Below are 54,891 nucleotides of genomic sequence, written 5' to 3'. Positions count from 1 at the left end.
CCATTCTCTGGCTCTCCACCAGCGGCAGTGCCTCCTCCCGTCCGCGTGAATAGCTTGCCGTTTATGTCTTCGGCGGCACTGTCCTCAACCCAGACCTTCATGTAATAGGGTTCGGTGAACGCAAGCTCCCACGATTCGGATTTCGGGTCGTTTTTTACGGATAGCGGATAGGCAGACTGGCAACCGCTCAGGAACAACACGCATACCGCCACAATGCATAGCTTCATTGGTTTACCGTTTACCAACTCCCATAAGGGATGCCGAATTTCTCGATATACCGCTTGGACTTTTCGCTGACGGGATACGCGTAGCGCCCTTGGTTCTTACCTTGACTAGGGCCTAGTGGCTCAACCTCTGCTTGTGCTCTGGCGACTTTGACAGGATGGTGGCATGAGTTTCGAACCCAGACTTGCACGACACCACCGGGCGCTAGGCCCAAGTAGAGAGACGCGTTATAGCGCCCCTCTTGTTCAGGTGTTTTGGCGCAGCGCTGATTGACGGACTCGAGCATGAGTTGTCTGGCTTCCTCTGGGATATCTACCCAGACCTTGTACGTTTGCGGTTCAACAATGGATTGCCAACGGACATAAATCCTTTTGGGAAGATCAGCACCAACAACACTTTTTCCGGTGCTGCCCACTCCGTGCCAGCCTCGCGCCGATTCTGTTCCGTCTTCAGGTTGACCCCCTGACGCCGATCCACCTCCGGTGCGCAGGAACGTTCTCCCTTTAATGTCGTCGACCGAGGTGTCCTCAACCCAGACTTTCATGTAGTTGGGCTCGGTAAAGCCTAATTCCCACCAAGGAGATTTGGGGTCGTTTTTGGCTGATAGCGGATCAATTGGCTGGCAGCCGCTAATCAATAGGGCACAAAGCATCGTTGGAAATCTTTTCATCAGGCGACGATTACCAACTCCCATACGGAATACCGTATTTGTCGATATAGCGCTTGGCCTTTTCACTCACAGGGTAGGCATAACGACCACCGTTTTTCCCCCGCTCCGGACCCAGCGGGTCGATTTCGCCTTGCGCTCTAGCAACCTTGATTGGTCGGTGGCATGAATCCCTCACCCACACCTGAACAACACCACCCGGAGCGAGCCCCAAATAAACTGAAGCCATGTAACGCGCTGTTCTTCCAGGCCTTTCCGGGCATCGTTGATTTGTGGAGGTCACCATTATTTGTCTGGCCTCCTCAGGAATATCCACCCACGCTTGCCAAGTTTTCTGCTCGACGATTGATTGCCATCGGACATAAATGCGAATGGGTAGATCGGCACCCACTACTCTTTTTCCGCTGCCTCCCACTCCTGTCCAGCCGCGGGCAGACTCAGTACCGTCTTCAGGTTCTCCGCCAGCAGCAGTCCCCCCGCCGGTTCTGAAGAAGACTCTGCCGGTAATATCTTGCACCGAACTGTCTTCCACCCAAACCTTCATGTAATCGGGTTCAGTGAAAGCCAGTTCCCACCATTCGGATTTAGGATCATTTTTGGCTGAGAGCGGATCAACAGACTGGCAACCGGTCATGAACAAAGTAAGAAGTAAGGTGACGATTAGTTTCATTACCAGAGAGTCCAGTCAGGTACATGGGGATGTTGCACACGAATCATGTCTTCGGTGGGTGCGTTGATGTAGACGGCTCGGATACCACTGCCATCCCTTCTTCCAAGTGGATGATTCCAGTTAGCGGACATATGAATGTATTTCAACTTCAGCAATTTCTCCTCATCCTGAGTCGTGCTGTAGTCACCCGCCACAAATCGATCACACAGTGCCTGCAGTTCTGAGGGCACCGCCAGAGCGGCCGTTCCGGGAATCTCGTTGAATCGAACGCCCTTTTCCTTTGCGAGGCTATACATCACTCGCAGGTACACCCTCGACAAAAGGCCGCTCACAGGACGTTTGAGTTGTACGGCGGCATAAACACGCTTCCTGCGAGGGCTGAGCCGATCTTGTTGATCTACAGGTAGGAGAAGCGCCTCAGGAGTAACAATCTCCAGCATGTCTTCAGACCAGCCTTTGGAGACCCACTGATTTTTCAAAGACACAGCATCCCGGTAGATGGACGTGGTAGATACATCGGTAAACTGCGAGACCTCAAGCGTTTGCATCGGACTGACGAGTACACACTCCTCAACCTCATCGCGGTAGCCACCACCAATATCGGAATGCACACCTGGAAGAGTGATTTCCAGGTGATCGGCTTTGACGCGACTCAATGCAAAGTTGGCCCGATACTCATCACGCGCGGACAACTGAACGACATCAGTAAAAAAACGACGGTCCAGGTAGAGCTTGATGCCCGTGGCGACTGAACTCTTTACATTCCCCAGATTGGACCAGCCAGCAATCGAAGGCACGGTGTCGAACAGACCAATGAATCCCATATTGATACTGCTTTTGTACTGGTCAATAAAGGTTCGACTGAAGTCACTCGCATTGCTGCGGAATATATTCCCTAAGGGGCCCTGTTTTCCGCGAACGACTTCATTTGCAAAGTGCCGTGCGGCCGCAGCGCCTCGGCTGAAGCCGAACGTATCGAAAGTCAGAGACGTGATTTCACTGTTTGGATTGTTATCCAGAACATCTTCAATACGCGATTTGATCTCTTCAAAAGAGTGCTGGACACGTCCCGCAACACCCGTATCACCTCGACCTGTGCCAGCGCCGAATTTACTGTCCTCTTCACCTGACCGGGTACCGATCCCCTCGACGTAAATCATGCGGAATGCTTGCTTGTGCGAACCATCGCCCTCCGCCTTCTGAGGTGCGAAATAGAGCTCACTCAGTTTTTGCACATTGCTGATGTCGTTGGCGTAGCTGCTATCCGGATCACTCATGTACGGCTTGCAACTGGCATCGATATCTTGCGGCGCAATGGGATGATGAGCACCGCAGAACAACCCCGCTGCAGAGTTGTTTGCGTTGTTGCCAGTACCATCAAAGAACACACCAATCCTCAACGCAATGCCGATTTTCTCAGGCTCGCGCGTAGGTTCTTTCCCGTGCTTCTCATACTCAGCCCAACGCTGGGCATGAATATCGACGGGTTTGGCTTCTTCGTAGCGGTAGTTTTTCGGGGGGTTGGGAACGTAGCCACTCAATCCTTGATTCCTTGTTCTGATCCTTGAAGAACGGGCCGAAGGGTGCCAGCCGAGGCTTGGGGGCGCAAGGCGTGGCCCTGTGCCAGCGCGGTTGAGACCGTGTGGTGCGACGAGGGTTCGGGCTCGTCGCACCGGGTGGTCAGTGGGCGATTTCGACGTTGTCGAGGGCCTGGTTTACGGCGAGTTCGCCGAGCATGACGACCTGGGCGATGCCCAGTGCGGTTTTGCGGTGGGAGGTGTCGAGCATGGCGGCGAAGTTGTTGAGCATTTCGCTGGCGGAGCCGAGGGTTTCGCTGGCGTTGGCGAGCAGGGATTCGGTGTCGCACTTCGGGTTGGCGAGGTACATGGGTTCGGGTTTGTGCGGGCTGGCCATGATTTGGGTGGCCGGGGACAGGTAATGGTCGAGGGCGCGTTCGGCGGCTTCGTGAAGTTTTTTGGAATCGAGGGATTCGTAGGGCGATGCGAGGTCGGTTTCTGGCGGGCTGGGTGTTGGTTTGATCATGGTGAAACTCCTAGTTATTGAAGAGGAGCCTTCACCTTCGCTACCAAACGAAGGGTGGCGGCCACACGCGGGTTGGTAGACCGGTAACTAGGACCCGGCACACCCGAAGGTGTCCTGCGCATGGCCACCATTGAGCAGCGACCTGATGAGGTCTGCGAACGGTGCGCGATGCGACTAGTTATGGCGGGCTACCAAACCCGATCACTGTTTTTCAGTGACCGACAGACGATAGAACCCGCGCCCTAGACGCACAAGCCAGCGGATTCTGGCGTACTCGTAGGTGATGGCGCAAGGCGTTGTAGGGCATGGGTGGTTACGAGAGGCTTCGTTTAAACGGGGGTGATTTTTCTGTTTATTTCGGTCAGTGGTTGATGGGGTGATAGGGCAGACGTCTTCGCGGGCAAGCCCGCTCCCACAGGGATTTTTGGCTGGATTGAGATTGGTGGGGGCTGGACTGGCGTCATCGCGAGCAGGCTCACTCCTACAGAGGGAGGTGGTTCGGATCAGCGGGCATCTCGCTGGATTCGGAATACCAGGCTGGGGGCTTTGCCGGGGACATCGTCCAGTTCGCCGAAGCGGCACATGCCTATCTTTTCCAGCACGCGGATTGAGGCGGTGTGGTCAGGCCTGACCAGACCGAATACCTCGGGCAACCCGATATGGTCGAAGGCGTGGGTTAGCGCGGTTTGTGCGGCCTCTGTCGCATAGCCGTGGCCCCACGCTTCGACGGCGAAGCGATAGCCGAGGTTGATGACCTTTTTGCCCAGGTAGTCGTGGGCGGCGATGCCGGCGAATCCGAGGATGTGCTCAGGGGCTTGTGCGCTGCTGATTGCCCACCATCCGTAGGCGTGGGTTTCCCAGTGTTGCAGCCAGCGCTCCAGCAGTGCTTCGGCTTGGGCGATGTCGGTCATGGGGCCGGCGGGGTTGAACAGATTGGTTTGTGGGTCGCCGAAAATGCTGAAAACGGTGGGCAGGTCTGCTGGCTTTGGGCGTCGGTAGATCAAGCGTGCGGTGGTGCCTGGCATGGTCAAAACCTTGGTGATTCAGCGGGTCATGGGGCGGCTGGGCTGGCGTCTTCGCTAGCAGGCTAGCTCCCACAGTTTCCGCGCAAGACTTGCGAGCACGTCCGACCGGAAAAACGCCATCGCGGGCGAGCCCGGCTCCCACGGGGACTGGGGGACGACTATTGTCGGTGGCGTGTCATGTTGATCAGCGCCACGCGTCTGCCACCCGGCGCCGCGCGCTCTTCGATGGAGAACGGCACGAAGCCGAGTTTCGGGTAGAGCAGCAACCCCGCCGTGTTTTCGTTGAAACAGGACAGCTGCACTTCCCTTGCCCCGTACTTTTCAAAGCCGACCGCAGTCATTGTTTCGACAATGTAGCGAGCGACGCCCTGGCCCCGGGCGTAAGGCGCGACGATGACGTTGCCGATGCAGCAGATGCCGTCGTGCTCGGCACGGTAGAAGTTGGCGAAGCCGACGAACTCGCCGTTGGCCAGAAAAGCCGTGGAGTCGAAGCGCTGACTGATCGCGGTGTGCATTTGTTCTTCCGTCAGCGGGTACTGCGCTTTCGGGAACATGAAGTACAACTCTTGAACGCCCTGCGGAAAGCCGCACAGGGTTTTGACGTCGTCGGCCGTCACGGGCCGGTGGGTGAAGTTCATCGCTGCCCTGCCCTCACTGTTTGCCTGCGGCCAAATGGTGCGCGACCAGCGCGTTGGCATGGCCGTGGCCCATGCCGTGTTCATCCTTGAGCCACGCCACCAGTTCCATGTGTTTCTTGTCGGTGACGCCGGCGAGCAGGTTCAGCCAGTGATCGATGGGCTGGCCGTATTTCTTTTCGATGGAGGGGAAGTACGACGCCGGGCCTTTAACCTTGTTGTCTTCGCTCATGCTGCAAGCTCCATTGGGTCGCGACGGAGGGTCGGCGACGCTCCTTGTCGGCATGCCCATAGAGTGGACGCGAGACGCTGTTCCGGCAAGTGGCGCGGCCAGCCCGTTGAGTTCACGCCGACCTGTCGGTGGGGGGATTCACTCGGGGGAAGGCTCAGTTCTTTCTGCTCTCGTCAAATCGCTGCCGCGGACTCTTGCCGTCCGTCCTGACGATCGGGATCGCCTGATAGCTCTTCTGGCCCGGTGGCATGATCGGGTCACCGGGAAAGCGATAATCGCTGAAGCCTTGCATCACTCTTTGATCAAGCGCGGTGTCGCCCGAACTTTGCCGTATCGAAACCACCGGGGCCGATGCGCCCGGGGTGTACTCCAGCTGTACCTGCACTGGCTTGCTGGCAGACGTCGGATTGACGTTGTTCTCCAGAGACTTCTCTATGGCGGTGATGCGTTTCTTGAGGCCGCTTTGCACGCTGCTGACAAAGAGATTGTTGTAGCGCTGTTGCTGCTCGATCGTCAGAGGCAAGCCTTTGGCGCGTAGACGTTCGATGCCTTGCCACGAGTCATCGCCGAGATACTGCGTGGCGTTGAAGTAATGCGTCAGCGCGCCTTGCAGGTCCTGCGGGCCACCGCGCCCGTCCTCCATGTATTTGGCCAGTTTGGCTTCACTGCGCTGCTGCTCGGGCTTGCTCACGGCAAGCTGGTAAAACTGCCGCGCATCGGTGTCATTGACCGGCCCGCCGATGCCTTCTTCGGCCATGCGCCCAAGTTGGCCATAGGCGCTGGCGTCTTTATCGGCCACGGCTTGATAGAGGGCCTTGGCTTTGGAAATGTCCTGGGGCACACCGCGCCCCTTCTCGTACAGGTCGCCCAGCATGATCGTACACGGCAGGTTACCGCTCTGACTGAGGTCGCGGATGTAGCTGACTTCCAGCGAGGTGATGGCTTTATCGTCCCAGTAGGCGAAGCAACGCAGAGCGGGGAAATCTGCGACCTGGGTATAAGCGCTGTTGGTTTTGCAGCCTGCGATGAGGGCGGTGAGCGCCAGTAGAGCAACAACCTTGTTCATGAACGGCATCCGTTGAAATCGTGCAGATTTCATCGGCAGGCCGGCGCAAAACCTGAAGTCCAAGCACTCGAACACGCCACAAAAAACTGTGGGAGCGGGCTTGCTCGCGAAGGCGTCGTGTCAGCCGAAATCATCAGTGGCTGATACTCCGCCTTCGCGAGCAAGCCCGCTCCCACAGGGATTATGTATGAAGGGGATCAAGGTTACTCCGTGCGCCCCGGCAACATCCGCACCAGCGTGTTATCCCGCACCCAGTAGTGGTGAAACAGCCCTGCCGCCGCGTGCAAGCCGATCAGCCAGTAGCCCGCGCTGCCCAGCGTTTCATGCCAGTATTTGAGCTGTTTGGCGAAGTCCGGGTCGATCGCCACCGGTGCTGGGACGTGGAAGCCGAAGTACGGGAACGGTTTGTCGGCAGCGGCGAGCATCAGCCAGGCGAGGATCGGGGTGGCGATCATCAGCACGTACAGCGCCAGGTGCATCAGGTGCGAGATGCCGGTCTGCCAGGCAGGCGGTTTGGGGGTTATCGGCGGGCGTGGGCTCAAGCGGCCGAGCAGGCGCACCCAGACCAGCACGAAGATGCTCGTGCCGAACAGGCCGTGGAATCCCATCAGCAGGCCGCGCGCTTCGCTGCCCTTGGGCATGAAGCCCTTGATTTCGACGCAGGCGTAGACGCCGACAAACAACGCCAGCATCAGCCAGTGCAGGGTGATTGAGAGTTTTCCATAACGGGTTACGGCGGTGTCGCGGGTCATAAGAAGCGCCTCGTGATTTCGTGAGCGACCGCCGATTCGTTCGACAGTCTCGATCCGGTTGCAGGGCGAACCGACGGTGCCACCCTGCCCTTGCAGTCTTAAGACAATCTGAAGATTGCCCGTTTGATTAACCTTTTTTCACCTTCAGACTTCGTTAAGAAATGCCTCCGATACTCCGCTCAAACCATTGAGGGAGGCGCGCCGCCCATGCCCGATTACCACTGGAACATTCCCCTCCCTCTGCGTTTCGGTCAGGCCGACATGCCGCCGATGACCTTGACCGGCGCTTTGCCCGACGACGCGCTGCGAGAGACTTTCGAAGCCTTCATCCAGCAGCGTTTTCGCAAGGCCCACGGCGCCGACATCCGGCACTTTATGCCCGAGCTGTTCGGCATGCACAACGTCGACGGCGAACTGTGCGCGGTAGCCGGCGTGCGTCGTGCGCATCGCGAGCCACTGTTTCTCGAGCGTTACCTGGACGAGCCGATCGAACCGTTGATCAGCGCTGCGGCTGATCGCCCGGTGGATCGCGTCGCCATTGTCGAAGTCGGCAATCTTGCCGCCAGCGACACCGGCAGCGCACGCATGAGCATCATCGCCATCACCTATCTGCTGGCCATGGGCGGCCTGGAATGGGTGACGTTCACCGGCAACATCGGGCTGGTCAACAGCTTCCATCGGCTCGGTCTGAAGCCAGTGACATTATGCGCCGCCGACCCGGATCGCCTGGGTGACGAGCGTCAACACTGGGGCAGTTATTACGAAAGCAAGCCTTGGGTGCACGTCGGCAACATCCGCGCCGGCTTCATCCATTTGCGCAATATCGGCCTGTTCACTCGATTGGGACTGCCGACCTCGATTGAAGGAGCCTGCCATGTCGCTTGAATTGCAACGCTTCCAGGAAACCCTGCGCGACCATGCCCGGCGCAATGACAACAGCACTGCACTGTGGGGCGATACGCTGAAACTCGATTACGCCACGGTGTATGCCGAGGTGCTGTATCGCCAGGAGCGCCTGCGCGATGAACAGGCGCAGGTGATCGCCCTGGCGCTGGATAACGGCGTCGATGCGATGTTGTGGGATCTGGCCGTGTTGTTCGAGGGCCTGACCTGCGTGACGCTGCCGCCGTTTTTCAGCCCCGCGCAACGGGCCCATTGTCTGGAGCAGAGCCAGGCCGAACGGGTGATTGCCGAACCGGAGCTGGACGCCGAGCTGCTCGCCGCCGGTTATGAAAAGCGCGGTGAGTTCTGGTGCCGCACGTTCAGCGGCCCGAGTCGCCTGCCGGCCGGCACCGCCAAACTGACCTTCACCTCCGGCACCACCGGCACACCGAAAGGCGTGTGCCTGAGTGCCGACAGTCTGCTGCGTGTGGCGCGGGAGCTGGATCAAGCGAGCAAATCCACCGATCCGCAGCATCATCTAGCGTTGTTGCCGCTGGCGATTCTGCTGGAAAACCTCGGCTGTTACGCCGCGCTGTATGCCGGTGCGACGCTGAGTCTGCCGAGCCAGAAAACCCTGGGTATCCAAGGCGCCAGCGGCGTCGATGTACCGCACCTGTTGGGCTATCTGGCCAGGCGTGCGCCGGAGAGTCTGATTCTGGTGCCGCAGCTGTTGCTGATGCTGGTCAGCGCTGCCGAACAGAAAGCCTTCGATCCACAAAAACTGCGTTTCGCCGCCGTCGGTGGTGCACGGGTCTCGGAGGATTTGCTGCACCGCGCGCATCGTGTCGGCCTGCCGGTTTACGAAGGTTATGGCTTGTCCGAATGCGCCTCGGTGGTGTGCCTCAATCGCCCCGGCGCGCGGCGTCCGGGCAGCGTCGGTCAGCCGCTGCCACACGTTGAAGTTCGCTTGGCTGAAGACGGAGAGGTGCTGATCAAGGGCTCGGCACTGCTCGGTTATCTGGGGGATGCGCCGTACGCCGATGAGTGGTGGCCGAGCGGCGATCTAGGCGAGTTCGACCCCGAAGGTTTCCTCTACCTCAAGGGCCGCAAGAAACACCAGTTCGTCACCAGTTTCGGACGCAACGTCAACCCGGAATGGGTCGAGTCCGAACTGACCCAGCGCCGCCATATCGCCCAGGCCTTCGTCTACGGCGAGGCCCTGCCGCACAACCATGCCTTGCTCTGGCCGCACCGTACCGATTGCAGCGACGCGGAGCTGGCCGCAGCGGTCGCTGAGGCTAACGAAGCCTTGCCCGATTACGCCCAGGTGCATCGCTGGACGCGCCTGCCGCACCCCTTCACTGCCGCCAATGGTTTGCTCACCGCCAATGGCCGCCCGCGCCGCGAAGCGATCGTCGCGCAGTACCACGCCCAATTGACTGAATCCGCTGTTTCCGAGGAGTCCGCATCATGAGTTTTTTCGACACCCTGCAAGAAGCCACGCATCAGGAACGCCACGAGCTGTTCAACCTGCCGATTATCCTCGACGCCTTGCAAGGCAAGGTCAGCCTGGAAAGCTATCGGGCATTTCTGGCGCAGGCGTATTACCACGTGCGCCACACCGTGCCGTTGATGATGGCCTGCGGCGCGCGCCTGCCGACGCGGCTGGAATGGCTGCGCAAAGCCGTGTGCGAGTACATCGAGGACGAATACGGCCACGAACAGTGGGTGCTCAGCGATATCGCCGCGTGTGGCGGTGATCGCGATGCGGTGCGCGACGGTCAGCCTTCGTTGCCGATCGAACTGATGGTCAGCTTCCTTTACGACCTGATCGCCCGGGGTAATCCGGTGGGCCTGTTCGGCATGGTCAATGTGCTTGAAGGCACCAGCATCGCCCTGGCTACCCACGCAGCGGGCAGCATTCGCGAGCGTCTGGCACTGTCGGACACCGCGTTCAGCTACCTGAATTCGCACGGCTCGCTGGACATCGAGCACATGCAGACCTACCGCCGCCTGATGAATCAGTTGGAAGATCCAGACGATCAAGCCGCGGTGATCCACGCCTCGAAAGTCGTCTATCGCTTGTACACCGATATGTTCCGTGGCCTGCCGCGTGACGCGGAGGCTCAACATGCAGCTGCATGATGCGCGGGTGGTGTTGACCGGTGCCAGTGGCGGCATCGGCATGGCCATCGCCGAGGCGTTGTGTGCCGCCGGCGCCCAGGTGCTGGCGGTGGCTCGACATGAGCAGGCGCTGGCGCCGTTGCTTGAGCGCTACCCGAACTCGCTGTGTTGGGTCGCCGCCGACCTGACCTTCCTCAGCGACCGACGCAAAGTGCTGGCCGCCGCCGAAGCCATCGGCGGCATCAACCTGCTGATCAACGCTGCCGGGGTCAACCACTTCGCCATGCTTGAACAGCTCGACGACAGCGACATCAACGCGATGCTCGCGGTGAACATCAGCGCACCGATCTGCCTGACCAAACTGCTGCTGCCCCTGCTCAAAGAGGCTGACAGCGCGATGGTGGTCAACGTCGGTTCCACCTATGGCTCGATCGGCTACGCCGGTTACGCCAGTTATTGCGCGACCAAGTTTGCCCTGCGCGGATTTTCCGAAGCGCTGCGCCGCGAGCTGGCCGACACTCGGGTCAACGTGCTGTATGTTGCGCCCCGGGCCACCCGCACTTCGATGAACAGCGCGGCGGCGCAAGCGTTGAACGATGCGCTCAAGTCCAACGTCGATGACCCGCAGACCGTTGCCTCGGCGGTGATCCACGCGATTGCCGGCGACCGCCGTGACCTGTATCTGGGCTGGCCTGAGCGCTTTTTCGTACGCCTCAATAACCTGCTGCCGCAGTTGGTGGATCGAGGCCTGCGCAAGCAGTTGCCGCTGATTCGCCGCCTCAGTGAAAAACCTGACAACGAGGCACCAAAACCATGAAAAGAATTTCCGTATGCCTGTTGCTCGCCGCCCTCAGTCAAAGCGTCTGGGCGCTGGAGCCTGCCGATCAGCAACGCCTCAACGGCATCCAGCAGAGCTGGGCGCACATCCAATATGAAGTGGCGGAAAAGCAACGCGCCGCTGCGTTCGAGCAATTGTCGTCAGAAGCCACTGCTTTTACCACCCAGCGTCCGGCAGTGGCCGAAGCGTGGATCTGGAAAGGCATCGTCACCAGCAGTTGGGCCGGCGCTCAGGGCGGACTCGGTGCCTTGGGCAAGGCCAAGGACGCCAAGGCCGATCTGGAAAAAGCCCTGACACTCGACCCCAAAGCCCTGCAAGGTTCGGCCTACACCAGCCTCGCCGCGCTATATGATCGCGTCCCGGGCTGGCCGATCGGTTTCGGCGACAGCGACAAGGCCGAGCAACTGCTCAAGCAAGCGCTGCAACTGAATCCGGAGGGCATCGACAGTCTGTACTTCTGGGGCGATCACCTCTACCGTCAGAAGCGCTACGCTGAAGCCAGGGCCGCGCTGCAAAAAGCCCTGCAAGCCGCCCCGCGTCCCGGCCGGGAAACCGCCGATGCCGGCCGGCGCAAAGAGATCGCCGCCCTGCTGGTGGACGTGAACCAGAAACTCGACTGACAGGAGTCCGCGTGCGTTTATTACTGATTGAGGATGACGTAGCCCTCGGTGAAGGCATTCATCAGGCATTGGGGCGCGAGGGCTACACCGTCGATTGGTTGAAGGACGGCAGCAGCGCGTTGCATGCGCTGCTCAGTGAAACCTTTGACGTTGCCGTACTCGATCTGGGCCTGCCGCGCATGGACGGCCTCGAAGTGCTGCGCCGTCTGCGCGACAGCGGTTCGAACCTGCCGGTGCTGATTCTTACCGCGCGCGATGCCACCGAAGACCGCATCGCCGGGCTGGACGCCGGCGCCGACGATTATCTGGTCAAACCCTTCGACCTCGCCGAACTCAAGGCACGCCTGCGTGCCTTGTTGCGGCGCAGTGCCGGGCGCGCCCAGGCGCTGATCGAACACGCCGGGATCAGCCTCAACCCCGGCACCCAGCAGGTCAGCTATCAGGGTCAGCCCGTCGCGCTGACGCCCAAGGAATATCAGTTGCTGCACGAACTGCTTTCGCCACCGGGGCGGGTGATGACACGCGACCAACTGCTCCAGTTACTGTATGGCTGGAACGAAGAAGCCGAGAGCAACACCCTGGAAGTGCACATCCACCACCTGCGCAAAAAATTCTCCACCGACCTGATCCGCACCATTCGCGGTGTGGGGTATCTGGTGGAGGAGCGTCGATGACCTCGATTCGTCGCCGCACACTGACGCTGATCATCGGTCTGTTGCTTGCAGGTCTTGCGGTGCTCAGCGTGTTCAATCTGCACGACAGCAACCACGAAATCGCCGAAGTCTACGACGCGCAACTGGCGCAAAACGCGCGCCTGTTGCAGGGTGTGATGCGCATGCCGCTGGCGAGCAAGGATCACTCGCAGCTGTATCAGGCGTTCAATCAGGCACTCAGCGAAGCCAAACCGCATGTCGACGGCCACCCTTACGAAAGCAAGATTGCCTTCCAGGTGTGGAACCCGAACAACGAAGTGCTGGTGCACACCGCCAGTGCCCCGTCGTTCACCGCACCGCCGACGCAACCGGGCTTCAGTGATGTGGTGGATTTGAATGGTCGCCACTGGCGCGCCTTCATGCTCGACGATCCGCAGAACGATCTGCGCATCTGGGTCGGCGAGCGCGATGATGTGCGCACCGATCTGGTCGACCGCATCGTGCGCCATACGCTGTGGCCGAATGTGCTCGGCAGCCTGATACTCGCGGCAATGGTCTGGCTGGCGATCGGCTGGGGGCTCAGGCCGCTGGCGAACATGGCGCAAACCCTGCGCGCCCGAAACAGTGGCTCTCTGGAACCGCTGCAACTGACCCCGCTGCCCAGCGAACTGGAACCGATGCAGGCGGCGCTCAACCGCATGCTGGCGCAGATTCAGGAAGTGCTTGGCCGCGAACGACGGTTTATCGCCGACGCTGCCCACGAGATGCGCACGCCACTGGCGGTGCTGCGGGTACACGCACAAAACCTGCTGGAGGCCGGTACCGAACAGGAGCGCCGCGAGTCGTTGCAGTTCCTGATTTCCGGCGTCGACCGCACGAGCCGACTGGTCAACCAGTTGCTGACCATGGCCCGCCTCGAACCGAAATCCAACCCGCCGCCGCTACAACGCATCGACCTCAGCGAAACCGTGCGTAACAGCCTCGTGCAACTGACGCCGTGGCTGTTGAGCAAACACCTGGAACTGGCCTTCGAGGACGGCGACCAACCGTTCCACGTCATGGCCAGCACCGCTGCCATCGACATCGCCCTGGGCAACCTGATCACCAACGCCGCCAACTTCTCGCCGGAGAACGGCGTGATCACGGTCAAGCTGAGCCAGGCCGAGGGCTGGTGCCTGCTGAGCGTCGAAGACCAAGGGCCGGGGATTGACGAGGCAGATCGGGCGCGCCTGTTCGAACGTTTTTACAGCCGTGGCAACACGCAAGGTGCAGGGCTGGGGCTGACCATCGTCAACACCATCGCATTGCGCCTGGGCGGACGGATCATCTTGGTCAACCGGCCTGAGGGTGGCTTGCGCGCCACCTTGTCGATGCCTCTTAGCTCAGTTGTGCAGCAACGCAGCGGCGGATGACACCACCAGCAACACCGCCAGAATCCGGTTCAGCCATTGCAACTGCACCGGATTGCTCAGCCAGCGCGCCGCCCCCCGCCCCAACAGCGCCCAGACGCCGAGGCACGGCAACGACACCAGAAAGAACGCCAGACACAGCGCATTCAACCCCTGCCCCTGCGCGGTAAACACGCTGATCACGGCAATCGCCATCATCCACGACTTGGGGTTGACCCACTGCAACAGCGCAGCGCCGAGCAGGCCCAGTTCGGGTTTTTCCTCGCCGGCGGCGGGATCGATGGCGGTAGCCGGCGCGGTGAAGATCTGCCACGCCAGCCACAGCATCCAGCCCATCCCCAGCGCACTGATCACCGGGCGCACGCCGGGCAGCATCAGCGTACTGGCGCCAGCGCCGGCCACCCACACCAATGACGCAGCGCCCGCCCCCGCGCCCAGAATGATCGGCAGACACGGTCGCCAGCCGCGTCGGGCGCTGGTGCTGAGAACAATCAGGTTGGTCGGCCCCGGGGTGATCGAGGCAACGAAGGCAAAGAGGATGAACGCAAGCATGGCGCGGCCCTGTAGAAAGTCAGGGCCAACTGTGATGGTTGAGCAAGGTGACGGTCTTGAACGTTTGTTCAGCGTCGAAAGGTACCAATGGCGCGTTGCTGATAGGCGCCCGGTGTGATGCCGTAGGCACGCACGAACCAGCGGCCGAGATGGCTTTGATCGGCGAATCCGAGGCGGCCGGCAACTTCCACTGGCTGCATGCCGGCGGCAAGCATCTGCCGGCCACGGCTCAGACGCAGCTGGATCAGCCACGCGTGTGGCGCGAGTCCATAGGCTGCCTTGAACGCGCGGGTCAGGCGAAAGCGGTCGGTGCCGCAGACGTCGGCCAGGGTTTGCAGGCTGATGTCCTGTTCGTGGTAGGCCACCAGGTAATCGCGTGCCTGCCGGGCGATCAACGGTGCGCGGTTGGCAGCGGTCGGTTGCGGTCGCCGGTACAGATGAATCGCCAGTCGTTCGAGCAAGGCATCCAGCGCCACGTCGCGCACCATGCGTACGTCCTGCTGATGCAGCGCATTGAACGCAAACAAGGTGGCCCGGGCCAGTTCGGGATCATCGTTGAGCACACTGCCGATCCCCGGCAAGCCGCTGCCATAACTGCCCAGATGCAAACCGTCCAGCGCCTGCTCCAGCCATGCCGGTTGCAGATAGAGCATGCGATAGGTGAAGCCGTCCGGGCTGGGCGCATCGCCGTCATGGATGTCGCCGGGTTCCAGCATGAAAACCTTGCCCGGCGTGCTGTCATGCCGCGCCCGACGGCTGTTGAAGCGCTGCACGCCTTGCTCGGTGAAGCCGATCAGGTAGGTTTCGTGCCAGTGCGGATCGTAGGCGTGCGCGTGCCCGGCGAAATGCGCGTGCAGGGTTTCGATGCCGGTTTCCCGGTCGCGGGCAAGGTCGATCCAGTTGCTCATGGCGTGCGTACAGTGGTGGGCTGGGGCCAGTAATCCACAATTGGCGGGTTGAGGCTAGAAGGTTTGTGCATTTCAGATCGAGCGCTGATTGACCCGCGCCATCAGTTGTTCGGCACTCTCCTTGCGTTCGGAGTAGCGATCCACCAGAAATTCCTGGCGGTCGCGCAGCAGCGCGGTGAACTTCACCAGCTCTTCCATCACATCGACCACGCGATCATAGAACGGCGAAGGTTTCATGCGCCCCACCTCGTCGAATTCCGCGAAAGCCTTGGGCACGGAAGACTGATTGGGGATGGTGAACATGCGCATCCAGCGACCCAGTACGCGCAGTTGATTGACCACGTTGAACGACTGCGAACCGCCGCAGACCTGCATCACCGCGAGGGTTTTGCCCTGAGTCGGACGCACCGCACCGAGCTCAAGGGGAATCCAGTCGATCTGTGTCTTGAACACCGCCGACATCGCGCCGTGGCGTTCCGGCGAACACCAGACCTGACCTTCCGACCACAGCACCAGCTCGCGCAGTTCCTGCACCTTGGGATGGTCGACCGGGGCGTCGTCCGGTAACGGCAGACCGGACGGATTGAAGATGCGCGTTTCGGCGCCGAAGTGCTCCAGCAAGCGTGCGGCCTCCTCCACCAGCAGACGGCTGAAGGAGCGTTCGCGGGTCGAGCCGTAGAGCAGCAGGATGCGCGGTTGATGGTCGTGCGAAGGTGGCGTGTTCCGGCCTTCGAACAGGGTGTGATCAAGATTGGGCAGATGCTCTGACATATGTCCTCCGGCTCAGAGGGAGCCGATGCGATCAAGTTCGCGCTGAAGCTCAACGCGGCTGAGTGTTTTAAAAGGAAGACCGAGGAAGGTTGCGCAGCGGCGCTCGATGATCGCCAGCGTGGCACGGAACGCGGCATCCACTGCGGCCTCGTCACCGCTCACATCAGAGGGATCTTCCAGCCCCCAATGACATTTGATCGCCGGCCCGAAGTACACCGGGCAGGTTTCGCCCGCAGCCTTGTCGCAGACGGTGATGACGATGTCCGGCGGGTTGCCTTCGAAGGCGTCGTTGCCCTTGCTGTACAAACCGTCGATAGAAATACCGGCCTGTTGCAAAGTCGCCAGGCTGCGTGGCAACACCTGGCCCTTGGGGAAACTGCCGGCACTCACAGCCTCGAAACCCTCGCGTGCCAGATGATTGAACACGGCCTCGGAAAGGATGCTGCGGCAACTGTTGGCCGTGCACATGAACAGGACACGCATGGATAGCTCCGGGAATATTTGAAGTTCAGCAGCACGCGGTTTCGCGGGCAGGACGACCATCCATGTTGTGCAGACGACAGGCATTGTCCTTGAGCCAATCGGCGTTGGCCGTCGCGGTGACCTTGAGGATCTGGTGAACCCAATCCGGCAGATCCGGGTTGAGCCGGTAATAGACCCACTGACCCTGACGGCGATCAAGCAACAACCCATTGCTGCGCAGTTGCGCGAGGTGGCGGCTGATTTTCGGCTGGCTGTCGTCGAGGGCGCACATCAGCTCGCAGACACACAGCTCACCCTGCTCGGCAATCAGCAAGGTGGCGCGGGCACGGGTTTCATCGGCCAGGCTTTTGAACAGTTCGGTGGGGGTGAGCATGGGGGTGGACTCGAACATATGGAAAACCGAATATACGGATATCCATATATTATTCAACCCCGGATTCAAGCCACACCGCAGAACCCCTGTGGGAGCGGGCTTGCTCGAAGGCGTAGTGTCAGTCGATACCTATGTCACAGACATACCGCTTTCGCGAGCAAGCCCGCTCCCACAGGGGGATTTGTGTGGGCTTGACTATCAGCGCAACAGCCCCTGCTCCGCTTCGCAAAGGCCGACGACATAATCCCAGACCACCCGTAGCCTCACCGATTTGTGCAGCTCGCGCCGGGTACTGATCCAGTAACTTCGCTCGATGCTGCCATCCGGCAACAACCGCAGCCCCCTGTGGGAGCGGGCTTGCTCGCGAAGGCGTAGTGTCAGTCGATACCTATGTCACAGACATACCGCTTTCGCGAGCAAGCCCGCTCCCACAGGGGGATTTGTGTGGGCTGGACTATCCGCGCAACAGCCCCTGCTCCGCTTCGCCCAACCCCACCACATAATCCCAGACCACCCGCAGCCGCACCGACTTGTGCAGCTCGCGCCGGGTACTGATCCAGTAACTGCGCTCGATGCTGCCATCCGGCAACAACCGCAGCCCCCTGTGGGAGCGGGCTTGCTCGCGAAGGCGTAGTGTCAGTCGATATCGATGTCACAGACATACCGCTTTCGCGAGCAAGCCCGCTCCCACAGGGGGATTTTTGTGGGGTGGGACTATCCGCGCAGCAGGCCCTGCTCCGCTTCGCAAAGGCCGACGACATAATCCCAGACCACCCGCAGCCTCACCGATTTGTACAGCTCGCGCCGGGTACTGATCCAGTAACTGCGCTCGATGCTGTCATCCGGCAACAACGCCACCAGATCCGGATCCGACGCCGCCATGTAGCAAGGCAACACCGCAATGCCCAACCCCGAGCGCGCCGCTTCCTGCTGGGCGATCACGCTGGTGCTATGGAACACGACGCGCGGGCTGCGGCAGAAGCTGTTGAGGAACATCAACTCCTGACTGAACAGCAGATCATCGACATAACCGATCCACGCATGCCGACCGAGATCTTCGCGGCTGCGCAACGGCGGCGCGTTGTCGAGGTAGCGTTGGCTGGCGTAAAGCGCCAACCGATAGTCGGTGAGCTTGCGCGTGACCAGCATGTCTGCCGCCGGGCGCTCCAGATGAATGCTGATTTCCGCCTCGCGGTTGAGGATGCTGACGAAGCGCGGCACGGCGACCAGTTCCACCTCCAGCCCCGGATAGCGTTCGAACAGGCCGATCATGCGGCTGGCGAGAAACTTGATGCCCAGCCCCTCAGTGACGCCGACGCGGATCTTGCCCAGCGGCGCGGTGGACTGGGTGATTTCTTCCTGAGCCAGCAGCGCAACGTTTTCCATGGCTTCGGCGTGTTTGAGCAGCGCCTCCCCCGCCGGGGTCATTTCGTAGCCTTGGGCGTGCTGAACGAACAGCGCGGTGCCGAGGCTTTTTTCGATGGCCTCGATGTGTCGGGCCACGGTGGCGTGAGTAGTGTTCAAGCGCCGGGCAGCGGTGAGCAGGCGGCCGCTGCGTTGCAACTCCAGAAAGAACCGCAGGTCGTTCCAGTCGAACATGGGGTGTCCTTGTCAGCTATGGTCAATCCAGGCTGTTTGAAAACGCACAGCGGCTGCGCAAAAACTAACATTCTTTTAACGAAAGCTAACAACTAGAGTGTCCGACAATAAAAACAAAAAGCGAGGTCAGGGAATGCAGACTTCCCTTGAAGAATACGACTACATCGTGGTCGGCGCCGGCCCTGCCGGGTGCTTGCTGGCCAATCGACTGTCGGCGGATAAACAGCAGCGGGTGTTGCTGCTCGAAGCCGGCGGACGCGACAACTACGCATGGATTCACATCCCCGTGGGTTACCTGTTCTGCATCGGCAACCCGCGCACTGACTGGTGCTTCAAGACCGAAGCGCAACCCGGCCTGCAAGGTCGCAGCCTGAGCTACCCACGCGGCAAAGTGCTCGGTGGCTGCTCCTCGATCAACGGCATGATCTACATGCGCGGCCAGGCCGGTGACTACGACGGCTGGGCGGCCGAAGGCAATTCGGGCTGGGCCTGGAACGACGTGCTGCCGCTGTTCAAACAAAGCGAAAATCACTTTGGCGGCGCCGCTGAATTTCACGGTGCCAAGGGTGAATGGCGGGTCGAGCAACAGCGGCTGTCATGGCCGATTCTCGACGCGTTTCGCAGCGCAGCCGAGCAGAGCGGCATCGCCAGCATCGACGACTTCAATCAGGGCGACAACGAGGGTTGCGGCTACTTTCAGGTCAACCAGAAGGCCGGGGTGCGCTGGAACGCGGCCAAGGCTTTTCTCAAACCGATTCGCGAGCGGACCAATCTGACCGTGCTGACCGGGGTTGAGGTTGATCGCGTGCTATTGGAAAACGGGCGGGCATCGAAGGTCAGCGCACGTCACGAAGGGCACACGAAAAGCTTCAAGGCACGCAAGGAGATCATCCTCTGCGCTGGCTCCGTCGGGTCACCGAGCATTCTGCAGCGCTCCGGAATCGGCCCGCGTCCGCTGCTCGAGCGCCTCGGCATTGGCGTGACTCATGAGCTGCCGGGGGTCGGCGGCAATCTGCAGGATCACCTGCAACTGCGCCTGATCTACAAACTGCAAAACGCCCGCACCCTGAATCAGATCGCCGGCAGCGTGTGGGGCAAGATGGGCATGGGCCTGCGTTATCTGTATGACCGCAGCGGGCCGCTGTCGATGGCGCCGAGTCAGTTGGGCGCGTTTGCCCGCTCAGGGCCAGAGCAGACTTCCGCCAACCTTGAATACCACGTGCAGCCGCTGTCGCTGGAGCGTTTTGGCGAGCCGCTGCACAGCTTCCCTGCATTCACCGCGTCGGTGTGTGATTTGCGTCCGCAGAGCCGGGGTCGCATTGAAATCCGCTCGGCGGATCCGCAGGAAGCACCGCTGATTCAACCCAATTACCTGAGCCATCCCGAAGATTTGCGCGTGGCCGCGGATGCGATCCGCCTGACCCGCCGCATCGTCAGTGCCCCGGCCCTGCAAGCGTTCAAACCGGTGGAATATCTGCCCGGCGACAGCCTGCAAAGCGAGGAGCAACTGCACGAAGCGGCGGCGCGTATCGGTACGACGATTTTCCATCCGGTCGGCACCTGTCGTATGGGCAATGACGCTGACGCGGTGGTCGATGCGCAACTGCGCGTGCATGGCGTGCCCGGCCTGCGCATCGCCGACGCCTCAATCATGCCGCGCATCACCTCGGGCAACACCTGTTCGCCTACGCTGATGATTGCCGAGAAGGCGGCGCAGTTGATCCTTTCAGGACCTGTTCACAGCCCCAGTGTGGGAGCGGGCTTGCTCGCGAAAGCGGAGTGTCATTCACCCATGATTTGACTGACACGGCCCCTTCGGGAGCAAGCCCCCTCCCACAGGAATCAACAGCAGATTCAAGGCATCGCGCTGCATCCGGACACGCAACACCAGTGGAACAACAAAAACAATCACTGTGAGGGATTTCGATATGTCAGAACACGCTCAGCCGCTGGACGCCGCGAGCGGCGCCAGCACCAGCAATGCCACGCAGAAAGTCATCTTCGCCTCGTCCCTGGGGACGGTCTTCGAGTGGTATGACTTCTTCCTCTACGGCGCCCTCGCGGCGGTGATCAGCAAGCAGTTTTTCGCCGGAGTCAACGACACCACGGCGTTCATCTTCGCGCTGATGGCCTTCGCCGCCGGGTTTATCGTGCGGCCGTTCGGGGCGCTGGTGTTCGGTCGGTTGGGGGACATGATCGGGCGCAAATACACCTTCCTCGCCACCATCATCCTGATGGGGATCGCCACGTTCTGCGTGGGCCTGCTACCGACCTACGCCAGCATCGGCATTGCCGCACCGATCATTCTGGTGGTGCTGCGCATGCTTCAGGGTCTGGCCCTGGGCGGTGAATACGGCGGTGCGGCGACCTATGTGGCGGAACACGCGCCAATCGGTAAACGCGGCTTCCACACCAGCTGGATTCAGTCCACTGCTACCCTCGGCCTGCTGCTGTCGCTGCTGGTGGTGCTCGGGTGCCGTTACTTTACTGGCGATCAGTTTGAAGTCTGGGGTTGGCGTATTCCGTTCCTGCTGTCGATCGTGCTGCTGGGCATTTCTACCTGGATCCGCCTGAGCCTGCACGAGTCGCCGGCGTATCTGAAAATGAAGGAGGAAGGCAAGGCATCGAAAGCACCGATCCGCGAGTCCTTCGGTAAATGGGAAAACCTCAAGGTTGTGCTGATCGCCTTGTTCAGCATCAACGCCGGGCAAGCGGTGACCTTCTACGCCGCGCAGTTCTACGTGCTGTTCTTCCTCACCCAGTTTCTGAAAATGGACCCGGCGGTGGCCAACACTCTGCTGATCATCAGCGTGGTGATCGGTGCGCCGTTCTTCATCATTTTCGGCTGGCTGTCGGACAAGGTCGGGCGCAAACCGGTGCTGATGCTCGGCCTGCTGCTGGCGACCGCGCTGTACTTCCCGATTTTCAAATCCCTGGCGCACTACGCCAACCCGGCAATCGATCAAGCCAGCCGTCAGGCACCAATCACCGTGCTGGCCGATCCGGCCACCTGCACCTTCCAGTTCGACCCGGTGGGCAAGGCCAAATTCGACAGCCCGTGCGACAAGGTCAAGACCTTCCTGGTCAAGCAAGGCCTGCCCTACTCCAGCGCCGCCGCCCCGGCCGGCAGCGGCGTGCAGGTCAGCGTCGGTGATGTGAAGATCGACGGCTACGACGAATCCGCCCTGCGCGGCGCCGTCACCCTCGCCGGCTACCCGCAACAGGCCGACCTGCAGCAAATCAACAAACCGATGATCGTGGCGCTGATCGTCGCGCTGATCATCATCTCGGCCATGTGCTACGGACCGCTGGCGGCGCTGATGGTGGAACTGTTCCCGACCCGCATCCGCTACACCTCGATGTCGCTGCCGTATCACATCGGCAATGGCTGGTTTGGTGGATTCCTGCCCACCGTGTCATTCGCGCTGGTGGTGTACACCGGGGATATTTTCTATGGGCTGTGGTACCCGGTGCTGATTACCGGGGTCAGCCTGGTGGTGGGGATGATCTGTTTGCGTGAGACCAAGAATATCGATCTGGACAAGAACTGAATCTGAACCTGCACACATGATCCTTTGGTGAAAAAAACCTGTGGCGAGGGGATTTATCCCCGATGGGGTGCGTAGCGCCCCCCGTGAAAAATGGGACTACTACGTAGTCCATCGGGGATAAATCCCCTCGCCACAATTAAATCTCTTCATCCAGGAACTAAGTGTCAGCCTTGATCACTTCAAACTTCACCTGATCCGGATAAAACGCCACATAGTTCTTGATCGGCTCCACCGAGATTTTCGGTTTCTCGTAAGTCCACACCGCGTTCGCCCCCTCATGCCCCGGCACCTGCAGGCTGAAGTAATTGGCATCGCCCTTGTACGGGCAATAACTGGTGTGGTCAGTGCGGGCGAAGTACCTCTCGTCGATGTCCTCGCGGGGCACGTAGTACACCGGCGGATAGTTGGCCTCATGGAGAACCAGCACATGCGAGGACGCCGCGACCTGGATGCCGTGGAATTTCACCAACAGGCAACCGGAGAGTTCTTCGAGGGTGATGACGGGGTTGAGGCCGGTGGTGCTCATGGGGGTTTCTCCAGGGACAAATGAACTGTGGCGAGGGAGCTTGTCGAATCGTCGCACCGTCCCGCTGGGCTGCGTAGCAGCCCTAAATCCAGGAATCGCGTGTGTCAGGTATAACGCGATTTCCGAGTTTGCGACGGCTTCGCCGCCGAGCGGGACGGTGCGACGATTCGACAAGCCCCCTCGCCACAGGACGATAGTTGCCCTGAATCAGTGTCAGTCAGGATCAGCTCAAGCCACGATATCAGTCGCCAGCGCCTGCCCCACCACACCAACGGCAAAGTCGATCTGCCCCTGCCCGGTCAGATCAACCAGCAGCGTGGTCTGACCGCCCTGCGCGTAGTAAGTCAGGATCGCATCGCCCGCATGACCGGTGAAAGCATTGACGAAGTTCAACGTGGCCGCGCCCGTGGCGAAACCGGCGATGCCCGAGATGTCGATCTTGTCCACGCCGCTTTTGAAATCCATGATCCAGTCCGGCTGGTTGTTGGTCGAATCGCTGGCTGCACCGAACACGAAGGTGTCTGCACCCTCGCCGCCCCACAACGTATCACCGCCGCCGCCACCGTAGAGAATGTCGTTGCCGGCACCGCCATTCAGAATGTTGACCGCCGAATTGCCGATCAGCAGGTCATTGCCTGAACCACCCCGCGCGTTTTCGATGGTCACACCATAGGCAATGGAAACGTTACCAACCAGCCCGCCAACGTCGGAGAACGAACCTTCATTGAGGTTGATCTTCTGGTTCTGGGTGAAGCCGGAGAAGTTCAGGGTGTCAATGCCGCCACCGTCCCACACCGAGAACACCAGCTTCGAAGCCGCCGATGTAGCGCTGTAGAAATCGCGGCCGGCGTTGGAGTCGAAACCGTAGGTGGTGTCATCGGCGCGGGTTGCATAGTTGGCGCCGTAGAGTTTCTGCACCGCCACGATATCGTCCAGCAACGGCGCGGAGGCGTAGGCTCCGCTGCCATCCTTGCTGAAGTTCTGGTCGGTATTGGCTTCGCTCCAGTAGCTCATCAGGCTGTAGCCACGGGTGTCTTCGGCGTACTTGGCGTCGTTGTAGGTCGGGTTGCCGTTGCCGGCGTTGTAGGCGCCCGGGTGCGACAGGCCGAGGGTATGGCCTATTTCGTGGGTCAGGGTCTGACGCCCGTAGTTGTTGGTGTCCGGGGTCTTGTTGACCTGATACTGGTTGTTGATCAGGTACCACGACTGGCCATCGTAGCTGCCGCCGCTCGGCAGGTAGGCGAACGCCGCGCCGCCGGTGCTGACATCGTAGTTGCCGAAGGTCATGTGACCGTCGCCGCCCGTGCCTTCAGCGAAGGTCACCTTGGCCACATCGGCCCACGATTGCATCGCCAGTATGGCCTGGGCCTTTTGCTGCGCGCTGAACTGGCTGAAATTGCCGAGGTTCGGGTTGTAGTTTGCCGGTTTTTCGGTGAGGAAGGTGTAGGTCAGGGAGATTTTGCCGTCGCCGTTCTTGTCGTGCCACGACAGGTTTTTGCGCAGGATTTCGTCGGCTGCCTGGTCGGCGGTAAACGACGGTTTGCCGTTCACCAGGCCGACGCCACGGTCGTACAGGTGGCTGAAGGCATTCACTTCGTCATAGGCGCTGCTGGTTTTCGCTTTGGCTTGAGCCATGGTGGGACTTCCTTGTTTCAGGGTGGTCAGTGCGTTCGGACCGTGGCGATCTTCTGGCGAGATCGTCCTGTCACTCGCGTTTCTTGAAGGCCCGACGAACCTGCCATGCCCGGCAAGCGCGGTGCCATTCGATTTCTCGATAGTCGCCCGCGCCGTCCCGGTAATACCGGTCATTCCCGGCAATGTTTTTATCTGTATATCCATACAGATAAAAGTTGCCCCGGGCGCGAACTCCGGCCATTCTGTGCACCTCCAGTGAACTGATTGACGACGGTGGTTATGCGGCTGTACCTCTGTGAAAAACCTTCCCAGGCCAAAGACATTGCGGCCGTGCTCGGTGCAAAGCGCCGGGGCGACGGCTGCTGGCTGGGAACGGACGTCACGGTGACCTGGTGCATCGGCCACCTGCTGGAAACTGCCCCGCCGGATGCCTACGACGCGCGCTACAAGCGCTGGGTGCTGGCGGATCTGCCGATCATTCCGGACAAGTGGAAAATGACCGTCAAGCCGCGTACCGCCAGCCAGTACAAGGCGGTCAAGCGCCTGTTGGGCGAGGCCAGCGAGCTGATCATCGCCACCGACGCCGACCGTGAGGGCGAGATGATTGCCCGGGAACTGGTCGAGCACTGCCGCTATCGCGGGCCGATCCGTCGCCTGTGGCTGTCGGCGCTGGATGAAGCGTCGATCCGCAAGGCCCTGGCCGCACTGAAGCCGGGGGCGGAAACCTTCAGCCTGTATCACTCGGCCCTGGGGCGCTCCCGCGCGGACTGGCTGATAGGTATGAACATGAGTCGCCTGTTCACGTTATTGGGCCGTCAGTCCGGCTATCAGGGCGTGCTGCCCGTCGGCCGGGTGCAGACGCCGACACTGCGGCTGGTGGTGGATCGCGACCGCAGCATCGCCGATTTCGTGCCGGTGCCGTATTGGGCGATCGATGTGCAACTGCTGCACGACGGCACGCCGTTCACTGCACAATGGCGTGCGCCCTCCGACGTTTGCGACGATCAGGATCGCTGCCTGAATCAGGCGTTGGCGCAGCAAGCGGCGGCTGCGATCAGCAATGCGGCCAGCGCACGGGTGGTGAAATTGCGCACCGAGCGCATGCGTGAAGTGGCACCGCTGCCCTTCGATCTGGGCACCCTGCAGGAAGTCTGCTCGAAGAAACTCGGTCTCGGCGCCCAGGAAACCCTCGACATCGCCCAGGCGCTCTACGAAACCTACAAGGTCATCACCTACCCGCGCAGTGATTGCGGCTTCCTGCCGCTGAGCCAGCACAGTGAGGCGCCGGGGATACTCGCTGCACTGCGTCAGGCCGACTCAAGCCTCGATGCGCTGAACGGTCACCTCGACCCGCAACGCCGCTCACGAGCGTGGAACGACGCCAAGGTCAGCGCCCACCACGGCATCATCCCCACCGCGGCGGCGAAAAATCTCGAGCGTTTGAGCGGTAAGCACCGGGCGGTCTACACCCTGATTCGCGCGCGCTATCTGGCGCAATTTCTGCCCAACCACGAATACGATCGCACCCAGGCCGATTTCGGTTGCGCCGGTGAAGCATTGCGCGCCGTCGGCAAGCAGATTATCGAACCGGGCTGGAAACGCGCCTTGCCCGAAGCCCTCGCCCCGGCCAAGGGTCGTGAAGCGCCAGCACCGCAAACCCTCCCGGCGCTGAGTCAGGGTATCGATTGCGCCGTGGCCGGCGTGAACCTCAAGGATCTCTGGACTCAGCCGCCCAAACCCTACACCGAGGGCGATCTGATCAAGGCGATGAAGAACGTCGCCAAACTGGTGGAAGATCCGCTGCTCAAACAGAAACTCAAGGACACCACCGGCATCGGCACCGAAGCCACTCGCGCCTCGATCATTCAGGGCCTGCTGGACCGCGGTTATCTGCTGAAAAACGGCAAGGCGCTGGCCGCAACGCCTGCAGCCTTCAGCCTGATCGACGCCGTACCCCGGGCGATTGCCGACCCCGGCACTACCGCCATCTGGGAACAGGCGCTGGACATGGTGCAGAGCGGCGAGATGAGTCTGGAAGAGTTCGTCACCAAACAGGCGGCGTGGATGAGCAAGCAGGTCAGCCGCTGTTCTGCCTTGAGTCTGACCATCAGCGGCCCGCCACCTGCCGGCAAGGCTGCGGCGCCGTGGAAGAAGAAACGCAAATCGACGCGCAGTAAAACCGCCAGTGCAACCAAGCGTACCGCCAAATAACTCAAACCTGCTGAGCTCCTGTGGCGAGGGAGCTTGCTCCCGCTCGGCTGCGCAGCAGTCGCAAAACCTGCAACTATGGTCTATCTGAAACATCGCGATTGCAGGCTTTAGGGCCGCTTCGCGCCCCAGCGGGAGCAAGCTCCCTCGCCACAGGGTTCTTAAGTCTCCCTTTTGGAGTTCATTGACCATGCCCACCATCGAACTACACCCCGCCCACCGCGACGAACTGCAAACCATCGAAAACCTCATGCAGTTCTACATGTACGACTTCAGCCAATGGCTACCACTTAAGCTCGGCGAACATGGCTTCTTCAGCATTCAGCAGAAGGACGATTACTGGCGCAATCCAGCCACCCAACCGTTCCTGATCCGCGTCGACGGTGAACTGGCCGGTTTCGTGACCGTGGATGGCGAAACCCACATCGACGGCGCCGAATACAACATCGGCTACTTTTTCCTCACTCGACGCTTTCGTGGCCAAGGCGTCGCGCAGTTTGTCGTCTCTGCCCTCTTGAGCCGCCTGCCGGGTCGATGGCAGATTTTCCATATCGACGCCAACCTGCCTGCACAGCGCTTCTGGGCCGGGCTGATCCCGCAATTGAGTGGTGGCGAGCTCACCCGCCAGCAGCGCTCGGTAGACGGTTACCTCTGCACCTTCTACGTCCTGAACGTCCCCGCTTCCGTTGTCTGAACGAAACTTTTCTCATTCCAAAACAGCTTTGTCCGACAATATGTAGTGAACAAAAATAATCACTACAAAACCGTTGACGGCACCGTTTTGCTTTTGCATGATGAAGACGTTCCCCGATCGGGAACATTCAGTAACACGCTTGAGCAAACTCGTCTGACCGCCGAGTTGTTTTTTCCGGATACACGCTGCCCACAAGGCAGATTGAAGAAGCTGACCTGGCCTGAACGTCCAGTACAAGGACGAGAAGCGCTGGCGAAAATTCTCAAGACGCTTGTGGCCGACCCTGAAAACGTCGTCAAGGAGCCTCCCGGTTTTCGCTGCTTCTCCTCGTTGTGACGCTATTGCGTAGCAGTTATTCAACACGACTACATGCAACAGATGCATGACCCCGTACTTCTCACGGGCGACCGCTGACGTCCTGGTTTCGGTGCCAGGGATCAACTAACCGATGGGCTACCTGTATTAGCGAATCAACTTTGAAAGATCACCAGACTGGTCAAGGGGCAAACATCATGAATCTGAACAATCAACCTACTATCGAAGAACTGGCTCGTATGTTCGCTGCGCAAAAAGACAGCCACGACAGCCACATTCTCTGGATCAGCAAGTCGGGTCAGGTGCATATCGACTGCCTGTCGCCCCACGCTGGTGAAGAAGAATTCGACCGCAGCAACCAGAACCTGCTGGCCCGCCTGAAGATGTACCGCCGCGGCCACGGTTATGTCGGCAAAAAAGCTGCGGCCGACAAGGACTTCATCGGCAATGTGCTGCAGACGCTGAAACAGGCGTGGGATTCGATGCAGAACAAGAATGAAGTTCGGGTGATTGATCGGTTCTACTGAGTTACAACTTCAATAAATAAAAGGGCCTGCTTCCAAAAGAAGCAGGCCCTTTTTACATCTGCGAGTCACCATATAACCCTGTGGGAGCGGGCTTGCTCGCGAATGGGCCGTGTCAGTCACCATCATCTCAACTGAGACACCGCTTTCGCGAGCAAGCCCGCTCCCACAGGGGGGGGACTGTATCGTTGGTTAGATTTTCGTTTCCAGTACCAGATTCATAAACGCCACTGCCGCCGCACTGTGGTAATTATTGCGCCGCCGCAACAACGCCGCCCCGCGCTGCGGCGCTTCGTTCTCGACCCGCAGCCGACGCAGCGCCCGGTCTTCGGTGGCAATCGCCTCCGGCAACATCGTCGCCATTGGCGAATGGCGCACTACCTCGAGCAATGTGCTCACCGAGTTCACCTCGATCCGCACCTTCGGCGTAATCCCCTGCTGACGAAAATACTCATCAATCGATAACCGGGTAATGAAGTCTGACGCCAGCAAGGCGAAATCCAGCTGAGCAAGGTCACTCGCCGTCAGCACCGATGTACTCCCGTACAACGGATGTTCGCGGCCGATCATGATCCCCAGGGTTTCGGTAAACGCCGGAATGCACTCGATGTCCGGGTGGCGCACCGGGGTAAAGGCAATCGCGATGTCCAGCGAGTCATCAGCCAGCCCGACCTCGATATCGTCCATCGACAGTTCGAAAATCTGCAAATGAATACCCGGATAGCGCGCCGCGAAATCGCGCACCAACGGCCCGACCAGATAGGCCATGAAGGTCGGGGTCATGGCCAGACGCAAGCTGCCACGGGACAGATCCTTCACGTCATGCAACGCCCGCTTGCCCGCCTCCAGTTCCACCAGCACCCGCCGCGCACATTCGATGTAGGCCTCACCGGCATCGGTGGGCTTGACCGTGCGCGAGGTGCGATCAAACAAGTTCACCCCAAGGCTTTCTTCCAGTTGGCGGATCTGTTGCGACAAGGTCGGCTGCGACACATGCAACGCCTCCGCCGCCCGGGTGAACCCGCCGTGGTCGGCCACGGCCAGCAGATAACGCAAATGTCGCAGCAGCATGGTATTCACCATCTATAGGCAGGGCTTATGCATTGCATTGTATATCGGTCTTGGACGCTATGGATCAATCGGCAGAAGATTGCTCCCACACAGCAAGCCAACCCTGAAAGGAGTGACACCATGCAACAGTCCCACGCCTACAACGATGCCAGCCTGGCCCTGACCACCCGCATTCTCGACATCAAGGCACGCAAAGGCCTGTCGTGGCAGGATCTGGCCGACGACACCGGCCTGAGCCTGGCCTACGTCACCGCTGCCCTGCTCGGCCAGCACCCGCTGCCACAAACCGCCGCGCAAGTGGTTGGCGACAAACTTGAACTGGACGCCGACGCCGTTGCCGCCCTGCAGATCATCCCGCTGCGTGGCAGCCTCAGCGGCGTGCCGACCGACCCGACCATCTACCGCTTCCACGAGATGATCCAGATCTACGGCACCACCCTCAAAGCCCTGGTCCACGAGCAGTTCGGCGACGGCATCATCAGCGCCATCAACTTCAAGCTCGACATCAAGAAAGTCGAAGACCCGGAAGGCGGCTCCCGCGCCGTGGTCACCCTCGACGGCAAGTTCCTGCCCCTGCGTCCGTTCTGATCCGCCTGGCCCGCCCCGAGGGGCGGGCCACCCCAACACTTTCATTGCAACCGTTCCCCAATACGTCTGGAGGCTGCCCCATGCAAAAAATTCTGCTGGCCCTTGCCCTGCTTGCCGGCCTGTCCACTCAGGTTCATGCCGATGAAGATGCCGTGGCCTACCACTACGGCATGCACCTGGACATCGCCGAAGTCGTGAGCATTACCCCGGTTGCCGACGTCTGTGGCGTGGTGCCGGTGGAGATGACGTATCTGGACAGCAATGGCGACAAACACATTCTTCAATACAGCGAATTCGGCAACGGTTGCTCGAACTAAGAGGACTACACCATGAAAAGCCTGATCGACGGTTTCCTGAAGTTCCAGAACGAAGCCTTCCCGCAACGCACCGAACTGTTCAAACACCTGGCGACCACCCAGCAACCCGGAACCTTGTTCATCACCTGTTCCGACAGCCGCGTGGTGCCGGAACTGCTGACCCAGCAAGAACCCGGCGAGCTGTTCGTGATCCGTAACGCGGGCAATATCGTGCCGTCCTACAGCCCGCATCCGGGCGGGGTTTCGGCAACGGTGGAATACGCGGTGGCGGTGCTTGGGGTGACTGACATCGTGATCTGCGGCCACTCCGATTGCGGCGCGATGACCGCGATTGCCCAGTGCAAATGCATGGATCATCTGCCCGCCGTCAGCGGCTGGCTGCAACATGCCGAGTCGGCGAAAGTGGTGAACGAGGCGCGGCCGCATGCCAATGACGCGGCGAAATTGAGTTCGATGGTGCGGGAAAATGTGATCGCGCAACTGGCGAATATTCAGACCCACCCGAGCGTGCGCCTGGCCCAGGAGAAAGGCCTGCTGAATCTGCATGGCTGGGTGTATGACATCGAGACCGGCTCGATCGATGCGCTGGCGGCTGACCGCCGTACGTTTGTGCCGCTGGCTGAGGAGCCAGCGACTTATGCGGTGCAGGCAAACTCCAGCGCAGCGGCCTGAAGGAGAACAGTACAACCCTGTGGCGAGGGAGCTTGCTCCCGCTGGGGCGCGCAGCGGCGCTTTTTTTTTTGGGGTCTGCTGCGCAGACCAGCGGGAGCAAGCTCCCTCGCCACAGGTTTGGTGTTCAGATCAGCGTTTTACGGTGAGGTCAATCTGGGACATACGACTACGCACCGTAAACACCCCATCCCCCGAAAGAATCGCACTGCGCGCAAACAAGCGCCCGCTCTCCCAATTCGAAAGCCCCAGCTCCGGCTTGTTCAACGCGTACTGCCCATCGACCCAGCGGGTAATCCCATTGCCCACAAACGGCGCGTTCACCGCGTTGTAAAAGCGTTCCTGGGCGCCCGCATCCTCGCTGATCAGCGACACCGTGAACTGCGGGCTGTAGCGGTTGAACAACGTGATCGCCTGATCCAGATCGTCGATGATCATCAGGCTGACTTCCGGGGTTTCTTCCCATTCCCACTCGCGGCCCAGCTCTGATTCCGCCAGCGTTTCGGCCAGGGCTTCGGTCTGATAACCCTCAGCGCGATAGACCTCGACCGTCGCGTTCTGCCACTCGGCCGGCAGGTAACTTTCGCTGCCTGTGACGATGTGCAATTTGCAGCCCTGCCTGCGTGTGCTGCCGGCCTGCTTCAGGGCATCGAGAAACAGCGGCACCAGTTCGGCAGCACGCTCGCGTTGAATCAGGCAGACGTTCAGGGTGTTGCAGACTTTGCGATCCAGCGAATTGCGCACCACGGCGGCAAAACGTGTGGCATCGGCATCACGATCAGCAATCAACCAGGCGCCGCCGGTGCCATGCAGGCTGACCGCCGTGCCCGCCTGCTGGGCGATGCTGCCCAACTGGCTGACTGCACGCCCCGAACCCCGGGCCACCGCCAGCGACAGACGCCGGTCGGCGAACATCGCCCACCCGGCCGCGTGATTGACACTTTCCACCAGCGACACCGCACCCGCCGGCAAACCAGCATCGGCCAGCGCCGGGTTCAGCGCGTGAGTGACGATCGCTTGCGCGGTGCCCAACGCGTCGCTGCCAATGCGCAGTACTGCGGTGTTGCCAGTGCGCAGTACGCCGGCGGCATCGGCGAACACATTCGGTCGTCCTTCGAACACGAAGGCGACGATGCCCAGCGGCGACACCACTTGCTCGACCTTCCAGCCGTCGTGTTCGACGCAGCTGATGACCTTGCCGCGCGTGGCCGGCGCATCACGCCAGGCGCGCAGACCGGCGATCATGTCGCGGCGCATGCGCTCGTCGGCGAGCAGTCGGGTGGTCGAGCGACCACGGGCCTTGGCGCGTTCGATGTCGGCCAGGTTCGCGGCTTCGATCAAGGTCCAGCATTCCGGGGTTTCCAAGCGTTGCGCGAACAGGTCGAAGAAGCGACCGATGGCTTCGTCGGACACTGCCGACAATGCAGTGAATGCCGCTTCAGCACGTTCGATCGCCACTGCAGCCGCTTGTTGATCGACCACCGGAATCAGCAACAGCTCGCCACTCACCTGCTCGACCAGCAGGTGGTCACCGGGCTGAAACCGCGCCGCCAGTTCGGGGCTGACTACGGTCACACGGTTGCCAGCGAAAGGGATCGGCGTGCCAGCGACTAGACGTTCGAGCGCAAGAGACATGAAGCGGATTCACCATATGAGGGGCGGCCGGAAAATGTATAGGAACAGCGCTCTCCCAGGCAACACAAAACCCTTGTAGGAGTGAGCCTGCTCGCGATAGCGGTGTGTCAGACGCAGTCATATTGAATGACACACCGCTATCGCGAGCAGGCTCACTCCTACAGCTACTGCGGTGCTTTTTAGAACACCGACCAGCCAATCCGCGAACTGAGCATCTCCAGCGCCGCCATCCCCGCCAGCGAGTTGCCGGCGGCGTTGAGTTCCGGCGACCACACGCACACCGTGAACTGCCCGGGCACCACCGCGACGATCCCGCCGCCGACCCCGCTCTTGCCCGGCAGACCGACGCGGTAGGCGAAGTTGCCGGCCTCGTCATACAGGCCGCTGGTGGCCATGATCGAGTTGACCTGCTGGGTCTGGCGCCGGGTCAGGATCTGTTCGCCGCTGTGCTTGCAGAAACCGTCGTTGGCGAGGAAGCAGAACGCCCGGGCCAGATCGATGCAGTTCATGCGCAACGCGCAGTGGCTGAAGTAGCTGCGCAGCACCGCTTCGACATCGTTGTGGAAGTTGCCGAACGATTGCATCAGGTACGCCATGGCCGCGTTGCGGGCGCGATGCTGGTATTCGGATTCGGCGACCTTGCCGTCGACGATCACCTGCGGATTGCCCGACAGACGCCGCACGAAGTCACGCATCGACAAGGCCGGCGCGGCGAATCGCGACTGATTGATGTCGCAGATCACCAGCGCCCCGGCATTGATGAACGGATTGCGCGGCCGCCCGCGTTCGAACTCCAGTTGCACCAGCGAGTTGAACGGCTGGCCGGACGGCTCGTGCCCCAGGCGCTCCCAGATCGCCTCGCCGGAGTGCTCGATTGCCTGCACCAGGCTGAACACCTTGGAAATACTCTGCACCGAGAACGGCGTCTCGGCATCGCCGGCGCAATACATTTCGCCGTCGTTGCCATACACCGCAATGCCCAGCTGATTGGCCGGCACGGTGCCGAGGGCGGGAATGTAGTCAGCCACTTTGCCCTGCCCGATCAGGGGCCGGACAGCGTCAAGAATCTCGTTCAACAGCGCTTGCATGCCGGGTTCCGAAGTCTCGCCCCATGGGATTGCGGGGACACTGGGGCTAGACGCTGCGGACCGGTGCCGAATCACACTGACCGACACACTGAAAATCCAAATGTGGGCGTGGGCTTGCTCACGAAGGAGCCCGTTCATTCAGCATTGATGGCGGCTGACTTGACGCCTTCGCGAGCAAGCCCGCTCCCACCGGGGATTGTCGGTGGGTCAGGGATTGTCGGCTGGCCGCGATCAAGGGTGGGAGTGGGCTTGCTCACGAAGGGGTCGGTACATTCAGCATTGATGTCGGCTGACTTGACGCTATCGCGAGCAGGCTCACTCCTACAGGGTTGTGTGGATGACTGGGGATCAGTGTGCCCGATCCAACCCGGCCAACAGGGCCTCGTCGCGGCTGTAGATATCCGGCGCATAACGTATCTGCCCATCCTTGCCGACCTGTGCCGTCCAGTAAGTCATCAGGATCGGTACCGGTGCCGACAGGCGGAATTCGTGGGTGCTGCCGGTGGCGAGCAAGGTGTCGGTGCGCGTACGTTCCGCCGGGGTCAGTAACAGGTCGCGCAGTTGCATCGGGTGCTCGACCCGCACACAGCCGGAGCTGAAGGCGCGCGGGCCTTTGTCGAACAGGGCCTTGCTCGGCGTATCGTGCAGGTACACCGCGAACGGGTTGGGGAAGCGGATCACCAGTTGCCCCAGCGGATTACGCGGCCCGGCCTCCTGGCGCAGCATGATGTTGCCGGGGTTGTCCCAGTCGATATCCGCTGCGGCCAACGGCTGGCCATGGGCGTCGAGCACCTGCAGGTTCTGCCGGCTGAGGAAGGTCTGATCCTTGCGGATCGCCGGCAGCTTGTCTTCTTTCCAGATGGTCGGCGGCACGGTCCAGGTCGGGTTCAGGGTCAGGCGCGTGACCCGGGATTTCAGCAACGGGGTCTGCCGTTCGGCGCGACCGACCTGGGTACGGGTCTGCCAGACCGGCACGCCGGCCTGATATAGGGTCAACTCGGCGGCAGCGACGTTGACCAGCAAACCGTCGGGCTCCATGTCCTGGGCCAGCCAGCGGAAACGTTCAAGGTTGACGCGCAATTGTTCGCGGCGCGTCAGCGGGCTGATGTTGAGCTCGGCAATCGTCCCCGGCCCGACTACCCCGTCGGCCTGCAACGAATGGTTGGCCTGAAAGCTCTTCACCGCTTCCACCAGCACGCCCTCATAGGCATTGCCGGGCGTGCCGATGGCGTGGGTCAGATAGCCTTCGTTGAACAGGCGTTGGGCCAGTTCCGGCACGCGTTTGTCCTCCATCGCCGGGCGCAGCAACGGGCCGTTGCCCACCGACTGCCAGTGCGGCAAGGCTTGCAGCCGCTGGCTGGCGTAGAGGTGGCGCAGGCTTTGGTATTGCGCCAGACGCGGACGCGCCAGATCGAACGCGGTCTTGATGTCGTGCAGACCGGGCACGGCGATCGCCAGCAATTCCGCCTGACGATCACGCGGGGTGTCATCGGAATGCCACAGCGGCTCGAAATGCGATTGCAGCAGACGACCGTAATGCAGATCCTGCAGTGCTTGCAGGTAAGAACGACTGATGTCGATATCGGCACACAATTCGCCATCCTGCGGCGGGTTGGCCGCTACCGGATAGCGCTTTGGATCGAGCCCATCATCGGCCAACAGCTGCAACTGCGCGCGCAAGACCGGCAAACGCCCTGTCTCGCTGGCCCACACCGGCAGCCAGTCCTGCTGCTGGTAGAACGCTTGCAGTTGCGACAGCGCCGCGCCGCTCAGATGCGCGGCAATCGCCGGGCACGCCTGCGGCAAACCGATCAGCACCGCTTGCAGCGGACTCTGCGGCTCAACCGGCATTGGCGCCGGTGGCGTCGGCAGGGTCTGCAACGGCGGCAGCGGCTCCTCGGCACAAGCGACAAACGGCGCAGCGAGCAAACAAATGCTCAAGTAGCATGCGTACTTTTTGAACAACTGCTTTACTCCAATCCGTGGCCGCCTCAATGACGGTCAACCTTACATCAGGTGCGCTGAACAGTCAGGCCCGAATCAGGGGTCTGTGGGTATGACTGGGAGTCAGGAGCCAAAGTGCCAAATAAGTAGCAAGTGAGGACACTTTATAAATGTTGACGTTTTTGCGCCGACTTCTGCTGACCACTGCGACTCTCGTCGTCGTGAGCAGCCCAGCTTTCGCCGCCGGCAAGCCATCGCCGGTTCTCTTGACCAGCCTCGCGCACGCCGCGCCGGAACTCAATCCCCAGGCGCTGAAAGGTGCCTTGAACGCTATGCAATGTGCGATCAACAACGGCGCGAAACCCTCCCGCCACCTGGCGATCATCGACTATTCGCAGCCCTCCACCGCCCGCCGGCTGTGGATCTTCGATTTGAGCAGACAGAAGCTGGTGCTGCGTGACCTGGTCGCCCACGGGTCCAATTCCGGGGAAAACTTCGCTACCCAGTTCTCCAACCGCGAAGGCAGTTACCAGTCCAGCCTCGGCCTGTTCCGCACGCAGGAAAGCTACAAGGGCACCCACGGTTATTCGCTGCGTATGGACGGTCTGGAGCCGGGTTTCAATGACATGGCTCGCGACCGCGCCATCGTGATCCACGCCGCCGACTACGTGAACCCGTTATGGAGCAAACGTCAGGGCCGTATCGGTCGCAGTCAGGGTTGCCCGGCGGTACGCCCGCAAGTGGCAAGACAGGTGATCGACAAACTCAAGGACGGCCAGTTCATGTTCTCCTGGTACCCGGACCAGCACTGGCTGAAGTCTTCGCCGTACCTCAACTGCCAGCCACAGCAGGTGGCGAGTATTTTGAGTACCCACGCCAGTTGACGATAAGGGCCATGATCATCAGCGCCGCTGCAACACCAAACGTGCTGTGCAAGCCGCGGCCGATCACCTCGGCCGGGGCTTGCGTCGGGTCTCCCGTGGCCAGCGCAAACACCGCCCCCATGACTGCCGCGCCGGTGATCAAGCCCAGATTGCGCGACAGCCCGAGCAAGGCTGAGACCACGCCGCGCTGATCCTGACTGACCGTCGCCATCAACCCGGTATTGTTCGCAGCCTGGAACAACGCGTAACTGCTGGCGATCAGCGCCATCGGCAGCAGATACGCCGGCAGACCGAAACTCATCGGCAACAGCGCCAACAAACTGCAACCGCCAACCATCCCGAGCAACGTCCCTGGCACCACCCGCCGCGCGCCGAAGCGATCCACCAGACGCCCGGCCGGCACCCCGCCGCACGCCGCCAGCAGCGGCCCGACGGACAACGCCATACCGACCACGGTGCTGCCCAGTCCCAGTCCACGGCTCAGGTAAAACGGCCCGACCACCAGCGTGGTCATCATCACCGTCGTCACCAGCAACGTCAGCGCGAGGCTGCTGCCGAGTCGCGAGTCGGCGAACAACGACAGACGAATCAGCGGCGCCTTGGCTTTCATTTCGACCGCGATAAACAGGCCTGCGCCGCACAGGCTGAGCAGCAGCAATATCAGGGTGAAACCCTCCAGTGTCATCGCCAGCGCGTAGACCGCCAGGGTCAAAACCAACACAGCAGTGCCGAGATAATCAAACGCCAGCCTCGACCGCGTCGGCCGATCCGCCGGCAGATAGCGATAAACCAGCCATGCATTGAGCAAGCCCAACGGCACGTTGAGGACAAAGATCGACGGCCAGCCGACATGCGCGATCAGCAGGCCACCCAGCGACGGCCCGAGGCTGGTGCCGGTGGCCGACATGGTGGCGAGCAAACCCATCGCACTGCCCGCCCGCGCCTTGGGCACCGCATCCGCCACCAACGCCACGGTCAAGGCAAACATGATCGCTGCGCCAAGGCCTTGCACCGCCCGTGCGCCAATCAACCAGCCCAGCCCGGGAGCCAACGCGCAGCACAACGAAGCGCTGGTGAAAATGCCGATGCCGATCAGCAGCAGTCGTCGCCGCCCGAACACATCGCCCAGGCGCCCGACACTGACGATCAATGTGGTGACCGCCAGCAGGTACGCCAGCACGATCCACTGCACCTGTTGAAACGTCGCATCGAATGCTGCGGCCAAAGTCGGTAACCCGGCGTTGGCGATGCTGGTGTCCAGTGACGGCATCAACATCGACAGGGCCAGACTGGTCAGCGCCCAGCGGGTTTGAGTGTTCAAGGGAGTTCGGGGCATCGGACGCTCCAACTGATGATCAGACGGCATAGCCTGAGTCTCGACAAGGCAAGGCGCAAGACGCATGCTTTGCACTTGATACCTGCATGGAACGCCATGTCATGAGTGCACCGGATCTGAACCTGTTGATCACCCTCGATGTGTTGTTGCGCGAAGGCAGCGTCGCGCGTGCCGCGCACATTCTGCGGTTGAGCCCGTCAGCGATGAGCCGCGCCCTGGCCCGATTGCGCGAGACCACCGGCGATCCGTTGCTGGTGCGCGCCGGCCGAGGTCTGGTGCCGACCCCGCGTGCGCTGGAGTTGCGTGAGCGGGTCAGCCGCCTGGTGCAGGAAGCCGAGGCGGTGTTGCGCCCCGCCGAAGTGCTCGACCCCGGCCAGTTGCAGCGCACATTCACCTTGCGCAACACCGACGGTTTTGTCGAAACCTTTGCCGCCGCGCTGCTCGCACGCATTGCTGAAGAGGCCCCCGGCGTGCGCCTGCGCTTTGTGCAAAAAGCCGACAAGGACAGCACACCGCTGCGCGAAGGCCGGGTCGATCTGGAGACCGGTGTGGTCGACGACAGCACTGACCCGGCGCTGCACAGTCGCATCCTGTTTCAGGATCAGTGGATCGGTGTGGTGCGCGAAGGCCATCCGTTGAGTTCGGGCAAGATCAGCAGCAAACGCTTTGCCGGCGGCCAGCACATTCTCATTTCACGACGCGGGCGCAGCAGCGGCCCGGTCGACGAGGCGCTGCTCGCCGCAGGACTGACGCGGGACATCGTCACTTCATTCGGCGGCTTTTCGGCGGCGCTGACACTGGTCCGCGAATCAGACCTGATCGCCACCGTCCCGGAGCGTCACACCAGCAAGCTGCGCATGGGCCTGCACAGTTTTGCCCTGCCCTTCAGGATGCCGCCGATCAGCGTGTCGATGCTCTGGCACCCGCGCATGGACGCCGACCCGGCGCACCGCTGGCTGCGCAATTGTGTACGGGAAGTCTGCGTCTAGCGCGCATCACCACCGGCCGGTTTATAGAAGAGGAATTTGCCGACTTCGGCGGTCTTTTTGTATTCCTTGGCCCAGCCGGGATGCACGTTGCGATCATGAAAGTACAGTGCGCCATGGGTGCGATCCGGCAGTTGGCGGTTGAGCGCCTTGCCGGCGATATCCTTGGCCAAGGTGTATTCAGCGTCTTCCTTGACCTGATCCGCCTTGCCATCGCACCACCAGGAAAACTGGCAACTCTTGGTTTCCGAACCTTGTTTGACCACTTCGCACACGGTGCCTGGAAAGCCGTCGTGCCCCAGGCGATTCATCACCACATTGGCCACCGCTTCCATTTCCGGGGTGTCGCGACCCTTGGCTTCCCAGTAGATACTGCGCGCCAGGCAGGTGATCGGATCGTCCAGCGGCGCGGTGCCGGCGGGGTCCACGGATTGTACTTCAGTGGGGGTGATCGCTTCGGATTTGGGTGCCGGTGCGGCGCTGACTTTATCGGCGGCTTTTTCTTCCAGCACCTGGGCTTTCTCTTCGGCCTTGGCCTTGATCGGGGTCTGATCGGTGGCGTTCACAACGCCGGCCATAAGGGTTAATGCGAAACAGCCAGCCAACCATTTCAATCCCATGTCAGTTCTTCCGGCAGCGCCCGTTCCGGGCAAGGTGTTTCGTGGGGGAGACGCCCGGTTCCCGGGGCCTTCGGAGAGTGTAGACGGCAAATACCGCAGTAACGTTCCGCAGAAAAAGCCGCTCGATGAAGAAAAAGACATTGCATTCCCCCGGGCCATTTCGCGCATCATGAGCGCACTCAGCTCAAGGGAGATTTCCATGCGCTTCATGCCATCCGTCTTGCGTTTTGCCACGCTGTCCGTGGGTCTGGTCGTGGCCGCCTCGGCCATGGCTGCCGACGAGTCGCAACTGATCGAGTCGATCAACAACTATCGCAGTCAGCCGCAGCGCTGCGGCAGCCAGGCGTCCAACGAGTTGCCACCGCTGTCGGCCGACCCACGGCTGAGACTGCCGGCCAGCGGTGCGGTCGATCTGCAACAGGCCATGGCCAGCGCCAGTTACCCGATGGTCAATGTGCAGGCGATTACGCTCAACGGCCCACGGGATGCGGCATCGGCGATGAAGGCGATTGAGGAAAGTTTCTGCCAGGTGGTGCTGGACCCGCAGTTCGTCGATGTCGGGGTCAGCCGCGCCGATCGCGACTGGCGGATCGTGCTGGCGCGACCGTTGCTCTCGGCGAAGCTCGGTGATGCGCAGGCTGAAGGCCAGAAGTTACTCGAGCAGGTCAACGTGGCCCGCGCCCAGCCACGCCAATGCGGCGGGCAAGCCTTTGCTGCCGCCGGGCCATTGGCCTGGAACGCGAGCCTGGGCACGATCTCTCAGGATCACAGCCGCGACATGGCCAACAACAACTACTTTGATCACAAGGACCGCGACGGCCGCACCCCGGGCGACCGCGCCGAACTGGCCGGCTACAGCGGGCAACTGGTCGGCGAGAACATCGCTGCCGGCCAAGACACCGTGCGCAAGGTCGTCGACGGCTGGCTCGCCAGCCCCGGCCACTGCGCCAACCTGATGAACCCGCAATACAAAGAACTCGGCGCCGCCTACGCGACCGATCCAAAGAGCAGCGCCGGGATCTACTGGACGGCGATGTTTGGTGCGCAATAGCCCCCTTCAGAAAACACCGAAGATCCAATGTGGGAGTGGGCTTGCTCACGAAGGGGCCGGCACATTCAGCATCAATGTCGACTGACCTGACGCCTTCGCGAGCAAGCCCGCTCCCACTGGGGATCGTCGGTGAATGAAGGATTTGCGGCTGGCCGCGATCAAGGGTGGGAGTGGGCTTGCTCACGAAAGGGCCGGCGCATTCAGCATCAATGTTGGCTGACCTGACGCTTTCGCGAGCAAGCCCGCTCCCACTGGGGATCGTCGGTGAATGAAGGATTTGCGGCTGGCCGCGATCAAGGGTGGGAGTGGGCTTGCTCACGAAGGGGCCGGCGCATTCAGCATAAATGTCGACTGACCTGACGCCTTCGCGAGCAAGCCCGCTCCCACTGGGGATCGTCGGTGATGAAGGATTTGCGGCTGGCCGCGATCAAGGGTGGGAGTGGGCTTGCTCACGAAGGGGTCAGCACATTCAGCATCAATGTCGACTGACCTGACACTTTCGCGAGCAAGCCCGCTCCCACAGGGGATCGTCGGTGAATGAAGGATTTGCGGCTGGCCGCGATCAAGGGTGGGAGTGGGCTTGCTCACGAAGAGGCCGGCGCATTCAGCATCAATGTCGACTGACCTGACGCCTTCGCGAGCAAGCCCGCTCCCACAGGGATCGCATTTATTCTGAAGTAATGCGGTGTATGCACATCCTGAGTTCAAACCCAGATCGCATCCCATAACGGATAGTCACCGAGTTTTTTTACCAGTCCGGCCCGCAGTGGATTAGCCACTACATAGCGGGCCAGTTTCACCAGGTCCTCCTCTCGACGTAATGCATGATCATTAAAACCGTGTTGCCAAAGGCTCCCGGTTCTACCGACCGCTGTGTTCACTGAACGAGTACTCAGGGATTTGACCTGGCACATCAATTGTCCAAGTGTTCCCTTTTGCAACTGGATCAGCCAATGAAAATGATCCGGCATGACCACCCATGCCAATGTCTCGGCAAACCCCTCCTCCTGCGCCTGCCTGAACTGATGCACAACCAACCGGCCGAGCCTGTAATCCGTGAACACCGGCTCACGCCCCAAGGTATTGGCGGTTAGTAGGTAGATCTGATTTTCTTCGCAATGACGGCCGGTTCGCAGGCGATGTGATGAGTAACGCTTGGGCATTCCTTTGCCTTGTCCATGGTTGAATTCAGAAAAAGGCTAGATCAGCCATCACAGTGCGCCGAACATGTTTGTTGGCAGGATGTGTCTGCGCACCGGATCAACTGTGAGAGTGGGCTTGCTCACGAAGGGGCCGGCGCATTCAGCATCAATGTCGACTGACCTGACGCCTTCGCGAGCAAGCCCGCTCCCACAGGGACCGTCGGTGAATGAAGGATTTGCGGCTGGCCGCGATCAAGGGCGGGAGTGGGTGTGCTCACAAAGGGGCCGGCACATTCAGCATCAATGTCGGCTGACCTGACGCTTTCGCGAGCGAGCCCGCTCCCACTGGGGATCGTCGGTGAATGAAGGATTTGCAGCTGGCCGCGATCAAGGGTGGGAGTGGGCTTGCTCACGAAGAGGCCGGCACATTCAGCATCAATGTCGACTGACCTGACGCCTTCGCGAGCAAGCCCGCTCCCACTGGGGATCGTCGGTGGATCAGGGATTTGCGGCTGGCCGCGATCAAGGGTGGGAGTGGGCTTGCTCACGAAGAGGCCTGTACATTCAGCATCAATGTCGACTGACCTGACGCCTTCGCGAGCAAGCCCGCTCCCACTGGGGATCGTCGGTGAATGAAGGATTTGCGGCTGGACGCGATCAAGGGTGGGAGTGGGCTTGCTCACGAAAGGGCCGGCGCATTCAGCATCAATGTTGGCTGACCTGACGCTTTCGCAAGCAAGCCCGCGCCCACTGGGGGCATCAGTGATGTTCAGAATTGCGGGCACAAAAAAACCGGAGCCATGGCTCCGGTTTTTCAGGGTCAGTGGGTTCTCATTCCCGCTGCATGCATTGCCAGTTTCAGCAGACTCGCCACCACGGCGAGTGACACTACGCTGCCCAGCCAAATCAGCAACAACCAGCCCAGGCGCTTGTACCAGCGGCTGGTTTTGACCTCACGCGAATCAATGGTAGCCATCGCCGATCCTCACTTTGCCGCGGAATACGTAGTAGCTCCAGAAGGTGTACATCAGGATCACCGGCAGGATGAACAGTGCGCCGATCAGGGCGAACAACTGGCTCGATGGCGGTGACGCCGCGGCCCACAGGCTCACCGACGGCGGGATGATGTTCGGCCAGATGCTCAGCGCCAGGCCGATGTAGCCGAGCAGCATCAGCACCAGAGTGAACACGAACGGCCAGTGGGTGTGACGCTGACGCAAGGTGCGCAGCAGCCCGAACAATGCCAGCAGTGCCAACCCCACCAACCCGGCGAACACCATCAAGTGCCCATGACTGGACCAGCGCGTGGCCAGTTCCGGGTGCAACTGCAGGGTCCAGACGCCAATCACCACCACCATCGCCAGCAGCAACCACGCCAATGGCCGAGTGAACAGACGCATCCGCGACTCGAGCATGCCTTCGGTCTTGACCAACAACCAGGTGCTGCCCAGCAGCGCATAAGCCACCACCAGACCGACGCCGCACACCAGCGGGAACGGCGCCAGCCAGTCCAGGCCGCCACCGGCAAACTGCCGATCCACCACGGGAATGCCCGACACGTACGCGCCGATCACCACCCCCTGGGAGAACGTCGCCAGCAGCGAACCACCGATGAACGCCTTGTCCCACCAGTGACGCTTTTGCGGCGACGACTTGAAGCGAAACTCGAACGCCACACCACGGAAAATCAGCCCGCAGAGCATCAGGATCAGCGGCAGGTACAGCGCCTCCAGAATCACCCCGTAGGCCAGTGGAAAGGCGCCATACAACGCCGCACCACCGAGCACCAGCCAGGTTTCGTTGCCGTCCCACACCGGGGCGACTGTGTTCATCATCACGTCGCGCTCCTGCTCATCCGGGATCAGCGGAAACAGGATCCCCAGGCCCAGATCGAAGCCGTCCATGATCACGTACATCATCACCCCGAAGGCGATGATCACACCCCAGATCAACGAGAGATCGATACCTTGAATACCCATGACTCAGTGCTCCTTCATCGGGGCGGTAGCCGCCGAAATAGGCCGGCGCGGGGTCTGCAACTGATCGCCCTCCGGCGGATGTTCGTGATGGGGCTGCGGGCCCTTGCGCACCAGTTTCATCATGTAGCCGATGCCCACGGTGAACACCGAGCAGTAGATCACCACGAACAGCAACAGCGAGGTACTCATCTGCGCCACCGAGTGGTGCGACGCGGCGTCATGGGTGCGCATCAAGCCGTAAACCACCCACGGCTGACGCCCGACTTCGGTAGTGATCCAGCCGGCCAGCAACGCGATCAACCCGCTCGGCCCCATCAGCAACACCAGACGCTGGAAGCCGCGATGCTGATAGAGCTTGCCGCCACGACGCAGGGCCAGACCGAGCACACCGACGAGGATCATCAACATGCCCAGCCCGGCCATGACGCGGAAGCTCCAGAAGATGATGGTCGAGTTCGGCCGATCCTCTTTCGGAAAGCTCTTGAGCGCCGGGATCTGCTTGTCGAGGCTGTGGGTCAGGATCAGGCTGCCGAGGTACGGAATCTCCAGCGCATATTGGGTCTTCTCCGCCTGCATGTCGGGGATGCCGAACAGCACCAGCGGCGTCGGGCCGTTGTCGGCGTTTTCCCAGTGGCCTTCGATGGCGGCGATTTTTGCCGGTTGATGCTCCAGGGTGTTCAAGCCATGGGCGTCACCGACCACCGCCTGAATCGGTGCCACGATCAGCGCCATCCACAACGCCATGGAAAACATCTTGCGCACCGGCGCGGTGTTGTTGCCGCGCAGCAAATGCCAGGCCGCCGACGCACCGACGAAGAACGACGTCGCGACAAACGCGGCAATCGCCATGTGCGCCAGACGGAACGGGAACGACGGGTTGAACACGATCGCCAGCCAGTCCAGCGGCATCACCCGCCCATCGACGATTTCAAAGCCCTGTGGGGTCTGCATCCAGCTATTGGACGCGAGAATCCAGAACGTTGAAATCAGCGTGCCGATAGCGACCATCACCGTGGCAAAGAAGTGCAAGCCACGGCCGACGCGGTTCCAGCCGAACAGCATGACCCCGAGGAAACCGGCCTCAAGGAAGAACGCCGTCAGCACCTCATAGGTCAGCAACGGCCCGGTGATGCTCCCGGCGAAGTCGGAAAAGCCGCTCCAGTTGGTGCCGAACTGGTACGCCATGACCAGCCCCGAGACCACGCCCATGCCGAAGTTGACGGCAAAGATCTTCGACCAGAAGTGGTAGAGATCGCGGTAGGTGTCGTCACGGGTTTTCAGCCACAGGCCTTCGAGTACCGCGAGGAAACTCGCCAGGCCGATGGTGATCGCCGGGAAGATAATGTGGAACGAAACCGTGAACGCGAATTGAATTCGCGCCAGGTCCAGTGCCTCCATGTTGAGCATGATGATGTCCTCATCCAGGCTGAAAAGCGGCAGCACGAACCCGGGCCACCGCCAGGCGCGAACGCCTGCAGCCAGTCAAATTGCCAGTGTTTTTATCGGTAGCGGGTTACGCCACCGATGACGGGATCAGGTTGCTGACCTTGGCCGCTTCGAGGCGAATCGCGACGAATTTCGAGGTCGGCGTGTAGGTCCGGTCGCCGTAGCTTTCCAGCGGCACCAGCGGATTGGTTTCCGGGTAGTACGCCGCGGCCTGACCGGGCGGAATGTCGTAGGCGATCAGGGTGAACCCGCTGACCCGGCGCTCGCGCTCGTCATCCCACAGCGCCACCAGATCGACCTTCTGCCCCGGTTCGAAACCGAGGCGCTGGATGTCCTGTTCGTTGGCGAAGATCACGTCGCGCATGCCGTAGACCCCGCGATAACGGTCGTCGAGGCCATACAGCGTGGTGTTGTACTGATCGTGGGAACGCATGGTCTGCAGGATCAGATCCGGTTTGACCGCCAGGTTGCGCACGCCTTCGCTGATCAAGTGCTCCGGCAGCACGCACGGGGTGAACTGGGCTTTGCCGGACTCGGTGTTCCAGACGCGGTCCGAGGCATCGTTGCCGAGATGGAAACCACCCGGGATCAACAGTTTCTCGTTGAAGTTCTCGAAGCCCGGAATCACGTCGGCGATCAGGTTGCGGATGCGCCCGTAGTCGCCCACCGCCCATTCCCAGTCGATCGGGTGTTTGCCCAATGTCGCGGCGGCGATTCCGGCAATGATCGCCGGCTCGGATTTCAAATGCGCCGACTTCGGTTTCAACTGACCGAACGACAAATGCACCATGCTGAAGGTGTCCTCCACGGTCACGCCTTGCGGGCCTTCGGCCTGGATGTCGATGTCGGTACGGCCGAGGCACGGCAGGATCAACGCGTCGCGACCGGTGACCAGATGGCTGCGGTTGAGCTTGGTCGAGATGTGCACGGTCAGGTCGAGTTTGCGCATCGCTTCGTGGGTGCGCGGGGTGTCCGGCGTGGCTTGGGCGAAGTTGCCGCCCAGACCGATAAACACCTTGGCTTCGCCACGCTCCATCGCGCCAATCGCCATCACCGTGTTGTGCCCGTGCATGCGCGGCACTTTGAAGTTGAAGCGTTTTTCCAGGGCGTCCATCAGCTCCTTGGGCGCCAGTTCGTTGATGCCCATGGTGCGGTCGCCCTGCACGTTACTGTGACCGCGCACCGGCGACAGACCGGCGCCCGGACGGCCAACGTTTCCGCGCAACAGTTGCAGGTTGATGACCTCCTGCAGGGTCTGCACCGAGTGCACGTGTTGGGTCAGGCCCATGGCCCAGCACATGATCACGCTTTTGGCGCGGCCATACATGCGCGCGGCCAGTTCGATGTCGTGCAGTGGCACGCCGGACTGCTCGAGGATGTGCTCCCAGGTCGTGGCGTCGACTTCTGCCAGGTAGCTGTCCAGACCCGAGGTGTGTTCGGCAATAAAGGCGTGATCGAACACCGGCTCCCCGCCCGAGGCCTGGGCTTCACGCTCCCACTGCAGAAGGAATTTGACCATGCCGCGGATCATCGCCATGTCACCACCCAGGGCCGGACGGAAGTACGCGGTGTTCGTCGCTTCCCAGCCGTTGCTGAGCATCTCGAGCGGGTTCTGCGGGTTCTGGAAACGTTCCAGGCCACGCTCTTTCAGCGGGTTGATGCAAACCACTTGCGCGCCACGTTTCACCGCTTCGCGCAGCGGTTCGAGCATGCGCGGGTGGTTGGTGCCGGGGTTCTGGCCGATGACGAAAATCGCGTCGGCGTGATGCAAATCCTCGTAGACCACGGTGCCCTTGCCCACGCCCAGCGTCTCGCCCATGCTCACCGCACTGGCTTCGTGGCACATGTTCGAGCAGTCGGGGAAGTTGTTGGTGCCGAAGGCGCGGACGAACAACTGATAGAGAAACGCCGCTTCGTTGCTGGCCCGGCCCGAGGTATAGAACTCGGCCTCGTGCGGCGATTTCAGGCCCTTGAGGTGTTCGGCGATCAGCGCGAACGCGTCTTCCCAACTGATTTCCACGTAGCGGTCGACCCGCGCGTCGTAGCGCATCGGGTGGGTCAGACGCCCCTGATATTCCAGCCAGTAGTCGCTCTGTTCGGCCAGGCTCGACACCGTGTACTTGTTGAAGAACGCCGGGTCGACCAAACGCCCGGTAGCCTCCCAGTTCACCGCTTTGGCGCCGTTCTCGCAGAACTTGAGCATGCTCGCACCGGGCGCTTCACCCCACGCGCAGCCCGGGCAGTCGAAGCCGCCGTTCTGGTTGGTCTTGAGCATGGCGCGGATGTTTTTCAGGGCGTTTTCACTGCCCAGCCAACTCTTGGTCAGGCTGATCACAGCGCCCCAACCGGCAGCGGCACCCTTGTAAGGTTTGTAACGGTCGACTTGTGACATGGGACATCTCCATGACGATGCACACAGGCGTGAACCTGATCTCGGTTAAATATCCGACCGTCTTTCAACAGTAAAAAGCGGTCGTTTCATTTGCCAGGGCAAGGATATGAACCGATACAAAATATTGTCTAATCGCTATTTATGACCACTTTATCGAAACCCTCTATCACGCTGAAAAACCCTTTATTTACGGGGCCTTGCGAAACTAAAGCGGCAACTTTCAAGAAAAAACAATTGATCATCGACGCGCTCAATCAAGCGTTCACAAACAGTGATTGGACGTCCTGTGAAGTTGCCCATAACCTGCGTCAACCTGATCCGTTAATGCGGACTTCTCACTCCTGCGAGGCTGTCATGTCAGAGCGTGTCTTGATCGATGGTTACAACCGCCGCGTCGACTATCTGCGCATGTCGGTCACCGACCGCTGCGACTTCCGCTGCGTGTATTGCATGGCCGAGGACATGCAGTTTCTGCCACGCCAGCAAGTGCTGACGCTGGAGGAGATCTATCAACTGGCGCAGAGCTTCGTGGCGCTGGGCACGCGCAAGATTCGCCTGACGGGCGGCGAGCCGCTGATCCGCCCGGGCGTGGTCAAGCTGTGCGAGCAGATCGCCGCCCTGCCCGGCCTGCGTGAACTGTGCATGACCACCAATGGCTCGCAGTTGGGCAAACTCGCCGCGCCGCTGTTCGACGCCGGGGTCAAGCGCCTGAACATCAGCCTCGACAGCCTCGACCCCGAGCGCTTCAGACAGATGACCCGCACCGGTGATCTGGCGCAGGTGATCAGCGGCATCGATGCGGCGCGCAAGGCCGGTTTCACCCGCACTAAACTCAACGTGGTGGTGATGCAGGGGCGCAACGATCAGGAGATCAACGATCTGGTGAGCTTCGCCATCGACCGCCAGCTCGACGTCTCCTTCATCGAGGAAATGCCGCTGGGGGTCATCAGCGAACACAGCCGCGCGGAGTCGTTTTTCTCCAGCGCCCAGGTGCGCGAGAAGATCGCCGAGCGCTACACCCTGATCGACTCCGCCGAGTCGACCCAGGGCCCGTCGCGCTACTGGCGGCTGGCCGAAGCACCGGACATTCGTCTGGGTTTCATCTCACCGCACAGCCACAATTTTTGCGGCACCTGCAACCGGGTGCGACTGACCGTCGAAGGGCGCCTGCTACTGTGTCTGGGTAACGAGCATGCGGTGGATCTGAAAGCCGTGCTGCGCGCTCATCCGGGGCAACCGCAGCGGCTGGAGAAAGCCATTATCGAGGCAATGAAACTCAAGCCGTACAGGCACAATTTCGAAGTGAACGACGACGTGCAGGTCGTGCGCTTCATGAACATGACCGGCGGTTGAAACCGCCCTCACCCTGCGTAATCGGGATCGCCCAGCATGATCATCAGACCCAAGGTCAACCAATTCGCCATCCTCTTCACCCTCAAGGGTTCGATTGCCAAACGTATCGCCCTGCGCACTTTGATGGTCACCTTGCTGGCCTCGGCCATCGTCCTGATTGAAATCCTCCACCCGAGCAACTTCACCAAGGTCAACGCCACGCCGTTCACCTTGCTCGGGCTGTCGCTGTCGATCTTCATGAATTTTCGCAACAACGCCTGCTATGACCGCTGGTATGAAGCGCGCAAGGCCTGGGGCGATGTGCTGGTGCACATTCGTTCGGTGATTCGCGAAACCCATGTCATCCGTGAGTCGGTACAACGCAAGCCGTTGCTGCTCAACCTCTGCGGTTTTGCCCACTCGCTGAATGCGCGATTGCGCCGGGAAAGCGAAGCGGCGGCCAGCCGTGCGTGGATCACCCCGCAACACGATCCGCAGGTGCCGGACTACAGCGGGCGGATTCTGCAGCAGGTCGGCCAGCAGTGTTCCGACTTGCATCAAAGCGGTGAACTGAGCGAGTGGCGCTACATGCTGCTGGCCAATCACCTGACCAGCCTGACCCAGGCGCAAGCGGTGTGCGAACGGATCAAAAACACCCCGCTGCCCTTCCCCTACACCTTACTGCTGCATCGCACGATCTACCTGTTCTGCATCCTGCTGCCCTTCGCCATGGCCGAACCACTGGGCTGGCTGACCCCATTGTTCACGGCGATCGTGAGCTACACGTTCTTTGGTCTGGATGCGATTGCCGATGAGCTGGAAGACCCGTTCGGCCGCGATGAAAACGATTTGGCGACTGACTCGCTGGTACGCACCATCGAGCGTGACATCCTCAGCGAACTGGGCGTGACCGACCTGCCACCGATGCTGCTGCCGGTGGACTATGTGCTGAGCTGAGCTCGTTCCCTCTGTAGGAGTGAGCCTGCTCGCGATAGCGGTCGACCAGTCAGTGAAGATGTTGACTGTGCCGCCGTCATCGCGAGCAGGCTCACTCCTACAGGTTTGAGGTACACCCGCAGAATGGATGAACATCACACATCCAAATGTGGGAGCGAGCCTGCTCGCGAAGAGTGCCTGTCAGCCAACATTGATGTTGTATGACACGCCGCCTTCGCGAGCAGGCTCGCTCCCACAGTTCTGATTTGTGTCGGGGTCAGAACAGTTCACTGAAGGGAATGAAGCGCAGCTCATCGCCAATGCCGTGAGTACTGTTTTCCGGCACTTCCACCAACCCGTCAGCCCAGGTCGCACCGAGCAAAACACCGGAACTCTGGTTCGGATACAACACCGCGCGCCCCGCCTCCAGCCGCACACGCAGATATTCTCGACGGCTGCCAGCTTTACTCCATTCAAATCCGGCATTCACCGTAAAGCGCAACGGCATGACCTCTTCCACGCCCTGAATGCGCAGCAGATACGGCCGCGCCAGCAGGCCGAAGGTCACCAGCGCCGAGGTCGGATTGCCCGGCAGGCCAATCACCGGGACCGTACCGAAATGCCCCACGGTCAGCGGTTTGCCAGGCTTGATCGCGAGTTTCCACAGCAGCGGTTTGCCGTTGTCGCGCAGCACCTGCCCAAGGCAATCGGCATCGCCGGCAGACACGCCACCCGTGGTCAGGATCAGGTCGGCCGCCACTTGCAGTTGCTCAAGTTTGAGCCGCGTCTGTGCCGGACGATCCGGCAGAATCCCGGCGTCGATCACCTCGCAGCCCAGTTCCTTCAGCCAGTGGCCGAGCAACACGCGGTTGCTGTTGTAGATGCTGCCGGGACGCAGCGGCAGACCCGGCTCGACCAGTTCGTCACCGGTGGACAGCAGCGCCACACGCGGGCGACGCGCCACGTGCAGTTGCGCCAGCCCCTGCCCGGCCGCGACCGCCAGTTCGAACGGCCCGAGGCGTTTGCCGGCGCGCAGCAGGATGTCGCCAACGCGATTTTCCTGACCTTGCGCGCGAATGTTCTGCCCCGCTTTCAGCGCCTGCAGGAAGCGCACGCGACCGTCTTCGAGCACTTCGACGTTTTCTTGCATCTCGACGCAAGTGGCGCCGGGTGGCAGCGGTGCGCCGGTAAAGATCCGCGCGCAGGTACCGGGCAATAGCGCGTCCGGCGCCTGGCCGGCGTAGACCTTTTGCGAGACCTTCAACGGCTGGCGATGCAGATCGGCCAGGTTCAACGCATAACCGTCCATGGCACTGTTCGGCCACGGCGGCAGGTCGAGTGTCGCCACCAGATCACTGGCCAAAACTCGTCCACGCGCCTCGTCGAGCGGCAGTATTTCGCTGTCGGCCAGCCGTTGCTCATTGGCCATGCCGAGCAACTGATCGAGGGCGTCCTCGACCGGCATCAACGCTGCCTTGCTCATCCGCGCGGCCCACAGGCGGCTACTGATTTGAGGTGCGGCACGAAGTTGCACGGGCGATGGCGGTTATCCAGTTGTTCGGCGAGGATGCCTTCCCACGCGGTGCGACAGGCACCGGTCGAACCCGGCAGGCAGCACACCAGCGTGCCGTTGGACAAGCCGGCCAGCGCACGGCTTTGCACGGTGGAGGTGCCGATGTCGAGAATCGAAATCGCGCGGAACAACTCGCCAAACCCATCGATCTGCTTGTCGAGCAGACAGGCCACCGCTTCTGGCGTGCTGTCGCGCCCGGTGAAGCCAGTGCCGCCGGTGATCAGCACCACCTGAATGCTGTCGTCGGCAATCCAGTGGGCGACCTGGGCGCGGATCTTGTACAGATCATCCTTGAGCAGGTTGCGCTCGCTCAAGGTATGACCGGCCTCCAGCAATCGGCTGACCAGCAATTGGCCGGACGTGTCGCTCGCATAATCGCGAGTATCGCTGACGGTCAGTACGGCAATGTTCAGGGGGACAAACAGGGCATCCGCTTTCGCGCTCATGGGACTCTCCGGCAGTAGTCAATCAGATTGCCGAGCAGCCTAAGTGCCACTTATGAGTACTGTCTAATCACTCTGGCCAACCACATTATCGACCTGCTCTATCGGTGCCGTTGACCTCGGCCAAAGCCTTTGAAACCATGGGCGATAGAGCTGATCGATAGTCTTTTCAATGCTTCCGATTGGACGCAAACACAGGCAAATGAGATCGTCGCACCTCGCGTTTTCCGTGCGCTGCGCGCATCTGCGTCAATACTCCATTCAATTTCTCAACGAGCAGGTGCCTTCGTGGACATCAAACAACTCAAGTTCCTGATCGCACTGGACGAAACCCGACACTTCGGCCAGGCCGCCGCCCGCTGCCACATCACCCAGCCGACCCTGTCGATGCGTCTGCGCAATCTGGAAGACGAGCTGGATCTGGTGCTGGTCAATCGCGGTCAGCGCTTCGAGGGTTTCACTCAGGCCGGCGAGCGGGTGCTGGCCTGGGCGCGCACACTGCTGGCCGCGCATGACGGTCTGTTCGCCGAAGCGGCGGCGTGCCGCGGGCAACTGGTCGGCAGCCTGCGCCTGGGGCTGGTGCCGCTGAGCAACTTCAATCCGGTCAATTACATTCAGGGCTTGTCCGGGACCTATCCCGAGCTGAAATTCAGTCTGTCGTCGGGGAGTTCCGACGAGATCATCGCCGGCCTCGGCAACAATCAACTGGACCTGGGCGTGTGCTACCTCGACCACGTCAACCCGAACTATTTCGATTTTTTCGAGATCGGTGAAACCCGCGTCGGGCTGCTGTACGACAACCGTCACTTCCATTTCGAAGGCTCGGAAATGAGCTGGGAAGACGCCGCCGAACTGCCGTTGGGGATGATCACCACCGGCATGCATTACCGTAAATCCATCGACCTGAGTTTCCGCAGTCGCGGGCTGAATCCGCAGCCGATCATGGAAAGTGATTCGACCTATCAGCTGCTGCAGGCGATCCACCAAGGATTCTGCTGCTCGATCATGCCGCTGGACAGCGGGCTGGAAGAGCCGATCGAACACCTGTCGTTCATGCAACTGCCGGATGCCAGCGTGCTCGCGCCGCTGGGGCTGGTGATGCGCAAGACCGAGCCGCGTTCGGCGATTGCCGAGAAGTGCTTTGCCGAGGCGCGGAAAATGTTTGGAGGTGAGGTGCCGATTGTTTGAGTGACTATCCAGACATTGCTGTTGGACGCCTGGCCGCCTTCGCGAGCAAGCCCGCTCCCACAGGTTGAATGCATTTCAAATGTGGGAGCGGGCTTGCTCGCGAAGAGGCCCGCCCAGCCAACACACATTTCGGATATGACAGCGGTGATCGACCCACCCAATCACCAGATCAGAACAAGCGATTGGACGCACTTTTGACTCCCCCGTAGCCTGAACTCACTTCAGCGCTTCGGGACTTTTCAAGATGCAGTGCCAGGTTGCAACAACCGCCGAACCGGGGGATGGCAATGCCCCCGCACCGCAACCGTCACAGGTGGCCTTTCGCGAATACCTGCAAGACGCCCCGCTCTCGCACGCCGCCCTGGCCGCGGAGATTGCTCTGGCGATCACCTTCAATGGCCTGAGTCAGGCGGTGATGATGGTCTCGCCCGGCAACCTCGAAGACTTCATCCGTGGCTTCAGCCTGAGCAACGCGATCATCGACAGCGTCGACGAGATCTACGATATCCATCTGACGCATTTCGATCAGGCCTGCCAGGCCGACGTGCAGATTTCCAGTCGTGCCTTCTGGGCGCTGAAAGATCATCGTCGGCAGATGACCGGCACCAGCGGTTGCGGCATCTGTGGCGTCGAAGCGCTGGAGCAGGCGCTGCCGCAACTACAGATCCTGCAACCCTGCGCATTGCCGCCGGCCGCGCATTTCGATGGCATCCGCCAGCGTATCGAACAGGCTCAGCCACTGGCCCGCAGCAGCGGCGCCCTGCACGCGGCGCTGTACTTCGATGCCCGCGGTGAGGCGCTGTTGTGCCGCGAAGACATTGGCCGGCACAACGCCCTCGACAAGCTGATCGGCGCGATGCACAGCGCAGACGTCGATGCGCGTCAGGGCTTTGTGGTGGTCACCAGCCGTTGCAGCCTCGAACTGATCCACAAGGCCGTGCGCGCCCGCCTCGGCACCCTCGTCAGTCTGTCCGCTCCCACCGCATTGACCGTGCGCTGGGCGCTCAAGCATCAGCTGAATCTGATCCACGTTCCGCACCGTAACGCCCCCCGAATCTACAGCCCGATCCAGGAGCTTTCGCCATGAGCAACACCCTCACCCACCTCGACGATCAGGGCCGCGCCAACATGGTCGATGTCAGCGACAAAGCCGCGACTCGCCGCGAAGCGGTGGCGCAAGCCTGGGTGCAGATGCGCCCGGAAACGCTGCAGATGATCCAGGCCAACGGGCACCCCAAGGGCGACGTTTTCGCCGTGGCACGGATCGCCGGAATTCAGGCAGCCAAGCGCACCCACGAGCTGATCCCGCTGTGCCATGCGCTGCTGCTCAGCTCGATTCATGTCGAACTCAAGGCCTGCGAACCGGACCGCGTACAGATCACCAGCACCTGCCGCCTCACCGGCCAGACCGGCGTCGAACTCGAAGCGCTGACCGCCGCCAGCGTCGCCGCATTGACGATCTATGACATGTGCAAAGCGGTGGACCGGGCGATGGTCATCGGCGACATCCGCCTGCTGAGCAAACAGGGCGGACGCTCCGGGCATTTTCAATGGGAGGACGCGCAATGATCCTGATCAACTACTTCGCCAGCTACCGTGATCGCCTCAATCTGGGCGGTGAAAAAATCCCCTTGAGCGACAACCTGACCTGCATCGAAGACGTGCGGCAATTGCTCATGGCCCGCGGCGAGGAATGGCGCGAAGTGCTCGGCGCCGGCAACCTGATGTGCGCGTTGAATCAGGAACTGTGCCAGCCGAGTGCGGCCATTGAGGACTTCGACGAGATCGCGTTTTTCCCACCGGTCACCGGGGGCTGAGCATGACGGTTCGAGTTCAGTACAAAAGTTTCGACGTCGGCCAATTGACCGCCGACCTGCATGCGCGCAATCCACGGGTCGGCGCGGTGGTGAATTTCATTGGCTATGTGCGCGATCTGAACATTGGCCAGAGCGTGAACGAGCTGTTCCTCGAGCACTATCCGGGCATGACCGAAAAAGCCCTCGAACAGATCGCCGACGAGGCGCGCGAGCGCTGGCCGCTGCTGGGAGTGGAGATTGTGCATCGGGTCGGCGCGCTGGCGGTCAGCGAACCGATCGTGTTTGTAGGCGTCAGCAGCAAGCACCGGCACATGGCGTTCGAAGCCTGCGCGTTTATCATGGACGTGCTCAAGACCCGCGCGCCGTTCTGGAAGCGCGAGACCACGGCGCAGGGTTCGCATTGGGTCGAGGCGCGGGAGAGCGACCAGAATGCGGCGCTGCGCTGGAGTCTGGCGCATGCCTGATCCTGAAGAG

The 54,891-nt window shown here is 61.0% G+C and carries 58 protein-coding genes and 2 pseudogenes (1 of these 60 only partly in view); 26 read left to right on the top strand and 34 right to left on the bottom strand.

From position 1 onward, the window contains the following. The 10 genes from LCH64_RS10480 to LCH64_RS10430 all read right to left on the bottom strand — a co-directional run. A protein-coding gene (locus LCH64_RS10480) for a DUF2931 family protein (RefSeq protein ID WP_226500186.1) crosses the window boundary here: on the bottom strand, window positions 1-227 show its start. It extends 430 nt beyond the left edge of the window; 227 of the gene's 657 nt are visible here — the first part of the coding sequence; it begins with the start codon at window positions 225-227; its stop codon lies beyond the left edge, outside the window. An 11-nt stretch (window positions 228-238) separates the two neighbouring features. Further along, window positions 239-895 carry a DUF2931 family protein gene (locus LCH64_RS10475; RefSeq protein ID WP_226500282.1) on the bottom strand — a complete coding sequence of 219 codons (657 nt, stop codon included), beginning with the start codon at window positions 893-895 and terminating at the stop codon, window positions 239-241. A gap of 10 nt (window positions 896-905) precedes the next feature. Next, window positions 906-1,562 (bottom strand): DUF2931 family protein, encoded by a 657-nt coding sequence (locus LCH64_RS10470; RefSeq protein ID WP_226500185.1) that lies wholly within the window; start codon window positions 1,560-1,562, stop codon window positions 906-908. Next, a complete protein-coding gene (locus tag LCH64_RS10465) occupies window positions 1,562-3,103 on the bottom strand; it encodes a DUF2235 domain-containing protein (protein ID WP_226500184.1) in 1,542 nt (513 codons plus the stop codon). The genes LCH64_RS10470 and LCH64_RS10465 overlap by 1 nt, the downstream gene beginning before the upstream one ends. 139 nt (window positions 3,104-3,242) lie before the next feature. Beyond that, window positions 3,243-3,605, bottom strand: a complete 363-nt coding sequence (locus LCH64_RS10460; RefSeq protein ID WP_226500183.1) for a DUF6124 family protein — start codon at window positions 3,603-3,605, stop codon at window positions 3,243-3,245. Window positions 3,606-4,108: 503 nt separating this feature from the next. Next, window positions 4,109-4,630, bottom strand: a complete 522-nt coding sequence (locus LCH64_RS10455; RefSeq protein WP_226500182.1) for a GNAT family N-acetyltransferase — start codon at window positions 4,628-4,630, stop codon at window positions 4,109-4,111. Window positions 4,631-4,788: 158 nt separating this feature from the next. After that, on the bottom strand, window positions 4,789-5,268 hold the full coding sequence (locus tag LCH64_RS10450) for a GNAT family protein (RefSeq protein ID WP_103520079.1): 480 nt from the start codon (window positions 5,266-5,268) through the stop codon (window positions 4,789-4,791). Window positions 5,269-5,281: 13 nt separating this feature from the next. Then, window positions 5,282-5,497 (bottom strand): DUF4287 domain-containing protein, encoded by a 216-nt coding sequence (locus tag LCH64_RS10445; protein WP_139054715.1) that lies wholly within the window; start codon window positions 5,495-5,497, stop codon window positions 5,282-5,284. A 154-nt stretch (window positions 5,498-5,651) separates the two neighbouring features. Continuing rightward, a complete protein-coding gene (locus tag LCH64_RS10440) occupies window positions 5,652-6,563 on the bottom strand; it encodes a sel1 repeat family protein (RefSeq protein WP_226500181.1) in 912 nt (303 codons plus the stop codon). A 203-nt stretch (window positions 6,564-6,766) separates the two neighbouring features. Continuing rightward, window positions 6,767-7,315 (bottom strand): cytochrome b, encoded by a 549-nt coding sequence (locus LCH64_RS10430; protein WP_123586755.1) that lies wholly within the window; start codon window positions 7,313-7,315, stop codon window positions 6,767-6,769. 207 nt (window positions 7,316-7,522) lie between these two features. Here LCH64_RS10430 and LCH64_RS10425 point away from each other — a divergent pair, with 207 nt between their 5' ends. Genes LCH64_RS10425 through LCH64_RS10395 form a run of 7 tightly spaced genes read left to right on the top strand, consistent with a single transcriptional unit; the run spans window position 7,523 to window position 13,844 of the window. Further along, complete coding sequence (locus tag LCH64_RS10425) at window positions 7,523-8,200, top strand: thermostable hemolysin (protein ID WP_226500180.1); 678 nt, start codon at window positions 7,523-7,525, stop codon at window positions 8,198-8,200. Continuing rightward, window positions 8,190-9,671, top strand: coding sequence for an AMP-binding protein (locus tag LCH64_RS10420; protein WP_226500179.1), 1,482 nt, complete (start codon window positions 8,190-8,192; stop codon window positions 9,669-9,671). Before LCH64_RS10425 ends, LCH64_RS10420 begins: the two co-directional genes overlap by 11 nt. Further along, complete coding sequence (locus LCH64_RS10415) at window positions 9,668-10,342, top strand: iron-containing redox enzyme family protein (RefSeq protein WP_226500178.1); 675 nt, start codon at window positions 9,668-9,670, stop codon at window positions 10,340-10,342. The genes LCH64_RS10420 and LCH64_RS10415 overlap by 4 nt, the downstream gene beginning before the upstream one ends. Continuing rightward, the gene (locus LCH64_RS10410; protein WP_103484220.1) at window positions 10,329-11,138 is read left to right on the top strand and encodes an SDR family oxidoreductase; all 810 of its coding nucleotides are present in this window, start codon (window positions 10,329-10,331) and stop codon (window positions 11,136-11,138) included. The genes LCH64_RS10415 and LCH64_RS10410 overlap by 14 nt, the downstream gene beginning before the upstream one ends. Beyond that, window positions 11,135-11,779 (top strand): tetratricopeptide repeat protein, encoded by a 645-nt coding sequence (locus LCH64_RS10405; RefSeq protein WP_226500177.1) that lies wholly within the window; start codon window positions 11,135-11,137, stop codon window positions 11,777-11,779. Before LCH64_RS10410 ends, LCH64_RS10405 begins: the two co-directional genes overlap by 4 nt. A gap of 11 nt (window positions 11,780-11,790) precedes the next feature. Next, a complete protein-coding gene (locus LCH64_RS10400; protein ID WP_103484222.1) occupies window positions 11,791-12,453 on the top strand; it encodes a response regulator in 663 nt (220 codons plus the stop codon). Further along, window positions 12,450-13,844: an ATP-binding protein gene (locus tag LCH64_RS10395; protein WP_103520086.1), complete on the top strand. Its 1,395-nt coding sequence runs from the start codon at window positions 12,450-12,452 to the stop codon at window positions 13,842-13,844. The genes LCH64_RS10400 and LCH64_RS10395 overlap by 4 nt, the downstream gene beginning before the upstream one ends. Here LCH64_RS10395 and LCH64_RS10390 read toward each other — a convergent pair. From LCH64_RS10390 to LCH64_RS10355, 8 genes and pseudogenes are all read right to left on the bottom strand, one after another. Further along, window positions 13,815-14,393 (bottom strand): LysE family translocator, encoded by a 579-nt coding sequence (locus LCH64_RS10390; protein WP_103520087.1) that lies wholly within the window; start codon window positions 14,391-14,393, stop codon window positions 13,815-13,817. The two genes, LCH64_RS10395 and LCH64_RS10390, sit on opposite strands and share 30 nt — an antisense overlap. A gap of 68 nt (window positions 14,394-14,461) precedes the next feature. After that, window positions 14,462-15,301, bottom strand: a complete 840-nt coding sequence (locus LCH64_RS10385) for an AraC family transcriptional regulator (RefSeq protein ID WP_226500176.1) — start codon at window positions 15,299-15,301, stop codon at window positions 14,462-14,464. Between the two features lie 72 nt (window positions 15,302-15,373). Next, entirely contained in the window at window positions 15,374-16,072 is a 699-nt protein-coding gene (arsH, locus tag LCH64_RS10380) for an arsenical resistance protein ArsH (protein ID WP_226500175.1), read from the bottom strand. 12 nt (window positions 16,073-16,084) lie between these two features. After that, on the bottom strand, window positions 16,085-16,555 hold the full coding sequence (locus tag LCH64_RS10375) for an arsenate reductase ArsC (protein WP_226500174.1): 471 nt from the start codon (window positions 16,553-16,555) through the stop codon (window positions 16,085-16,087). A 25-nt stretch (window positions 16,556-16,580) separates the two neighbouring features. After that, window positions 16,581-16,928 (bottom strand): metalloregulator ArsR/SmtB family transcription factor, encoded by a 348-nt coding sequence (locus LCH64_RS10370; protein ID WP_098964418.1) that lies wholly within the window; start codon window positions 16,926-16,928, stop codon window positions 16,581-16,583. 198 nt (window positions 16,929-17,126) lie between these two features. Continuing rightward, window positions 17,127-17,261: pseudogene (locus LCH64_RS10365) on the bottom strand (LysR family transcriptional regulator); the annotation flags it as partial. A 121-nt stretch (window positions 17,262-17,382) separates the two neighbouring features. Next, window positions 17,383-17,520 (bottom strand): annotated as a pseudogene (locus LCH64_RS10360) (LysR family transcriptional regulator); the annotation flags it as partial. A gap of 122 nt (window positions 17,521-17,642) precedes the next feature. After that, window positions 17,643-18,527, bottom strand: coding sequence for a LysR family transcriptional regulator (locus LCH64_RS10355; RefSeq protein WP_226500173.1), 885 nt, complete (start codon window positions 18,525-18,527; stop codon window positions 17,643-17,645). A gap of 133 nt (window positions 18,528-18,660) precedes the next feature. Here LCH64_RS10355 and LCH64_RS10350 point away from each other — a divergent pair, with 133 nt between their 5' ends. Next, complete coding sequence (locus tag LCH64_RS10350) at window positions 18,661-20,328, top strand: GMC family oxidoreductase N-terminal domain-containing protein (RefSeq protein WP_226500172.1); 1,668 nt, start codon at window positions 18,661-18,663, stop codon at window positions 20,326-20,328. 127 nt (window positions 20,329-20,455) lie between these two features. Continuing rightward, window positions 20,456-22,078 carry an MFS transporter gene (locus LCH64_RS10345; protein ID WP_003226027.1) on the top strand — a complete coding sequence of 541 codons (1,623 nt, stop codon included), beginning with the start codon at window positions 20,456-20,458 and terminating at the stop codon, window positions 22,076-22,078. 157 nt (window positions 22,079-22,235) lie between these two features. Here the strand turns inward: LCH64_RS10345 and LCH64_RS10340 are convergent, their stop codons facing one another. The 3 genes from LCH64_RS10340 to LCH64_RS10330 all read right to left on the bottom strand — a co-directional run bounded on the left by LCH64_RS10340 (window position 22,236) and on the right by LCH64_RS10330 (window position 24,480). Beyond that, window positions 22,236-22,604 (bottom strand): DUF427 domain-containing protein, encoded by a 369-nt coding sequence (locus LCH64_RS10340; protein WP_226500171.1) that lies wholly within the window; start codon window positions 22,602-22,604, stop codon window positions 22,236-22,238. Window positions 22,605-22,832: 228 nt separating this feature from the next. Further along, window positions 22,833-24,239: a serralysin family metalloprotease gene (locus LCH64_RS10335; RefSeq protein ID WP_226500170.1), complete on the bottom strand. Its 1,407-nt coding sequence runs from the start codon at window positions 24,237-24,239 to the stop codon at window positions 22,833-22,835. 70 nt (window positions 24,240-24,309) lie between these two features. Further along, entirely contained in the window at window positions 24,310-24,480 is a 171-nt protein-coding gene (locus tag LCH64_RS10330; protein ID WP_226500169.1) for a hypothetical protein, read from the bottom strand. A 38-nt stretch (window positions 24,481-24,518) separates the two neighbouring features. Here LCH64_RS10330 and LCH64_RS10325 point away from each other — a divergent pair, with 38 nt between their 5' ends. From LCH64_RS10325 to LCH64_RS10310, 4 genes are all read left to right on the top strand, one after another. After that, entirely contained in the window at window positions 24,519-26,450 is a 1,932-nt protein-coding gene (locus LCH64_RS10325; RefSeq protein ID WP_226500168.1) for a DNA topoisomerase III, read from the top strand. A gap of 187 nt (window positions 26,451-26,637) precedes the next feature. Then, window positions 26,638-27,141 (top strand): GNAT family N-acetyltransferase, encoded by a 504-nt coding sequence (locus tag LCH64_RS10320; RefSeq protein ID WP_226500167.1) that lies wholly within the window; start codon window positions 26,638-26,640, stop codon window positions 27,139-27,141. Window positions 27,142-27,186: 45 nt separating this feature from the next. Then, entirely contained in the window at window positions 27,187-27,477 is a 291-nt protein-coding gene (locus tag LCH64_RS10315) for a hypothetical protein (RefSeq protein ID WP_226500166.1), read from the top strand. Between the two features lie 176 nt (window positions 27,478-27,653). Then, complete coding sequence (locus LCH64_RS10310) at window positions 27,654-27,983, top strand: hypothetical protein (RefSeq protein WP_007966852.1); 330 nt, start codon at window positions 27,654-27,656, stop codon at window positions 27,981-27,983. A gap of 189 nt (window positions 27,984-28,172) precedes the next feature. On the opposite strand, the gene cynR is transcribed toward LCH64_RS10310, so the two are convergent. After that, a complete protein-coding gene (gene cynR / locus LCH64_RS10305) occupies window positions 28,173-29,051 on the bottom strand; it encodes a transcriptional regulator CynR (protein WP_226500165.1) in 879 nt (292 codons plus the stop codon). Between the two features lie 120 nt (window positions 29,052-29,171). Here cynR and cynS point away from each other — a divergent pair, with 120 nt between their 5' ends. From cynS to LCH64_RS10290, 3 genes are all read left to right on the top strand, one after another. Next, window positions 29,172-29,639, top strand: coding sequence for a cyanase (gene cynS, locus LCH64_RS10300; protein WP_003226042.1), 468 nt, complete (start codon window positions 29,172-29,174; stop codon window positions 29,637-29,639). An 80-nt stretch (window positions 29,640-29,719) separates the two neighbouring features. Continuing rightward, window positions 29,720-29,956 carry a DUF2790 domain-containing protein gene (locus LCH64_RS10295; RefSeq protein ID WP_103521585.1) on the top strand — a complete coding sequence of 79 codons (237 nt, stop codon included), beginning with the start codon at window positions 29,720-29,722 and terminating at the stop codon, window positions 29,954-29,956. A 12-nt stretch (window positions 29,957-29,968) separates the two neighbouring features. Continuing rightward, window positions 29,969-30,628: a carbonic anhydrase gene (locus tag LCH64_RS10290; protein WP_226500164.1), complete on the top strand. Its 660-nt coding sequence runs from the start codon at window positions 29,969-29,971 to the stop codon at window positions 30,626-30,628. A 129-nt stretch (window positions 30,629-30,757) separates the two neighbouring features. On the opposite strand, the gene LCH64_RS10285 is transcribed toward LCH64_RS10290, so the two are convergent. From LCH64_RS10285 to LCH64_RS10275, 3 genes are all read right to left on the bottom strand, one after another. Beyond that, the gene (locus LCH64_RS10285) at window positions 30,758-32,260 is read right to left on the bottom strand and encodes an aldehyde dehydrogenase family protein (RefSeq protein ID WP_226500163.1); all 1,503 of its coding nucleotides are present in this window, start codon (window positions 32,258-32,260) and stop codon (window positions 30,758-30,760) included. A 179-nt stretch (window positions 32,261-32,439) separates the two neighbouring features. After that, window positions 32,440-33,348, bottom strand: coding sequence for a glutaminase B (glsB, locus tag LCH64_RS10280; RefSeq protein ID WP_003226050.1), 909 nt, complete (start codon window positions 33,346-33,348; stop codon window positions 32,440-32,442). Window positions 33,349-33,696: 348 nt separating this feature from the next. Next, window positions 33,697-35,313 (bottom strand): L,D-transpeptidase family protein, encoded by a 1,617-nt coding sequence (locus tag LCH64_RS10275; protein ID WP_226500162.1) that lies wholly within the window; start codon window positions 35,311-35,313, stop codon window positions 33,697-33,699. A gap of 149 nt (window positions 35,314-35,462) precedes the next feature. Here LCH64_RS10275 and LCH64_RS10270 point away from each other — a divergent pair, with 149 nt between their 5' ends. Beyond that, the gene (locus LCH64_RS10270) at window positions 35,463-36,176 is read left to right on the top strand and encodes a murein L,D-transpeptidase catalytic domain family protein (RefSeq protein ID WP_003226055.1); all 714 of its coding nucleotides are present in this window, start codon (window positions 35,463-35,465) and stop codon (window positions 36,174-36,176) included. Here LCH64_RS10270 and LCH64_RS10265 read toward each other — a convergent pair. After that, on the bottom strand, window positions 36,124-37,512 hold the full coding sequence (locus tag LCH64_RS10265) for an MFS transporter (protein WP_226500161.1): 1,389 nt from the start codon (window positions 37,510-37,512) through the stop codon (window positions 36,124-36,126). The genes LCH64_RS10270 and LCH64_RS10265 overlap by 53 nt on opposite strands. Before the next feature lie 101 nt (window positions 37,513-37,613). Between LCH64_RS10265 and LCH64_RS10260 the strand changes: the two genes are divergently transcribed. Then, entirely contained in the window at window positions 37,614-38,501 is an 888-nt protein-coding gene (locus LCH64_RS10260; RefSeq protein WP_226500160.1) for a LysR family transcriptional regulator, read from the top strand. Here LCH64_RS10260 and LCH64_RS10255 read toward each other — a convergent pair. Beyond that, a complete protein-coding gene (locus LCH64_RS10255) occupies window positions 38,498-39,118 on the bottom strand; it encodes a cell wall hydrolase (RefSeq protein WP_226500159.1) in 621 nt (206 codons plus the stop codon). The two genes, LCH64_RS10260 and LCH64_RS10255, sit on opposite strands and share 4 nt — an antisense overlap. A 199-nt stretch (window positions 39,119-39,317) precedes the next feature. On the opposite strand from LCH64_RS10255, the gene LCH64_RS10250 reads away from it, so the two are divergent. Beyond that, on the top strand, window positions 39,318-40,169 hold the full coding sequence (locus LCH64_RS10250; protein WP_103486545.1) for a CAP domain-containing protein: 852 nt from the start codon (window positions 39,318-39,320) through the stop codon (window positions 40,167-40,169). A gap of 704 nt (window positions 40,170-40,873) precedes the next feature. Here LCH64_RS10250 and LCH64_RS10245 read toward each other — a convergent pair. The 5 genes from LCH64_RS10245 to LCH64_RS10225 form a co-directional block, all read right to left on the bottom strand. After that, complete coding sequence (locus LCH64_RS10245; RefSeq protein ID WP_226500158.1) at window positions 40,874-41,332, bottom strand: transposase; 459 nt, start codon at window positions 41,330-41,332, stop codon at window positions 40,874-40,876. Between the two features lie 799 nt (window positions 41,333-42,131). Next, window positions 42,132-42,287, bottom strand: a complete 156-nt coding sequence (locus LCH64_RS10240; RefSeq protein ID WP_226500157.1) for a DUF2474 domain-containing protein — start codon at window positions 42,285-42,287, stop codon at window positions 42,132-42,134. Further along, entirely contained in the window at window positions 42,274-43,290 is a 1,017-nt protein-coding gene (cydB, locus tag LCH64_RS10235; RefSeq protein ID WP_226500156.1) for a cytochrome d ubiquinol oxidase subunit II, read from the bottom strand. The genes LCH64_RS10240 and cydB overlap by 14 nt, the downstream gene beginning before the upstream one ends. A gap of 3 nt (window positions 43,291-43,293) precedes the next feature. After that, window positions 43,294-44,697, bottom strand: a complete 1,404-nt coding sequence (locus LCH64_RS10230) for a cytochrome ubiquinol oxidase subunit I (protein ID WP_226500281.1) — start codon at window positions 44,695-44,697, stop codon at window positions 43,294-43,296. 106 nt (window positions 44,698-44,803) lie between these two features. Further along, entirely contained in the window at window positions 44,804-47,128 is a 2,325-nt protein-coding gene (locus tag LCH64_RS10225) for an FdhF/YdeP family oxidoreductase (RefSeq protein ID WP_226500155.1), read from the bottom strand. Window positions 47,129-47,482: 354 nt separating this feature from the next. On the opposite strand from LCH64_RS10225, the gene moaA reads away from it, so the two are divergent. Beyond that, window positions 47,483-48,481 (top strand): GTP 3',8-cyclase MoaA, encoded by a 999-nt coding sequence (moaA, locus tag LCH64_RS10220; RefSeq protein ID WP_226500154.1) that lies wholly within the window; start codon window positions 47,483-47,485, stop codon window positions 48,479-48,481. Window positions 48,482-48,517: 36 nt separating this feature from the next. Next, a complete protein-coding gene (locus LCH64_RS10215; protein ID WP_201137261.1) occupies window positions 48,518-49,417 on the top strand; it encodes a bestrophin family protein in 900 nt (299 codons plus the stop codon). A 256-nt stretch (window positions 49,418-49,673) separates the two neighbouring features. Here LCH64_RS10215 and glp read toward each other — a convergent pair whose 3' ends face one another. After that, the gene (gene glp / locus LCH64_RS10210) at window positions 49,674-50,879 is read right to left on the bottom strand and encodes a gephyrin-like molybdotransferase Glp (RefSeq protein ID WP_226500153.1); all 1,206 of its coding nucleotides are present in this window, start codon (window positions 50,877-50,879) and stop codon (window positions 49,674-49,676) included. Continuing rightward, window positions 50,876-51,415: a molybdenum cofactor biosynthesis protein B gene (gene moaB, locus LCH64_RS10205; RefSeq protein WP_027611709.1), complete on the bottom strand. Its 540-nt coding sequence runs from the start codon at window positions 51,413-51,415 to the stop codon at window positions 50,876-50,878. The genes glp and moaB overlap by 4 nt, the downstream gene beginning before the upstream one ends. A gap of 285 nt (window positions 51,416-51,700) precedes the next feature. On the opposite strand from moaB, the gene LCH64_RS10200 reads away from it, so the two are divergent. The 5 genes from LCH64_RS10200 (at window position 51,701) to moaE (ending at window position 54,881) form a co-directional block, all read left to right on the top strand. Further along, a complete protein-coding gene (locus LCH64_RS10200) occupies window positions 51,701-52,600 on the top strand; it encodes a LysR family transcriptional regulator (RefSeq protein ID WP_045122524.1) in 900 nt (299 codons plus the stop codon). 244 nt (window positions 52,601-52,844) lie between these two features. Further along, window positions 52,845-53,687 carry a formate dehydrogenase accessory sulfurtransferase FdhD gene (gene fdhD, locus LCH64_RS10195; protein WP_226500152.1) on the top strand — a complete coding sequence of 281 codons (843 nt, stop codon included), beginning with the start codon at window positions 52,845-52,847 and terminating at the stop codon, window positions 53,685-53,687. Beyond that, window positions 53,684-54,169 (top strand): cyclic pyranopterin monophosphate synthase MoaC, encoded by a 486-nt coding sequence (gene moaC, locus LCH64_RS10190; RefSeq protein WP_226500151.1) that lies wholly within the window; start codon window positions 53,684-53,686, stop codon window positions 54,167-54,169. Before fdhD ends, moaC begins: the two co-directional genes overlap by 4 nt. Further along, window positions 54,166-54,417: a MoaD/ThiS family protein gene (locus tag LCH64_RS10185; protein WP_003226078.1), complete on the top strand. Its 252-nt coding sequence runs from the start codon at window positions 54,166-54,168 to the stop codon at window positions 54,415-54,417. The genes moaC and LCH64_RS10185 overlap by 4 nt, the downstream gene beginning before the upstream one ends. A gap of 2 nt (window positions 54,418-54,419) precedes the next feature. After that, a complete protein-coding gene (moaE, locus tag LCH64_RS10180) occupies window positions 54,420-54,881 on the top strand; it encodes a molybdopterin synthase catalytic subunit MoaE (RefSeq protein ID WP_003226080.1) in 462 nt (153 codons plus the stop codon). Window positions 54,882-54,891 lie beyond the last annotated feature (10 nt).

Source organism: Pseudomonas sp. MWU16-30322, from assembly GCF_020515535.1.
In the GTDB taxonomy this organism is placed as follows: domain Bacteria; phylum Pseudomonadota; class Gammaproteobacteria; order Pseudomonadales; family Pseudomonadaceae; genus Aquipseudomonas; species Aquipseudomonas fluorescens_H.
Note: the sequence above shows the minus strand (reverse complement) of the source record. Positions and strands in the feature narration are given on the sequence as shown.

What these genes read in the sequence shown, in the direction of transcription:
- LCH64_RS10475 (WP_226500282.1), bottom strand. Translation starts at nt 895, where the DNA reads ATGAAAAGATTTCCAACGATGCTTTGTGCCCTATTGATTAGCGGCTGC.
- LCH64_RS10470 (WP_226500185.1), bottom strand. Translation starts at nt 1,562, where the DNA reads ATGAAACTAATCGTCACCTTACTTCTTACTTTGTTCATGACCGGTTGC.
- LCH64_RS10460 (WP_226500183.1), bottom strand. Translation starts at nt 3,605, where the DNA reads ATGATCAAACCAACACCCAGCCCGCCAGAAACCGACCTCGCATCGCCC.
- LCH64_RS10455 (WP_226500182.1), bottom strand. Translation starts at nt 4,630, where the DNA reads ATGCCAGGCACCACCGCACGCTTGATCTACCGACGCCCAAAGCCAGCA.
- LCH64_RS10450 (WP_103520079.1), bottom strand. Translation starts at nt 5,268, where the DNA reads ATGAACTTCACCCACCGGCCCGTGACGGCCGACGACGTCAAAACCCTG.
- LCH64_RS10445 (WP_139054715.1), bottom strand. Translation starts at nt 5,497, where the DNA reads ATGAGCGAAGACAACAAGGTTAAAGGCCCGGCGTCGTACTTCCCCTCC.
- LCH64_RS10440 (WP_226500181.1), bottom strand. Translation starts at nt 6,563, where the DNA reads ATGAACAAGGTTGTTGCTCTACTGGCGCTCACCGCCCTCATCGCAGGC.
- LCH64_RS10430 (WP_123586755.1), bottom strand. Translation starts at nt 7,315, where the DNA reads ATGACCCGCGACACCGCCGTAACCCGTTATGGAAAACTCTCAATCACC.
- LCH64_RS10425 (WP_226500180.1), top strand. Translation starts at nt 7,523, where the DNA reads ATGCCCGATTACCACTGGAACATTCCCCTCCCTCTGCGTTTCGGTCAG.
- LCH64_RS10420 (WP_226500179.1), top strand. Translation starts at nt 8,190, where the DNA reads ATGTCGCTTGAATTGCAACGCTTCCAGGAAACCCTGCGCGACCATGCC.
- LCH64_RS10415 (WP_226500178.1), top strand. Translation starts at nt 9,668, where the DNA reads ATGAGTTTTTTCGACACCCTGCAAGAAGCCACGCATCAGGAACGCCAC.
- LCH64_RS10410 (WP_103484220.1), top strand. Translation starts at nt 10,329, where the DNA reads ATGCAGCTGCATGATGCGCGGGTGGTGTTGACCGGTGCCAGTGGCGGC.
- LCH64_RS10405 (WP_226500177.1), top strand. Translation starts at nt 11,135, where the DNA reads ATGAAAAGAATTTCCGTATGCCTGTTGCTCGCCGCCCTCAGTCAAAGC.
- LCH64_RS10395 (WP_103520086.1), top strand. Translation starts at nt 12,450, where the DNA reads ATGACCTCGATTCGTCGCCGCACACTGACGCTGATCATCGGTCTGTTG.
- LCH64_RS10390 (WP_103520087.1), bottom strand. Translation starts at nt 14,393, where the DNA reads ATGCTTGCGTTCATCCTCTTTGCCTTCGTTGCCTCGATCACCCCGGGG.
- LCH64_RS10385 (WP_226500176.1), bottom strand. Translation starts at nt 15,301, where the DNA reads ATGAGCAACTGGATCGACCTTGCCCGCGACCGGGAAACCGGCATCGAA.
- arsH (WP_226500175.1), bottom strand. Translation starts at nt 16,072, where the DNA reads ATGTCAGAGCATCTGCCCAATCTTGATCACACCCTGTTCGAAGGCCGG.
- LCH64_RS10375 (WP_226500174.1), bottom strand. Translation starts at nt 16,555, where the DNA reads ATGCGTGTCCTGTTCATGTGCACGGCCAACAGTTGCCGCAGCATCCTT.
- LCH64_RS10370 (WP_098964418.1), bottom strand. Translation starts at nt 16,928, where the DNA reads ATGCTCACCCCCACCGAACTGTTCAAAAGCCTGGCCGATGAAACCCGT.
- LCH64_RS10355 (WP_226500173.1), bottom strand. Translation starts at nt 18,527, where the DNA reads ATGTTCGACTGGAACGACCTGCGGTTCTTTCTGGAGTTGCAACGCAGC.
- LCH64_RS10350 (WP_226500172.1), top strand. Translation starts at nt 18,661, where the DNA reads ATGCAGACTTCCCTTGAAGAATACGACTACATCGTGGTCGGCGCCGGC.
- LCH64_RS10345 (WP_003226027.1), top strand. Translation starts at nt 20,456, where the DNA reads ATGTCAGAACACGCTCAGCCGCTGGACGCCGCGAGCGGCGCCAGCACC.
- LCH64_RS10340 (WP_226500171.1), bottom strand. Translation starts at nt 22,604, where the DNA reads ATGAGCACCACCGGCCTCAACCCCGTCATCACCCTCGAAGAACTCTCC.
- LCH64_RS10335 (WP_226500170.1), bottom strand. Translation starts at nt 24,239, where the DNA reads ATGGCTCAAGCCAAAGCGAAAACCAGCAGCGCCTATGACGAAGTGAAT.
- LCH64_RS10330 (WP_226500169.1), bottom strand. Translation starts at nt 24,480, where the DNA reads ATGGCCGGAGTTCGCGCCCGGGGCAACTTTTATCTGTATGGATATACA.
- LCH64_RS10325 (WP_226500168.1), top strand. Translation starts at nt 24,519, where the DNA reads ATGCGGCTGTACCTCTGTGAAAAACCTTCCCAGGCCAAAGACATTGCG.
- LCH64_RS10320 (WP_226500167.1), top strand. Translation starts at nt 26,638, where the DNA reads ATGCCCACCATCGAACTACACCCCGCCCACCGCGACGAACTGCAAACC.
- LCH64_RS10310 (WP_007966852.1), top strand. Translation starts at nt 27,654, where the DNA reads ATGAATCTGAACAATCAACCTACTATCGAAGAACTGGCTCGTATGTTC.
- cynR (WP_226500165.1), bottom strand. Translation starts at nt 29,051, where the DNA reads ATGCTGCTGCGACATTTGCGTTATCTGCTGGCCGTGGCCGACCACGGC.
- cynS (WP_003226042.1), top strand. Translation starts at nt 29,172, where the DNA reads ATGCAACAGTCCCACGCCTACAACGATGCCAGCCTGGCCCTGACCACC.
- LCH64_RS10295 (WP_103521585.1), top strand. Translation starts at nt 29,720, where the DNA reads ATGCAAAAAATTCTGCTGGCCCTTGCCCTGCTTGCCGGCCTGTCCACT.
- LCH64_RS10290 (WP_226500164.1), top strand. Translation starts at nt 29,969, where the DNA reads ATGAAAAGCCTGATCGACGGTTTCCTGAAGTTCCAGAACGAAGCCTTC.
- LCH64_RS10285 (WP_226500163.1), bottom strand. Translation starts at nt 32,260, where the DNA reads ATGTCTCTTGCGCTCGAACGTCTAGTCGCTGGCACGCCGATCCCTTTC.
- glsB (WP_003226050.1), bottom strand. Translation starts at nt 33,348, where the DNA reads ATGCAAGCGCTGTTGAACGAGATTCTTGACGCTGTCCGGCCCCTGATC.
- LCH64_RS10270 (WP_003226055.1), top strand. Translation starts at nt 35,463, where the DNA reads ATGTTGACGTTTTTGCGCCGACTTCTGCTGACCACTGCGACTCTCGTC.
- LCH64_RS10265 (WP_226500161.1), bottom strand. Translation starts at nt 37,512, where the DNA reads ATGCCCCGAACTCCCTTGAACACTCAAACCCGCTGGGCGCTGACCAGT.
- LCH64_RS10260 (WP_226500160.1), top strand. Translation starts at nt 37,614, where the DNA reads ATGAGTGCACCGGATCTGAACCTGTTGATCACCCTCGATGTGTTGTTG.
- LCH64_RS10255 (WP_226500159.1), bottom strand. Translation starts at nt 39,118, where the DNA reads ATGGGATTGAAATGGTTGGCTGGCTGTTTCGCATTAACCCTTATGGCC.
- LCH64_RS10250 (WP_103486545.1), top strand. Translation starts at nt 39,318, where the DNA reads ATGCGCTTCATGCCATCCGTCTTGCGTTTTGCCACGCTGTCCGTGGGT.
- LCH64_RS10245 (WP_226500158.1), bottom strand. Translation starts at nt 41,332, where the DNA reads ATGCCCAAGCGTTACTCATCACATCGCCTGCGAACCGGCCGTCATTGC.
- LCH64_RS10240 (WP_226500157.1), bottom strand. Translation starts at nt 42,287, where the DNA reads ATGGCTACCATTGATTCGCGTGAGGTCAAAACCAGCCGCTGGTACAAG.
- cydB (WP_226500156.1), bottom strand. Translation starts at nt 43,290, where the DNA reads ATGGGTATTCAAGGTATCGATCTCTCGTTGATCTGGGGTGTGATCATC.
- LCH64_RS10230 (WP_226500281.1), bottom strand. Translation starts at nt 44,697, where the DNA reads ATGCTCAACATGGAGGCACTGGACCTGGCGCGAATTCAATTCGCGTTC.
- LCH64_RS10225 (WP_226500155.1), bottom strand. Translation starts at nt 47,128, where the DNA reads ATGTCACAAGTCGACCGTTACAAACCTTACAAGGGTGCCGCTGCCGGT.
- moaA (WP_226500154.1), top strand. Translation starts at nt 47,483, where the DNA reads ATGTCAGAGCGTGTCTTGATCGATGGTTACAACCGCCGCGTCGACTAT.
- LCH64_RS10215 (WP_201137261.1), top strand. Translation starts at nt 48,518, where the DNA reads ATGATCATCAGACCCAAGGTCAACCAATTCGCCATCCTCTTCACCCTC.
- glp (WP_226500153.1), bottom strand. Translation starts at nt 50,879, where the DNA reads ATGAGCAAGGCAGCGTTGATGCCGGTCGAGGACGCCCTCGATCAGTTG.
- moaB (WP_027611709.1), bottom strand. Translation starts at nt 51,415, where the DNA reads ATGAGCGCGAAAGCGGATGCCCTGTTTGTCCCCCTGAACATTGCCGTA.
- fdhD (WP_226500152.1), top strand. Translation starts at nt 52,845, where the DNA reads ATGCAGTGCCAGGTTGCAACAACCGCCGAACCGGGGGATGGCAATGCC.
- moaC (WP_226500151.1), top strand. Translation starts at nt 53,684, where the DNA reads ATGAGCAACACCCTCACCCACCTCGACGATCAGGGCCGCGCCAACATG.
- LCH64_RS10185 (WP_003226078.1), top strand. Translation starts at nt 54,166, where the DNA reads ATGATCCTGATCAACTACTTCGCCAGCTACCGTGATCGCCTCAATCTG.
- moaE (WP_003226080.1), top strand. Translation starts at nt 54,420, where the DNA reads ATGACGGTTCGAGTTCAGTACAAAAGTTTCGACGTCGGCCAATTGACC.